The following is a 57,541-nucleotide window of genomic DNA, read 5'->3' on the forward strand; positions in this document are numbered from 1 at the left end:
CAGGGCCCTGGCCTTGCCCAGCAGCGCCGCCGGCCGTGACCGCACGAACCGCTCGCGGAGGAACGCCGTCAGCGCCGGGGTGACCGCCGGGTTCGGCGGGCTCATCGCGTCCAGCTGCTCCCGCAGCTTCTGCACCGCCTCGATGCCGTGCTTGCGCATGGTCGGCTCGCCGATGTCGAGTGTCTGTCGCCGCAGGCCCTCCGGCAGCTCGGACGGCCCGGTGCACATCAGCGTCAGCCCGGCCACGGGCGCGCCGGCCAGCACGGCGGCCCGCGCCACCAGCCCGCCGAACGAATGGCCGAGCAGCACGACCGGACCGCCCTCGGTCGCGAGCTTGCCGACCAGCTCGGCGACCACCGCGCCGAGCGCCGACGGCTGGTACGCGGCCTCGTCGTCCGGGCCGGCGGACTCGTACTGCCCAGGCAGGTCGATGGCGATGGCGTCGAACCCGCCCGCCGCGATGGCGTCGAGCAGGGGTGCGAAGTCCTCTTTGGACCCGGTGTAGCCGGGCATCAACAGCGCGGTCGGGCGCGGTTCCGTCGTGTTGACGGCACGCCTGCGTAACGCGGCGACCGGACCGTACCGGCCGTGTAGGTCAACCCGGTCCGCCCCGTTCGGGGTCAACTGCGACGGAGTGCTCACACCTTGAGTGTGCCCCAGAAGAGCTCGCAAAAGCGTGGAGTCCTCGCTGACTTGTGGCCGACAGCACGAAAGTCGTGAAGAGTTACCCGCGACCTCGTGACCGTACCCTGACCAGCGCGGCGACCAGCCACCGGTCGGCCACCGGTCAGCGCAGCGCGACCAGCGTGTCGCCCCGCTGTTCCAGCACGATCGGACCGATCTTCGACATCGTGACCAGGCCGTCGTAGTCACCGCGGTCGACGGGTGTCTTCGCGACCTGTTGGCCGGTCGCCGGGTCGAGCACGGCTATCCCGCCGGACACCGGAACCAGGATCTTGCCGGCGAACGCGGTGCCGGGACCGAGCGCGCGGTCGACCGTCCACAGTGGCCGGAGGTCGTCGAGCGACAGCGCGATTGTCTTCGTGCCGGTGAACCAGTACACCGCGCCGGTCACCCGGTTCACGGCCACCGTGTGGTCCTTCGGCTCGGTGCGCAGGTCGTTCACGCCGATCGCCAGCGGGTAGGTCTTGACCTGCACGCCCTTCTCGTCGAGCACGACCAGCTGGTTCGGGTTCGGCGTCACGATCGCGGTGCACCGCGCCACCTCGTCCGGCTTCGCGGGGTCCAGCCGGCACTGGTCGCTCATCGCCACGACCTGCGCGCCCTTGCCGACCACGACACTCGACTCGATGACCGGCTTCTCGGAGTCGTTCTCGTTGCCGGTCGCCTTGTAGACGGTCAGGCGGTCGCTCGGGTCGGTCGGGCAGTGCTCGATGACGGCGATCTTGCCGGACGCCACCGAGACCGTCCCGTACGTGCAGCCGACCCGCGGCTGCTTGTCCGGGTTCACGACGGCCGGGATCCTGCCGTACTCCATGGTCTGCACGAGGTCCGACCGCCAGGTCGTGAGCAGTCGCGACCCGGTGGTGGTGACGTAGCCGCTGTTGTCGTACAGCAGCCGCGTGCCCAACTCGGCGTCGGAGTCACGCTGGCCCTGGAACGGCTTGTCCGGCTGCTCGTTGTCCTGCGTCGGCCGCCCGCGCTGGCCCGTCGCCGGCCAGAGCGCGGTCACCTCGCTGCAGCCGCCCTTCTTGCGCGGGTCGCCGTCGGGCAGCAGGTCACCGGTCCTGGCGTACACGGCGATGGCCATCTGCCACGCCCCGGTGACCGTGCACAGCGGCAGGTTCCGGGTGTAGCGCCAGCGCACCTCGCCGGTCAGCGGGTCGCGGCCGGCGACCTCGCCGCCGTTCCCGGTGACGACCGCCGGGCCGACGGCCACGGGCTCCGGCGTGGCGGACGACTTCGCCCGCCACACCTCGCCGAGCGACGGCGGGAAGGTCGCCGGCCGGGCCGGGGAGGACATGGTGCCCGCATAGGTCTGCGAGGCGGTCGCGCGGATGTCGCTGGACCGCCACAGGAGCAGCCCGCCCACGAGTACCGCCACCGCGATCACGGCGGCGACGAGGACGTCCCGCTTGCGGTGGAAACTCGTCCGCTCCCCGTGCTCGACAGGTTCGTCGGTCCCGTGAAGCACGTCCTCGTCGCCGATAGTCACGCGACTAGTCTGCCGAACCGCCTGTTTCGCTCGTGTTGGGCGTCTCGCTCACGGGCACGCCGCCCCGCCTGCGGGTCCGGTTCCGGTTGCGGGCCGGCCGGTCCGACTTGGGCGCCGAGGTCACCTCCGGCGTCTCGGCGGCCGCCTCGCCCTCGCCACCACGGCGGCGGGTCCGCCTGCGCTGGCGTGGCTCGCCGGTGGGCTCGCTCGCCTCGGCCTTGCGGGGCTTGTCCGTGGTGCTCTTGCCGGCCGGGCGCGTGCGCTTCCGGTTGCGGCTCTTCTTCTTGCCGCCCAGGTCCTCCTCGGGCTCGGCCGCCAGGCCGGCGCGGGTCCGCTTCGCCAGCGGCAGCCGACCGGTCGAGTCCTCGGGGATGCCCAGGTCGGCGAACAGGTGCGGCGACGTCGAGTACGTCTCCACCGGCTCCGGCATGTCCAGGCCCAGCGTGTCGCTGATCAGCTTCCAGCGCGGCTCCTCGTCCCAGTCGACGAGCGTGACGGCCACCCCCTCGCGCCCGGCGCGGCCCGTGCGGCCGATCCGGTGCACGTAGGTGCCCTCGTCCTCGGGGCACTGGAAGTTGATCACGTGCGTGACGTCGTCGATGTCGATGCCGCGGGCCGCCACGTCCGTGGAGATGAGGACGTCGACCTTGCCGGACCGGAACGCCCGCAGCGACTGCTCGCGCGCGCCCTGGCCCAGGTCACCGTGGACGGCGGCCACGGCGAAGCCGCGCTCCTCGAGGTCGTCGGCGACCTTCTGCGCGGTCCGCTTGGTCCGGCTGAAGATCATCGTCAGGCCGCGGTCCGACGCCTGCAGCGCCCGCGCCACGATCTCGATCTTGTCGAGCGAGTGCGCCCGGTAGACGAACTGGCGGGTGCGCTCGTGGATGGCCCCCGCGTCGTTCTCCTCGGCCCGGATGTGGGTCGGCTGGTGCAGGAACGTGCGGGCCAGCGTGATGATCGGGCCCGGCATGGTGGCCGAGAACAGCATGGTCTGCCGCTCGTCCGGCACCATGACGAGGATCCGCTCGACGTCGGGCAGGAAGCCCAGGTCGAGCATGCGGTCGGCCTCGTCGAGCACCAGCGCGCGGACCTTGCCGAGCACCAGGTGACGCTGCTCGGCGAGGTCGAGCAGGCGGCCGGGGGTGCCCACGACGATGTCCACGCCCTTGCGGAGCGCGGCGATCTGCTGCTCGTACGGCCGGCCGCCGTAGACGGAGGTCACGCGGGCGCCGAGGTGCTTGCCGGCGTCGGTCAGGTCGTGGGTGACCTGCAGGCACAGCTCGCGTGTCGGCACGACGACCAGCACCTGTGGGGTGCCGTCGCCGGGGATGTCGAGGCGGTGCAGCAGCGGCACGCCGAAGCCCAGCGTCTTGCCGGTGCCGGTGCGTGCCTGGCCGATGATGTCCTCGCCGGCGAGCGCCAGCGGCAGGGTCAGCTCCTGGATCGCGAAGGTCCGCTCGATGCCGGCCTCGGAAAGGGCCTTGACGATCTCCTCCTGGACGCCGAAGTCGGCGAACGTGGGGGAGTCGTTGAGGACCGGTGCGTCCGCCTTCAGCGGATGTGACGTGTCGGTGTCGGGGACGCCTGCCTCGCTGTGTTCCAACTCGATGACGTCCATGTCCTTGATCTGCTCAGTGATGTGAATCTCTCCCTTGTCCAGCGCGCTCCGCCCTGGACGGGCCGCTCGACCGCACCGTCTGCCGAGGCACGGGAGGGCCGGCGAGGCGCGCACACCCTCTTCACGCGGCTGGCGAAAAAGCCTGCGTTTGGGCTCAGTCTACCTGCGATGTTCGCCGGATACGCTCAGGGCCATGAGCGAGTCTGGCGATGCCGCCGCGAAAGTGGACATTGACCCCGGGGTTGTTGACCTGCTCGGAGTCCTTGCTTATGGCGAGCTGTCGGCCTTCGACCGGCTCGCCGAGGACGCGCGGACCGCCCCGTCCCTCGACGGCCGGGCCGCGCTGTCGGCCATGGCCGCCGCCGAGATGGGGCACTACCAGCGCATCGAGCGCCATCTCGCCGGGCACGGCATCGACGTCCGGGAGGCCATGCGGCCGTTCATCGGGCACTTCGACACCTTCCACGCCTCGACCGCGCCCCGGTCGTGGCTGGAGTCGCTCGTCAAGGCGTACGTCGGCGACGGGCTGGCCGCCGACCTGTACCGGGAGATGGCGACCTGGCTCGACCCCGAGACGTCCGCGCTGGTCACCGAGGTGCTCGCGGACACCGGCCACTCGGCGTTCGCCGAGCGCATGGTCCAGGCCGCCATCGACACCGACCGCACCGTGCGCGACCGGCTGGCCCTGTGGGGACGCCGGCTCCTGGGGGAGGCGCTGACGCAGGCGCAGTACGTCGTGGCCGAGCGTGACGGGCTCGCCGAGCTGATCGTGGCGGGCACCGGCGACCTCGCGGGAATCGCGGCGTTGTTCCGGCGGTTGCAGCAGCAGCATGGCAAGCGGATGTCCGCACTCGGACTCGGCTAGCCTGAGTACGTCGTTCTGTCGTAATTGGAGGTCAACGTGGAGGTCAAGGTCGGAGTCGCGGACACCGCGCGGGAGCTGCTGATCAACAGCTCGCAGACTCCGGAAGAGGTCGAGGCGTTGGTGGCCGACGCGTTGAAGGGCTCCTCGGGCACGTTGACGCTCATCGACGACAAGGGGCGCCGCTACGTGGTGCCCGCGGCGAGGGTCGCGTACGTGGAGATCGGCTCCGCCGACTCGCGGCGTGTGGGCTTCGCCACCGCCTGATCCGGGATTTGCACGAGGGCAGGGCCTCCGGGTCCTGCCCTTCGTCGTGCCCGGGCCCCGTGTTCGGACGCGGATGCCGTGCGCGCGCCGGCCCGCTCAGCCGGCCGAGGGCGCCGGCAGCTTCACGACCCTGTTCAGCTCGAGCGGCTTGTTCGGTTCGAGGGCGACCCCATGCGAACGGGTGAAGCCGTCGATGGCGGACCAGATGATCTGGGTCAGGTACTCGACGACCGCCTCGCGGCTCATCGTCTGGCGGTCCAGCCACCACTCGCTGACGTTCTGGACCATGCCGACGATGCCGTGCGCCCACGGCTCCGCGGCGCCCGAGTCGAGGCTCATCGCCCGCAGGTAGTCGCCGAGCAGGGTCGACAGGGCCTGCGCGATGAGCTCCTTGTCCTCGGCCACGATGTCCTGCTCGACCGCCCGGTTGGCAAGGTTGCGGCGCAGCAGCATCCGGTACAGGTGCGGGTGCTCCTCGACCGTCGAGAAGAACGCGTCGAGGCTCTTGCGGATCCGCGGTACCGGCGCCTCCTCGTTGTTCATCGCCGGGATGAGCCGGTCGAAGAGGATCTCCGTGCCCCGGTGGCCGAGCGCCACGAACAGGTCGGCCTTGTCGGTGAAGTGCCGGTACAGGACCGGCTTGGTCACCCCGGCCTCCGCCGCGATGTGGTCCATGCCGACCTCGGGCCCGTGCTCCGCCAGCGCGCGCATCGCGGCCTCGACGAACTCCGCCCGCCGAGCCGCGCGATGCGACCGCCAGCGGTCCCGTCTCGCGTCGCCGGTCGAGCCGCCGGTTGCTTCTGGCATTTTGGCGACGCTACTCCTAGCCGTGTTGCTGAAGTGGGAAGCCGCCGCCGATTCCCTTCCAGGCCAGCGTGCTGATCAGGCCCACGGCCTCGTCCTTGGTCATCGTCCGGTTGTTGGCGAGCCACGAGCGCGCCGCCACCTGGCTGATCCCCACGAGCCCCACCGCGAGCAGCCGCGCGGGCTCCTCGTCGAGGCCCGCGTCCGCGGTGATGGTCCGCGTGATGGCCCGCACGCACGCGTCGGTGCCCCGGTCGATTGCCGCCTGGACGACCGGCTCGCCGCGCAGGTCGGACTCGAACACCAACCGGTACGCCTGGCTCTCGCCGTCCACGAAGTCGAAGTACGCGCTCACGGCGTTGCGGACCCGCACCTTGTTGTCCGTGGTCGACTCCATCGCGTCGGTGACCCGCATGATGAGCTCGTCGACATGGATCTCCAGCAGCGCGAGGTACAGCTCCAGCTTGCCGGGGAAGTGCTGGTAGAGCACGGGCTTGGACACTCCGGCCCGCTCCGCGATCTCGTCCATGGCCGCCGCGTGGTAGCCGTTGGCCGCGAAGACGTCCTGGGCGGCGGCAAGCAGCTGAGCCCGCCGCGCCGTACGCGGCAGTCGCGCCGCTCGGTTCCCCTGTCCAGCCAGCCCGTGCTGAATCGTTTCCGACATAAAACCCCTCCGGGTCCCTCGCGAATCGGGGTCACCGACCCGTGGTCCGACCTTACTCGCCGGTAATGCTCCACCGGGAGAGTCATGGACACTGGAACGATGAGTGCTTTCGCCGAGCCACGTCCTCCCGTCACGTTCGTCCCCATGTCGGACGCCGTCCTGCCGGCCGTGGACATGTCGATCCCGCCGTGGCCCGGCGAGGACCGGACCTCCGGCGAAGTGCGGCTCCACGTCCGCGTCACGCCTGGTCCGGACGGTGTGCCGACCGCCGTCTACGTGCACGGCCTCGGCGGCTCGGCCACCAACTGGACCGACCTGGCGGATCAGCTCTCCGGCTTCGCGCCCGGCCTGTCCCTGGACCTACCCGGGTTCGGCCGGTCCGAACCGCCGCGTGTCTTCGACTACTCCATCCCCGCGCACGCGGACGCGGTCGCCCGTTTCATCCGAGGTCTCGGCGCCGGCCCGGTCCACCTGTTCGGCAACTCGATGGGCGGCGCGATCTCCATGTACGTCGCCGCCGACCACCCCGACCTGGTGCGCACGCTGACGCTCGTGTCGCCGGCGGTGCCGGACCTGCGGCCGTTCGCCTCGCGCATGTCCGACCCGCGGCTGGCCGTCGCCTACCTGCCGCTGGTCGGCGCGTCGGTGCGCAGGCGCATGGCGTCCGAACCGGCCGACGTACGTGTCATGCGGCTGCTGCGGCTGTGCTTCGCCGAGCCGGACAAGATCCCGCAGTCCCGCCGGGACGAGGCGGGCCGGGAGCTCGCGGAGCGCGAGCGGCTGGTGTGGGCCAACCCCGCGCTCGCCCGCAGCACGATCGGCCTGTTCCGGTCGTGGATGGCGCCGAGGTCGAGGTCGATGTGGTCGCTCGCGCCGCGGATCAAGGCGCCGACACTGGTCGTGTGGGGCGCCGACGACAAGCTGGTCACCGTGCGCAAGGCGCCGAGGACGGCACGCCTGATCCCGAGGGCGCGGCTGCTGGTGCTGCCGAGGACCGGGCACGTCGCGCAGATGGAGCGGCCGGGCACGGTCGCCCGCGCGGTGCTGGGGATGTGGGAGCAGAGTGCCGCTGGCAACTGGTGAGTCGCGCGCCGGTATTCCCCCTGTGGCACTCTTGTTGTCGTGACGAGACCTGTCCGTGACCGGTATCGCGCCGATGAGCGCCGCACGTCGGCAGAGCCGTTGGCCGCGAAGTGGCGCCCCACGGACGACCCGCCGACGGGCAGGCGCCGGGCGGTGCGGCACAAGAAGGGCGGGCTGGCCGCGTACGGCTGGCGTATCTACGCGGTGCCGCTGCTGCTCGCGGTGACCGCGCTGGTCGTGGTCCAGACCGTGAACGACAAGGACTCGCCGGGCGCGGCGGCCGCCGGGTCGACGACCACCCGCGACGCCCCGGACACCGGTGACGTGTACGTGGGCGGTCCGCGGGTCACCGAGAAGCCGGCCAAGGCCGCCAACCCGAACATCCCGACCGCCGAGCTGCCGGCGGGTCCGGACTACCTGCAGGGGGGCTCCGGCAACTTCTCCGTGGTCGCCGGCACGACTCCTCGGGTCGGCGGCGGCGGGAAGGTGTTCACCTACACGATCGAGGTCGAGGACGGGATCGACCTGGCCCCGTACGGCGGCAGCGACTCGTTCGGCCGGCTGGTCGACTCGACGCTCGCCGACCCGCGCGGCTGGGCGGGGACCGGGCAGGTGTCGGTGCAGCGGGTCGACGGCAACGCGAAGCCGGACATCCGGTTCACCCTGGCGACGCCCGACACCGTGCACCGGCCGGACTTCTGCGGCTACTCGATCAAGTACGAGTCGTCGTGCTGGCGACGCTCGGAGAAGCGCGTGATGATCAACCTGGCGCGCTGGGTGCGGGGCGCGCTGGCCTTCGGCGGCGACATCGGGTCCTACCGCGAGTACGCCATCAACCACGAGATCGGGCACGCGTTCGGCAACGGGCACGTCGGCTGCACTGAGCAGGGCGGGCTGGCCCCGGTGATGATGCAGCAGTCGTTCGGCACGTCGAACAACTACGTCGCGCAGCTCAACCAGCAGGCCGACAACGACGACCCGGTGCAGGCGGACGGCAAGACGTGCCGCTTCAACCAGTGGCCCAACCCGCAGGCGCAACCGCCGACCTGATCCGCGCCGCCGCGCGTCTCGCGATGTGGGAGCCGGGGAAGGCCGAGTGGGACGATCGCGTTGAAGGTGTGGAGACTTGGGTTCACCAAGTCACGCGTCGAGGAGGAACCCATGGCAAGCGGTTTGCCACCGCTGGTGGAGCCGGCCGCCGAGCTGACCAAGGACGAGGTCGCCCGCTACAGCCGTCACCTGATCATCCCGGATGTCGGGGTCGACGGGCAGAAGCGGTTGAAGAACGCGAAGGTGCTCGTCGTCGGCGCCGGTGGGCTGGGCAGCCCCGCCCTGCTGTACCTGGCCGCGGCCGGCGTTGGCACGCTCGGCGTCATCGACTTCGACGTCGTCGACGAGTCGAACCTGCAGCGCCAGGTGATTCACGGCGTCTCGGACGTCGGCAAGCCGAAGGCGGTGTCGGCCAAGGAGTCGATCGCCGAGATCAACCCGCTCGTGCACGTTGTCCTGCACCAGGAGCAGCTGACCTCGGACAACGCGCTGGCGGTGTTCGCCGGCTACGACCTGATCCTGGACGGCACCGACAACTTCGCCACCCGCTACCTGGTCAACGACGCCGCGGTGCTGCTGGGCAAGCCGTACGTCTGGGGCTCGATCTTCCGGTTCGAGGGCCAGGTCAGCGTGTTCTGGGAGGACGCGCCGAACGGTCAGGGCCTGAACTACCGCGACCTCTACCCAGAGCCCCCGCCGCCCGGCATGGTCCCGTCGTGCGCCGAGGGCGGCGTCCTCGGCGTGCTGTGCGCGTCGATCGGCTCGGTGATGGTGACCGAGGCCATCAAGCTGATCACGGGGATCGGCGAGCCACTGCTGGGCCGCCTGATGGTGTACGACGCGCTGGAGATGTCGTACCGGACGATTCGTATCCGCAAGGACCCCGAGACCAAGCCGATCGAGGGCCTGATCGACTACGACGCGTTCTGCGGCGTGGTGTCGGACGACGCCCAGCAGGCGGCGGCCAACCACACGATCACCCCGAGGGAGCTCAAGGAGAAGTTCGACCGCGGCGACAACTTCGCCCTGATCGACGTCCGCGAGCCACACGAGTACGAGATCGTGAAGATCCCCGGCTCGGTCCTGATCCCGAAGGACGAGATCCTGTCCGGGGCCGCGCTCGCGTCGCTGCCACAGGACAAGCCGATCGTGCTGCACTGCAAGTCCGGCGCCCGCTCCGCGGAGGCGCTGGCCGCGCTCCACAAGGCCGGCTTCAAGGACGCGGTCCATGTCGGCGGCGGTGTCCTGGGCTGGGCCCGCGACGTGGACCCGAGCCTGCCGACGTACTGATTCGGCGTACGCGCCCGCCCGGTCCCACCCGGCCGCGCGGGCGCGTCCCGTATCTCGACCCGAGGTCGCACCCCGCCCGCCTGACCGACCGGGTGACCGTCGCCGCCGATTCGGGTCAGGGCGCGCCACGACCGCGTGGCATTCACGACGTGTGACGGGTCGGGCGGGTAGCGTGGCCGCTCGTGACCGCGTCCCCGCCGCCCCAGCACGTGCGTGCCTCGTTCGGCGCGAAGGACAGCGTGCCGGAACTGGTCGGCGCCGGCACGCAGTGGCGCTGCGACGACATCGGCCTGCGCCCGGTCACCAACCCCGCCGAGGCGTCGTGGGTCGCGCAGACGCTCAGCGAGCTGAGCGTGCCCGACCTGCGTATCGGTCGGTCCCTGCGGTCGAGCGACGGACGGTACGTCGTCGGCGGATGGGTCGGTTTCCGCTACGTCTCCGGCACCCCGGAGCCTCGCTACGACGACGTGATCGCCGCCTCCCTGCGCCTGCACAAGGCCACCGCCGACCTGCCCGTGCCGCGTTTCGTCGCGACCCGCGCCGACGTGTTCGCCATGGCCGACCGCGCCGCCGCGGGCATCGAGGACGCGCCGCTGAACCCGGCGCTCGGCGGGCGGCTGTTCGACGTCATCTCCGGCGCACGCAAGCCGCTCGGGCTACGGCCGCAGGTCGTGCACGGTGACCTCTTCGGCAACGTCCTCTTCGACGGCGGCGAGCCCCCGGGCATCATCGACCTCGTCGCGTTCAACCGGCCGCCCGAGTGGGCCGCCGCGGTGATGGTCGTCGACGCCCTCGCCTGGGGCGGCGCCGACGACGGCCTGCCGAACCGGTGGTCGCACCTGCCCGAGTGGCCGCAGGCACTGTTGCACGCGTTGCTGTTCCGGCTCGCCGTGCACGCCCTGCACCCGCACTCGACAGAGCAGTCCATGCGTGGCCTGGAGCGTGCCGCGCGACTGGTCACGACGGTCTGAACGCCGGCGTCTCGGGGCAGGCCGAGCGTCAGCGTCTCCGTGCGCGACGCACGCCACCGCGGGTTTCTCAACCAACCGCGATCGTCGATGGCGAGCCTGTCGATTTCGGGCCGGTGCCGCGTCGTGGGGGTGAGACGCTGCACCGGGCAGCGGACGAGGAGGACACACGTGCAGTACATGTTGATGATCACCGGCGACCACCTCGACAGTCCCGCCGAGATCGACGCGCGGCCCGAGTTCATGGCCTGGCTGCGTGACGTCGAGTCGCGGGGCGCCCGCCGGGTCGGCACGCTCCTGCGCCCGCCCGTCGAGGCCGTCACCGTGCGGGTCCGTGACGGCAGGACGCTGCGGTCCGACGGGCCCTTCGCCGAGACCAAGGAGCACGTCGGCGGCGTCGAGATCGTCGAGTGCGCCGACCTCGACGAGGCCATCGCCATCGCGTCGACCCATCCGGCGGCCGGCCATCACCCCATCGAGATCCGTCCGTTCTGGCCCATCGAGGAGGACTGATGCGTTTCCTGATGTTCGTCACCGTCGACCCCGATCTCGACCCCGTCGATCCCGATCCGATGGCCTGGGCCGACGAGACGACCGCCAACGGCCAGCGCCTCGAAGGCCAGCGGCTCCGTCCCGTCAGCGACGCCACCACCCTCTGGCCCAAGGACGGCGGCGGCACCTTCGTCTCCGACGGTCCCTTCGCCGAGACCAAGGAACAGATCGCCGGCTACGACCTCATGGAGTTCGCCAGCGTCGAGGAGGCGGTCGAGGTGGCGGCCAAACACCCGGTCGCGAGGTTCGGCGCGATCGAGCTGCGACCCGTATGGGAGTGAGGGAGGCGCTCGACGACGCGTTCCGCTCGGAGTGGGGACGCGTCGTCGCCACGCTGATCCGCGTCACCGGCGACTGGGACCTCGCCGAGGAGTGTGCCTCGGACGCGTTCGCCAGCGCGTTGGCGACCTGGCCCCGGGACGGCGTGCCGCGCCGCCCCGGGGCGTGGCTCACGACCACCGCACGTAACCGCGCCCTCGACCGCATCCGCCGCGGCGCCGCCGAGACCAACCGGCTGCGCAGGCTCGCGCCCATCGCGCCGGCGGAGCCGGAGACGGCGGAACCGGACGCGGTGCCCGACGACCGGCTGCGGCTGATGTTCACCTGCTGCCACCCGGCCCTGCCGCTGGAGGCACAGGTCGCACTGACGCTGCGCACCCTCGCCGGGCTCACCACGGTCGAGATCGCGCAGGCGTTCCTGGTGCCGGAGGCGACGATGGCGCAGCGGCTCGTGCGTGCCAAGCGCAAGATCCGCAACGCCCGCATCCCGTATCGCGTGCCGCCGGCCGAGCTGCTGCCGGAACGCACCACCGGCGTGCTCGGCGTGCTGTACCTGCTGTTCAACCGGGGCTACTCCCGCGCCGAGCTGTCCACCGAGGCGATCCGGCTCGCCCGCGTGCTCGCCGAGCTGATGCCGGCCGAGCCGGAGACGAAGGGCCTGCTCGCGCTGATGCTGTTCCACGAGAGCCGCCGCGCGACCCGCACCTACGCGGGCGAGCTGGTCACGCTCGCCGACCAGGACCGCGCCCGCTGGGACCGCGCCATGATCGACGAGGGGGTCGCCGTGCTCGACGCGGCGTTCGACCGGGCCCGGCCCGGTCCGTACCAGCTGCAGGCGGCGATCGCGGGCTGTCACGCCACCGCCGAGCGGTCGGCGGACACCGACTGGCAGCGGATCGCCGACCTGTACGGGCTGGTCGCTCGGCTGAATCCGTCACCGGTCGTCGAGCTGAACCGGGCGGTCGCGGTCGCCGAGGTCGACGGCCCGGCCGCTGGACTGGCGCTGGTGGACCAGCTGCGCGACGATCTTGTCGGCTACCACCTGCTGCCCGCCACCCGCGCGGACCTGTTGCGACGGATGAACCGCCCGGACGAGGCGAAAGCGGCCTACGAGGAGGCTCTGGAATTGGCGCCCACCGACGTCGAACGCCGTTTTCTGACCCGGCGGATAAACGATCTGTAAAGGTGGCACGGGACCGATTACGGGTGCGCTAGCGTGCAAGCGTGAAGCGGCGATGAACGCTGACGACTCGGCCGACGACTCACCCGTCGGTTGTATCGGCGTGCTGGTGGTCGGTACGCGTGGTGGCGGGGGCCCCGGCGAGGTGCTGGTCAAGATCCGGGGTGGGTCTGAGACGTTTCTCGCCTTCTCCGACGAGCCGCTTCCGAAAGGCGCGACCGTTCTGGTCGTCGACTCACGAGGGGCGCGTGCGGTCGACGTCACGCCCTGGACAGATCCAATGGGAGCTCTGTGATGTTCTTCTACCGCGTGCCCGCCCCCGATGAGGCGATGCTCATCTCCGGCGGCAAGGTCAGGGGCGAGAGCAACGCGCCCTTCCGGGTGGTGACCGGACGGGGCGCGTTCGTGATGCCCTTCTTCCGCAAGGTCCGGTTCCTCTCGCTGCACATGGCGGAGGCCGAGATCACCGAGACCTGCGTGACCAAGCAGGCGATCACGCTGAAGGTGCGTGCGGTGATCGCGTTCAAGGTCGGCAACGACATGGAGAGCATCGTCAACGCCGGGCAGCGCTTCCTGTCCGACCAGCGGCAGATGGAGGACCTGACCGGCCGCATCTTCTCCGGTCACCTGCGGTCGATCGTCGGCGCGATGACCGTCGAGGAGATCATCACCGAGCGGCAGAAGCTGGCACTGGAGGTGCTCGACGCCTCGGCCACCGAGATGGCGCGGATCGGGCTGACCATCGACTCGCTGCAGATCCAGTCGATCGACGACCTGGACCTCGGCTACATCTCGGCGCTGTCGGCGCCGCACAACGCCGCCGTCCAGCGGGAGGCGCAGATCGCGCAGGCCAGGGCCAACCAGGCGGCGGCGGAGGCCCAGCAGGAGTCCGCCCGCAAGCAGGCCGAGTACGCGCGGCAGACGGCCGTCGTGCAGGCCCAGTACAAGGCGGAGATCGACAAGGCGCAGTCCGAGGCCGCCCAGTCCGGCCCGCTCGCGCAGGCGATCGCGACACAGGAGGTCATCAACGCCCGGACCGAGCTGGCCCAGCGCGAGGCGTCCCTGCGGGAGCAGCAGCTGGTGGCCGAGGTCGTGAAGCCGGCCCAGGCCGAGGCGGACCGGGTCCGCATCATCGCGAAGGCCGAGGCCGAGGCGACGGAGATCCAGGCTGCGGCCGCCGCCTCGTACGACCGCGTGGCACTGGACCGCCTGATCATCGAGCAGCTGCCGCAGATCGTGAAGGAGGCGGCCGGCGGCCTCAAGGGCGCGAACGTCAACATCCTGAGCGGCGCCGACGGCCTGGGCGAGATGGCGGCAGGCCTGGTAGGCCAGGGCCTGGCCATTCTGGACTCCGTCAAGAAGGGCCTGTCAACCGACCAGCCCAAGGAAGACCCAAACCCCGACCGCAAGAAGCTCAACCCCTAACCGCGAGTCCCGCGTTCAAACACCGCGAGTCCCGCGTTCAAACACCGCGAGTCCCGCGTTCGGACACATCGAGTTGCGGTTTCGTGCACACAAGATCGGCGCGAACGCGACTCGGTATGTGTGAACGCGGGACTCGGTATGTCTGAACGCGGGACTCGCGGGTTAGGGGTGCCAGCGGTACTTGCGCATGTTGACCTTTTCGCCGTCGGCGAGGACGCCTTCCGCGCGTAGCAGTTCCAGTTGGCGGCGGGCGAGGCCTTGGGCGGGGACGCCGTTCGAGCGGATGACGCGGTGCCACGGGAGGTCGTGGCCGTCCTCGGACAGGATGCGTCCCACCAGCCGGGGCGTCGAGGCGGACGCCATGGCGGCGATGTCCCCGTACGACGCCACCCGCCCGGGTGGAATCGACCTGATGATCTCCCGCACGCGCTCGTGCAGCTCCTCTGACACCACGGCGACAAGTATGCCGGCGTGCCGGTGTTACCGAACCGAGTCCGGCGTGGTTCCATCGTCCGGTGGTCGTCGCGAACGCTCCCCGGCTCGTGCGCCGGCCGGTGGCGCCGCGCGCACCGTTCCGGTGGGAGCCGGCTGCCCAGCGCCTGCTCGCCGGCGCCGGCGGCTTCGTCCGGGTCCTTGGCGGTCCGGGCACCGGCAAGACCTCCCTGCTGACCGAGATCGCCGCCGACCGCATCCTGAACCAGGGGGTCGATCCCGAGCGGCTGCTCGTCATCACCGCCAACCGGCGGGCGGCGACGGAGACACGGGCCGCCATCGCCCGGCGGATCACCGAGCACGACCAGACCGGCGACCTCCCCCGCACGGTCCGCGAACCGCTCGTCCGCACCGTCCACTCCTACGCCTTCTCCGTCCTCCGCCTCCACGCGCACCTGCGCGACGTGCCGGGCCCGCGCCTGCTCAGCGGTCCCGAGCAGGACGCCGTCGTCCGCGAGCTGCTCGCCGGTGACGTCGAGGACGACGCCCACCACCTGTGGCCGGACCGGCTCTGGCCCGCCCTCACCGTGCCGGGCTTCGCCGAGGAGCTCCGCGACCTGATGCTCCGCGCCGCGGAACGCGGGCTCGGCCCCGAGGACCTGATCAAGGTCGGCAAGGACGCCAAGCGCCCCGAGTGGGTCGCCGTCGGCAGGTTCGCCCGCCAGTACGAGCAGGTCATGCTCCTCGCCAACGCCGCGGACAGCGCCGTCGCCCAGGAGTCCGCCCCGGCCCTGGACGCCGCCGAGCTGGTCGCCGGCGCCGTCCTCGCCTTCGAGACCGACCGGGATCTGCTCACCGCCGAGCGCGACCGCGTCCAGTACCTCCTCGTCGACGACGCCCAGCACCTCGACCCCCTCCAGTACCGCCTGCTCGCCCGGCTCGGTCTCAAAGCCAAGGAGTTCGTCCTCGCCGGCGATCCCGACCAGGCCGTCTTCACCTTCCGCGGCGCCGAGCCGCGCCTGCTCGCGGACTCCGACCCCGACGGCGGCACGGTCGTCCTCACCCACAACCACCGCATGGCCCCCGCGGTACGGGAAGCGGCCGCCCGCCTCGCCGCGCGGCTGCCCGGCACGGCTCCCCAGCGGCCCGCCCCCAAGGAGACGGTCGAGAACTCCCGCCAGAACGGCCATGTGGACGTTCATCTGCACACCACCGAGGCCGCGGAGGCCGCGTGGATCGCCGACCAGTTCCGCCGCGCGCACCTCATCGACGGCGTGCCGTGGTCGGAGATGGCGGTCCTGTGCCGTTCGGTCGGCCGCTCCGCCCCGGTCCTGCACCGCGCGCTGGCCGCCGCGGGCGTCCCGGTCGCCGCCGACGCGGACGAGCTGCCGCTCGCCCGCCAGCCCGCGGTCCGGCCGTTCCTCGACCTGCTCCGCATCGCGACCTACCCGCACCTGCTGACCGCCGAGCGCGCGGAAACACTGCTGACCAGCCAGTTCGGCGGCGCCGACCCGCTCGCCATCCGCCGCCTGCGTCGCGGTCTGCGCAAACTCGAGCTCGCCGCCGGGCAGGACCGGCCCTCCGACGAGCTGCTCGTCGAGGTGCTGAACGACGTCGACCTCCTCACCGCGCTGGACGACGCCGAGGCCGCGAGCGTCCGCCGCATCGCCGGCCTGCTGGCCACCGCGCGCCAGGCCATCGACGAACGCGTTGGCATCGAACAGGTCCTGTGGCTCGTGTGGCAGGAGAGCGGCCTGGAGGACCGCTGGGTCAGACAGTCCCAGCGCGGCGGAACCACTGGCGCGCAGGCGGACCGCGACCTCGACGCGATCGTCGGCCTGTTCCACGCGGCCGCCCGCTACGCCGACCGGCTGCCCGGCGCCGGCGTGACCGGGTTCGCGGACTTCCTCGCCGCGCAACGGATCGTGGGCGACAGCCTGGCCCCGACCGCGCAGCGCGCGGACACCGTCTCGGTCATCACCGCGCACGCGGCCGTCGGTCGCGAGTGGACGGTCGTGGCCGTTCTCGGTGTGCAGGAAGGAACCTGGCCGGACCTCCGCCTCCGCGGCTCACTGCTCGGCGTCGAGCGGCTGGTCGACCTTCTCGCGGGCGTCGCCGACTCGGCGCACCTGTCACAGATCGCGCCGCTGCTGGCCGAGGAACGCCGGCTGCTGCTCGTCGCCGCGAGCCGGGCCCGCGGCCGGCTGCTGGTCTCGGCCATCCGCGGCGAGGACGAGCAGCCGTCGCGGTTCCTCGGCGAGCTGTCCGGCGTCGACGTCGAGGAGCTGACCGACGCCGGCCGCCCGACCTCGCTCGGCGGCACCCGGCGTGCGCTGGTGCTCGCGGACCTCGTCGGCGACCTGCGCCGGGCGGTCGTCGACGGCGACGCCACCGAGGAGCGCAGGCGCGACGCGGCCCGCCAGCTCGCCCGCCTCGCCGAGGCCGGCGTGCCGGGCGCGCACCCTGACAGCTGGTACGGCGTGGCCGACCTGTCGACCAGGAACCCCCTGCGCGACAAGAAGGACAAGGTCACGGTCTCACCGTCCAATGTGGAGACCCTGGCGAAGTGCCCGCTGCGCTGGGCGATCGAGAGACACGGCGGCACCGACCCCGCCGAGCTGGCGTCGATCACCGGTGTGCTCGTGCACGCGCTCGCCCAGGCCGCCGCGTCCGGCGCCGACGAGGTGCACCTGCGGGCCGAGCTGGACCGGGCGTGGGACGCCGTCGACGCCGGCGCCCCGTGGTTCTCCCGCCGCGAACGCGCGCGGGTGCACGCCATGCTGGACACGTTCCTCGCCTGGTTGACGGCCACCCGGGGCGAGCTGACCCAGGTCGCGGTCGAGCACGACTTCGCGGTGGACGTGCCCGAGGCGCACGTGCGCATCCGCGGCCGCGTCGACCGCCTGGAGAAGGACGGCGAGAACCGCCCGGTCGTCGTGGACGTGAAGACCGGCAGGCAGGCGGTCAGCGAGTCCGACGCGCAGGAGCACCCGCAGCTCGCCGTGTACCAGCTGGCCGCCGCGTACGGGGCGTTCGTCGAGCTGGGCCTGGACGCCGAGCCGGGCGGCGCGCGGCTGCTGTACGTCGCGAAGGCCAACCGCCGCAAGAAGGGCGCGACCGAACGGAACCAGGACCCGGTCGGCGAGGACGGCGTCAAGCACTGGACCGGCGTGGTCGCCGACGCCGCCGAGGCGAGCACCGGCCCGGAGTACACGGCACGGCAGAACGCCGACTGCCCGCGCTGCCCGGTGCGGACGAGCTGCCCGATGCACGCGAGCGGCCGGCAGGTCACCGAGTGATCTCGCCGAGAGAGCTCGCCAGGGAGCTCGGTCTGCCGGCACCAACCGACGAGCAGGCCGAGGTGATCGCCGCACCCACCGACCCGGCGCTGGTCGTCGCGGGCGCGGGCGCCGGCAAGACCGAGACCATGGCCGCACGCGTGGTCTGGTTGGTGGCCAACGGAATCGTCACCCCGGACCGTGTGCTGGGCCTCACCTTCACCCGCAAGGCCGCCCGCCAGCTCGCCGACCGCGTCCGCTCCCGCCTGCGCAGGCTGGCCGGTTCCGCGCTGCCGTACCGGCTCGACCCGAGTGGCGCGCTGCTCGCCGACCTGTACGCGGGGGAGCCGACCGTGCTCACCTACCACGCGTACGCGGGCCGGCTGGTCGCCGAGCACGGGCTGCGGCTGCCGGTCGAGCCGGGCGCGCGCCTGCTGACCGAGACCGCGTGCTGGCAGCTCGCGCACCGCGTGGTCTCCACCTGGACCCACGACCTGGAGACCGAGCGGGTACCGGTCACGGTCACCCGCTACCTGCTGGAGCTGGCGGGTGAGCTGGCCGAGCACCTCGTCGACGAGGACAAGCTGCGTGCGTACAGCGAGGACCTCGCGCTGACCATCGAGGAGGCCCCCCGTGGCCCCCGGCAGCGCGCCGAGCTGTCCCAGGACCTGAAGGAAGTCGTTGCCGCGCAACGGTTCCGAATCGCGTTGCTGCCGCTGGTGAAGGCCTACGGCGACGCGAAGCGCCGGGAGGGCGCGCTCGACTTCGCCGAGCAGATGGCGCTCGCCGCGTTGCTCGCGAGGTCGGAACCCGAGGTGGCGGCGCGGGAACGGGAGCGCTACGGCACAGCGCTGCTCGACGAGTACCAGGACACCGGCCACGCGCAGCGGATCCTGCTGCGGTCGCTGTTCGGCGGCACGAAGCCCATGCCGGTCACGGCCGTGGGCGACCCGGTGCAGGCGATCTACGGCTGGCGAGGCGCGAGTGCTGCGAACCTGCCGCGGTTCGCGACCGACTTTCCCAGGCTGGAGCACAAGAAGCTCGAGCCCGCGATCCGCTACGGCCTGCTGACGAGCTTCCGCAACCCGCCGGAGGTGCTGGCGCTCGCCAACGCGATCTCCGGCCCGCTGCGGGGTGCCGGGCTGGACGTCGACGAGCTGCGTGCGCCGCCCGGCCGGGGCTCGGCCGACGTCCGCGTCGCGTTGCTGCCCGACGCGAACGCCGAGGTCGAATGGCTGGCCGACGAACTCGCCCAGCGCTGGCGGTTCGCCGCGGACGAGCGGGGCAGGCCGCCGACCGCCGCGGTGCTCGTGCGGCGGCGCGCGGACATGACCGACCTCGCGACGGCCCTGCGTGCCAGGGGACTGCCGGTCGAGGTGGTCGGCATCGGGGGCCTGCTCGACGAGCCCGAGGTGCGGGACCTGGTGTCCACGTTGCGGGTGCTGATCGACCCGCTGGCCGGCTCGGCGGCGGCGCGGCTGCTGACCGGCGCGCGGTGGCGGTTCGGCGCCGCGGACCTGGCGGCGCTGTGGAAGCGGGCCGCGCTGCTCAGCCAGGAGTACCAGCCGGAAGGCAAAGGTCGACTTGTCGACATCGTGCCGGGGGAGGGTGCCGAGCAGGCCGGTTTGGTCGACGCCATCGACGACCCCGGCGACGCCGAGCAGTACTCGCACGACGGCTACCGGCGGATCCGGACGCTGGGCCACGAGCTGCGGATGCTGCGCCGCCACCTCGACCACCCGCTGCCGGAGCTGGTCGCCGAGGTGGAACGCGTGATGCTGCTGGACGTCGAGGCGACCGCCCGGGTCGGCGGCGCGCGGCGGGCGCACCTGAACAAGTTCGCGGACGTCGTCTCGGACTACGCGCAGGCCAGCCCGTCGGCGACGCTCGCCGCGCTGCTGGACTACCTCGCGGCGGCGGAGAGCGCGGAGGACGGGCTGGAGCCCGGCGAGGTCGTGGTCGCCGAGGACCGCGTGCAGATCCTGACCGTGCACAGCGCGAAGGGCCTGGAGTGGGAGATCGTCGCGGTCCCGCACCTGGTCAACGACGTCTTCCCCAGCCGGAAGCGGACGTCGTGCTGGTTGCGTGCGGTGACCGAGCTGCCGGCCGCACTGCGGGGCGACACGGCCGACCTGCCCATGCTGGACCTGTCCGGCACGGAGAACCGCAAGGACATCGAGGTCGAGCTGACCAACCACGCGGAGGCGTTCGCGGAGCGGGACCTCGTGGAGGAGCGCCGGCTGTGTTACGTGGCGCTGACCCGGTCGGAGCGGACGCTGCTGGTGTCCGCGCACTGGTGGGGCCGCACGGGCACGAGACCGAAGGGCCCGTCGCCGTTCTTCACCGAGGTCGCCGACGCCGTCCGCCCGATGGACGAGCTGGTGGCGTCGGTCGAGCACTGGGCGCCCGAACCCGACGAGTACGACGAGAACCCGCTCGCCACCGCGGAACGCACCGCCCTGTGGCCGGCCGACCCGCTGTCCATGGCCCGCGACGACGTGCTGACCGCGGCGGGGATGGTGCGCGAGGAGCTTTCGAAGCTGAGGTCGGGCGAGCAGCTGGCGCTGGCCGACGACCCGGAGGGCTGGGTCGCGGACACGGACGTGCTGCTGGCCGAACGCGCGGCGGCGGCGAACCGGCGGGAGGAGGTGACCCTGCCGGCGTCGATCTCGGTGAGCCAGCTGGTCGAGCTGGCGCGCGACCCGGCGGCCCTGGCACGGCGGCTGCGGCGGCCGCTGCCGTTCCCGCCGAACCCGGTGGCGCGGCGGGGCACGGCCTTCCACGCGTGGCTGGAGAAGCGGTTCGGCTCGCGGGCGTTGCTGGACCTGGACGAGCTGCCGGGCTCGGCGGACGCCGACGCGGCGTCGGACGCGGACCTGGAGGCGCTGCGGGACTCGTTCCTGGTGTCGGACTGGGCGGAACGGTCGCCCGCGGACGTCGAGGTGTCGTTCACGTGCGACGTGGACGGGATGACGCTGCGCGGCCGGCTCGACGCGGTCTTCGCCGACCGGGACGGGGGCTGGACGGTCGTGGACTGGAAGACCGGCGCGGTGCCCTCGGAGGAGGAGCTGCCCGCGCTGTCTGTGCAGCTGGCCGCGTACCGCCTGGCGTGGGCGAGCCTGACCGGTTCGCCGTTGGACCAGGTGCGGGCCGCGTTCCACTACGTCCGCTCGAACACGACCCTGCGCCCGGTCGACCTCATGGACGCCCCCGGCCTACGCGCGATCCTGCGCGGCCTTCCTCAGACCGGCACCGCGAGCACCTGACCGCTGCCCGGCTTCACCATGTCGTCCTCGGCCATGCCCTGCCAGACGGCCGCGGCGACGTACAGCGTCGACCCGTCGACCACACAGTCGAAGCCGCCGCGGTCCAGTGCCACCCTCCCCAGCACCTCGCCGCCCTCGGCCACCCGCACGCAGCACTTGTTCGGCACGTCCGCGTACCAGACCGCCCCCTCGCCGTCGACGCAGATGCCGTCGGGCGTGCCCTCGCCCAGCGCCGCCCACACCCGTCGGCCGGAGAGGGTGCCGTCCGCGCCGATGTCGAACGCGGTCAGCCGGTGTCCGTGCGACTCCGCGACGATCAGCGTCTCCCCGGCCACCGCCATGCCGTTCGGGAACGCGAGCCCGCCGGCGACCTCGCCATGCCCGACCAGGTGGACCGTGCCGGACGGGCCGGTGAAGTCGGGCCGGTTCACGAAGACGTTGCCACGCCCGTCGACCACGATGTCGTTCCAGCCGCGCATGCCGAGCGAGGCGTGGGTGACCAGCGTGCCGTCCTCCTCGCGGCGCAGCAGGACCCCGGCACCCGAGTTCACCAGAACGAGACGCTCGTCCGGCAGCCAGTCGAAGCACAGCGGCAGCGAGCGGACCGTCGCGAACACCCCGCCGGGCACGGCGAGCACCTCGCCGGCCGACCAGTCGGACACGTACAACCGGCCCTCGTGCCAGCGGATCGACTCCACCAGCCCCCGGCCGTCCAGCAGTACCTCTGTCACGTCGAACCTCCTTCGCCGCCCACACGAACGGGCACCGGTCGGATCGACAGGCCGGCGTCGGCTAATCTCGCCGCCGTGACCAGCCCCGACGACAACCGCCCCCGGCGCCTGCCCGGCATGTCGCGGTTGGCCGACCGGCTCACCGACCGGCCCTACCACGCACTCGCCGGCGTGATCCGCATGCCGGAGCAGGTCGTCAGCCCGGTCGCCTCGATCATCCGCCGGGTGATCTGGGCGATCGTCGCGCTGCTCGCGGCCGTCATGATCGTCTATCTGGACCGGGACGGCTACCGCGACGCCAACGGCGACGGTCTGTCGTTCATGGACTGCGTCTACTACGCGACGGTCTCCCTGTCGACCACCGGCTACGGCGACATCACGCCGGTCAGCGAGTCCGCCCGCCTGGTCAACATCCTGGTCATCACCCCGCTGCGGGTGCTCTTCCTCATCGTCCTGGTCGGCACCACCCTCGCCGTGCTCACGGAGCGGTCGCGCCAGGCGTTCAAGCTGCAACGATGGAGGTCGAAGGTGCGCGATCACGTGGTGGTCGTCGGGTTCGGCACCAAGGGCCGCTCGGCCGTCCGGTCCGTGCTGTCCGACGGTGTGCAGCCCGAGCAGATCGTCGTGGTGGACACCGACCAGACGATGCTCGAGGCCGCGTCCGCGCAGGGCCTGGTCACCGTGCACGGCTCCGGCACCCGCTCCGACGTGCTGCGTGTCGCCGGCGTGCCGCGTGCGCGTGCGGTGGTGGTCGCCGCGAGCCGGGACGACTCGGCGGTGCTGATCACGCTCACCGCGCGCGAGCTGGCGCCCAAGTCGCAGATCGTCGCGGCCGTGCGGGAGGCGGAGAACGTGCACCTGCTGCGGCAGTCCGGCGCGAACCAGGTCGTCGTGTCCAGCGAGACGGCCGGCCGGCTGCTCGGCATGGCCACGCACACCCCGACGGTCGTCGACATGGTCGAGGACCTGATCACGCCGGAGTCCGGCCTCGCGATCGCCGAGCGGGACGTCGAGCAGAGCGAGATCGGCGGGTCGCCGCGGCACCTGTCGGACATCGTGCTCGGCGTGGTGCGCGGCGGAAAGCTGTACCGCGTCGACCACCCGGAGTCCGACGCGATCGAGGCAGGCGACCGGCTCCTGTACGTCAAGAAGGTAACCCCGGCAGACGAGAGTTGATTTTTCCGGCCTGTGGGACCATCGCCGTGTGCGGATCTGGGGTGTGGCCGTCCCGCCCGGCTATGTCCGGTGGGCGGCCACGGGTGCCGGGGTCGTCGTCCTCGGTGTGCTGGTCGCCGTGGCGGTCAGCGTGTCCGGCCTGTTCGGGTCGGCCCCGGAGGACCAGGGCACCAGAGCCCGCGCGACCGTCGTCACGGCCGCCCCGTGCAACAGCTTGGGCGCGACGGAGACGGTCAGGTTCACCCACGCCGGCAAGGCCCACCAGGCCCGCTACGACGGCTGCGGCCACACGAGGAACGAACCCGTCGAGGTGACCGTCCCAACCGGCCCACTCCCGTCGGACCTGGTCGTCCACGCCGCCGACGCGGCGACCGGCGACCGCGAGAACGGCGAGGGCCTCGGCCTGCTGCTGATCGTCGTCAGCGGCATGGCCGGCGCGACCTACGCCTTCCTGGTCCGCAGAGGCCCCTGACCCTCGCGAGTCCCGCATTCAAACACCGCGAGTCCCGCGTTCAAACACACCGAGTCCCGCGTTCGGACATACCGACCTGTGGGTTCGTGCAGATCATGGCCGGGGGCGTGTGCACGAAACCGCAACTCGGTGTGCGTGAACGCGGGACTCGGTATGGGTGAACGCGGGACTCGCGATGGTTAGGCGACGTCCGCTGGTGGGGACAGCCAGGTGTTGCACTGGTAGGTGCGGTTGAGCTGGGCGCCCTGTTCCCACCAGCCGATGGCGTGGTCGTCGGTGCCGTGGTCGCGGGGGGCGCCCGGGTTGTGGTCGCCGCGGTCCTGGCTGGTGCGGGCCTCGGTCAGGATGTTGTCGTCGACGGAGCCGCGGCCGTAGACCGCCGCGAGGAACATCCCCGAGAAGCACTGCGCCTGCAGCTCCGACCGCCGTGACAGCTCGAGCCCGCCGTCGGTGTCCGCGCCCGCGTCGTACCGCTGTTCCCAGTACGCGTCCATCACGCCCGCGAGCGTCTGCACGTGGTGGCCGTACTCGTGCGCGAACAGCGCCAGGTACACGCCGGGCCGCGCCCCGTACAGCTCGGTCTGCAGTCCCGCGAACGGCATGTAGATCGTGTTGTCGTAGCTGCAGTAGAACGCGGCGACCACACCCGTGGATACCGCGCCGCACGGGCTCTCCCACGACGTGCCCTCGGGGAACGCCAGCTTCGGGCTGAAGAACGGCAGCCCCTGGCTCTCCAGCACCGGCTGCCACGCCGAGTCCAGGCACGGCAGCGCGCTCTGGAAGAACGCCTGCGCGCCGGCCGGGTTCGTCTCCCACCTGGCCAGGCCGCACGTCACCGCGGGGGTGCCGACGTCGCCGGAGAACAGCGGGTTGTCGCCCGTCGCGTGCACCGGCCGCGGACCGGCCGGCGTGGTCTCCGTCGGGGTGTCGTCCGTGGTCTCGGCTGTCTCGGTCGTGGTGGTCGTGGTGGAGGTCGCCGTCGGGAACGGGTCGGACGAGGACGTCGGGTCCGTGTCGTAGCCGGTGTCCGCGACGCTGCTGCCACCGCGGTTCATGGCCAGGAAGCCCACCGTCGCGACGGTGCCGAGCAGCACCACGACGATGATCGTCGCGACCAGCGCGCCGGTGTTGGACGTCCTGCGTGGCTGGAGCAGGTGCGGGTGCCCGGGGTACTGCGCCCACGGCGGCAGCGTCGACCGCGGCGGGTACCCACCGGGGAAGTGACCGGGTGGCGGCATCATCGGCGGCGGTCCCGGCTGCGGTCCCGGCGGCCGGCCAGACGGGACGCCGTACGGCTGCGCCGGCGGGCGGCCGCCATATCCCGGCATCGGCCCCGGGGGCAGTGGTCTCGACCGCGGCGGCGGCAGTGGCCCCATGGGTCGCCACGGCCCCTGTGGCGGCTGCGTCATCCCCGTCCCCCTGTTTGTTCCTCAGACAGCGGGTGAGCATATGGGCACTGGACTATCCTCCGCAGGCGTGTTGGCGAAGTGGGGGATTCCGGTAGCGGCGCTGGTCGCGATGACCGTGCTGACAGGACTCGGCGAGGCGGCGGCGCAGCCGTCGGACCCGAAACCTCCCTCGACGATGCCGTCACTGAAACCGCCCGGGAGACCCAGCCTCGACCCGAGCATGATCAACCCGACGAGGACCGGTGCCCCGAAGCCGGGCGGCACCATTCCGCGCCCACTGCTGCCCGGGAGCATCAACGTCGCACTGAAGCTGGAGCGCGACGGCAGCCTGTCGGTCACCGAGCAGGTCTTCGTCCAGGCCCGCAAGTCCATGGCCCGCCGCGCGCCGCTGCGCATCAAGGCCGGGGACGACCAGGACCGCGTGTTCGCCGTCCGGGACGTGCGGGTCCAGGGCAAGGCCACGACCGAGGTCACCGGCGACCGGTTCGTGATGAGCTTCGGCGAGGGCGCCAGCACCGTCAGGTACACAGTGGACGGTGCGGTCACCGACGTCGGCGGGCACCAGGAGGTGCGCTGGCAGGTCGCGAGTGGCTGGGACACCAGGGTCCGGCTCGTGCATGCCTCGTTCATCGCGCCGGACCAGCCGGAGTCCGTGGTCTGCCTGGCGGGCGAGCTCGGCAGCGACTCGCCGTGCCGCTCCGCGCTCACCGACTCCACGCAGGTGCTGCGGGTCGTGCAGGAGAGCCTGCCGGCCGGGCAGCGCATCGACCTGACCGTCAGGCTGCCGGCCGGCACGGTCGGCGCCAACGCCCGGTTCGACGACATCGGCACGGCCAACGCGTTCGCCATCACCGGCGCCAGCGGCATCGGCCTCGGCGCGCTGGTGCTCCTGCTCGCCGGCGGTTTCGTCCTGCTGTGGCTGGCCCGTGGCCGGGACGCCCGCGCACTCGCCGCCGACGTCGGCCCGGTCGAGCTGCTGATGACCGGTGACGGCGGCCGCGTCGCGTTCGCATCACCCGATGGTGTGCTTCCCGGTCAGGTGGGCACGGTCGTGGACGAACGGGTCGACGTCGCGGACGTGACCGCGACGGTCGTCGACCTGGCCGTGCGCAACTACGTGCTCATCCGCGAGCTGGGCCCGAACAACTGGGTGCTCGTGCGGCGCAACCCGCCGGACGGCGCGCTCACCGACTACGAGCGGACCGTCTACCACCAGCTGCTCGGCGAGGCGGCCGAGGTGCCGCTGTCCGAGGTGCGGGTGGACATGGGTGCGGTGCGTGAGTCCATGTACTCCGACGTGGTCACTCGCGAGTGGTTCGTCCGCCGGCCGGACCACGACCGGTCACTGTGGTCGATCGTGGGCGTGCTGCTGGCGCTCCTCGGCGCGGCCGCGACGGTCGTGCTCGCGCTGACCGTCGGTCACGCGCTGCTCGGCCTGGCCCTCGTCGTGGGTGGCCTCGGCCTCGCGCTGGGCGCACGCATGATGCCGGCACGGACCCGGCGCGGCAGTGTGCTGGTGCAGCAGGTGCGTGGGCTGCTCGGCTACCTGCGGACCACCGAGGCTGGCTCGATCCCGCCGCCCGACCGCGAGATGGTGCTGTCCCGCTCGCTGCCGTACGCGGTCGTGCTCGGCGAGGCCGACGGGTGGGTGCGCCGCTTCGCCGAGCTGGACGCCTCGGCCGACGGCACGTCCGGCCCCTACTGGTACGACACGGGCAGCCCTGCCGAGTTCCCGGCCCGGTTCGCGTCGTTCCTCGTCGCGCTCGACCGCGCGCTGGGTGGCGCGTCGCCGAGCTGACGTAGTTATCCACAACCGCACCAGTTGTCCACAGCCGGGGTGGGCACGGCTCCGGCGGTCGGTCGATCCACGTAGGCTGCGGACATGCTTGGAAATGAGCTGACCCGGTTCACGCTGGCCAACGGACTGCGCGTGGTACTCGCCCCCGACCCGACCGCCCCGGTGGTCGGCGTGAGCGTGCACTACGACGTGGGGTTCCGCTCCGAACCAGAGGGCCGCACCGGCTTCGCGCACCTCTTCGAGCACCTCATGTTCCAGGGCAGTGAGAGTCTGGAGAAGCTCGCCCACTTCCGGCACATCCAGTCCGCGGGCGGCACCTTCAACGGCTCGACCCACCCGGACTACACGGACTACTTCGAGGTGCTCCCCTCCGCGGGCCTGGAGCGCGCACTGTTCCTCGAGGCCGACCGCATGCGGGCGCCGAAGCTGACCGAGGAGAACCTGCGCAACCAGGTGGACGTGGTCAAGGAGGAGATCCGCCTCAACGTCCTCAACCGCCCCTACGGCGGGTTCCCGTGGATCCTGCTGCCGCCGGTGCTGTACCAGACGTTCCCCAACGCCCACAACGGTTACGGCGACTTCACCGAGCTGGAGTCCGCCGACCTCAACGACTGCGCCCAGTTCTTCGACACCTACTACGCGCCGGCCAACGCGGTCCTCACCGTCTCCGGCGACATCGAGCTGGACCGCTCGCGCGACCTCATCGAGAAGCACTTCGGCGACGTGCCGGCCCGCTCCGCGCCCGACCGGCCGTCGTTCGCGGAGCCGCCGCCGAGCGGTCAGCTCACCGCGGAACACATCGACCAGCACGCGCCGCTGCCCGCGCTGGCGATCGGCTACCGCATGCCGGACCCGATCAACGAGCTGGACGCCTATCTCGCCAGCCTGGTGCTGGCCAGCGTCCTCGCCGAAGGCGACGGGTCCCGGCTGCAGCAGCGCCTCGTGCTGAAGGAACCGCTGGTCACCGACGTCAACGCCGCCTGCGGCCTGTTCGGCCCGTTCGAGGCACGCGACCCGGACACGTTCACGATCACGGCGGTGCACTCGCCGGACGTCACCCAGGACCGAGTGCTGCGGGCGGTCGACGAGGAGCTGGACAAGCTCGCCGGCACCGCACCGTCCGACCAGGAGCTGGCCAAGGTGACCGCCCGCTGGGTCGCGAGCCTGCACCGTGAGCACGACCGGCTGGTGTCCCGCACGCTCGCACTCGGCTCGTTCGAGCTGCTCTACGGCGCCCCCGGCCTCGTCTACGACCTGACCGACAAGCTGTCCGCCGTCACACCGGACGCCGTGTCCGCCGCGGCCAAGACGTTGCGCCCGGACTCGCGCGCGGTGCTGACCGTGACGCCCGCGGGCGCGTAGTGCGGGAGCCCGCCACCGGACCGACCGAGAAGCGCGCTCGCAGGCGAGGAGCGAGCGTCGAGCGCGCGACGACGGAAGGAGGCGGCCGGCGGATGCACGGAGCGACCCAGACCAACACAGGAGGAAACCAGTGACGACCTTCCGTACCGCCGCCGAGATCGGGCGCACCGAGCTGGGGCCCCGTGCGCTGCCGATCCTCGGCGAGCAGCGCTCGGCCACGGGCCTACGGTCGGTGGACACGGTGCTGGACAACGGTTTGCGCGTCATCGCCGTGCACTCGCCGACGGTGCCGATGGCCGAGCTGCGGCTGCGGATCCCGTTCGCGGGGGCCGACAAGCGGCACGCCGCGATCGCCGAGGTGCTGGCCGCGACGATCCTCACCGGCACCGAGCGCCGTGACCGCGTCGCCATGGACACCGACCTCGCGCTGGTCGGCGGCGAGCTGGGCGCGGGCGTCGACCCGGAGCGGCTCTCGGTCGGCGGCAACGCGCTGGCCAGTGGTTTCGACACGCTGCTCGACGTGCTGGCCGACGCACTGACCGGCGCCGCCTACCGCGACGAGGAGGTCGAGGGCGAGCGGTCGCGGCTCGTGGAGCGGATCGCGGTGGCCCGGTCGCAGCCGAGCGTCATCGCCCGCGAGGCGTTGCAGCGCCACCGTTACGGCGACCACCCGTTCACCAGGGAGACCCCGGAGGCCGCGGACGTCGCGACGGTGACCGTCGACGAGGTCAAGGCCATGCACCGGAACTCCGTGCTGCCACGGAACTCCGTGCTGGTGTTCGTCGGTGACGTCGAGCCGGACACGGCCGTCGACAAGATCGGCGCCGCGCTGGCCGGCTGGACGTCGGACGAAAACGCGGTCGAGCTGCCCGACCTGCCGGACGTGCTGGGCGGCGACATCCTGTTCGTGCCGCGGCCGGGCGCGGTGCAGTCGCAGCTGCGGTTGTCCGCGCAGGCCATCCCGCGCACCGACCCGCGCTACCCGGCGCTGCAGCTGGCGAACCTGGTGTTCGGCGGCTTCTTCTCCTCCCGCCTGGTGGAGAACATCCGCGAGGACAAGGGCTACACGTACCACGCTCGGTCCTCGCTTGAGTTCACCATCCGCGGCGCGACCCTGCTGGTGGACGCGGACACGGCCAGCGAGGTGACCGCGCCGGCGCTGCTGGAGATGCGGTACGAGCTGGGCCGTCTCGGCGTGGTCCCGCCGACCACCGAGGAGCTGGAGACCGTCCGGCAGTACGCGATCGGGTCCCTGCTGATCTCGACCGCGTCGCAGACCGGGCTGGCGTCGCAGCTGGCGGCGCTGGCGCCGCTGGGGCTGGGGCCGGAGTGGCTGGTGGAGCATCCGAACCGGCTCAAGCAGGTCACCCACGAGCAGGTGACCGAGGCGGCGCTGGAGTTCTTCTCGCCGGTCAGGTTCACCGGCGTGATCGTCGGCGACGTGGCACAGCTCCCTTCGCTGAAGGCATTGGGCGGCGTTTCGGAGTGACTCAGTTCCAACTGCCCGCCGTGCCGAGCCTCTCCCGGTCCACAGTGGACCGGGAGGAGCCGGCCCGCACCGACGCGGCCCGCCTGGCGAAGTTATGGGCGACGGGCCGTGTCGTCCTGGTGGACCGCAAGGGCCGCACGCCGGTCCGCGCGGACATGACGGAGCTGTCGACGCGGCCGGCCACCGGCGACCTGCCGCCCGAGGCCATGCTGCTCGGCGAGCTGGACGGCGTCGGCTACTGGGCGATGCCGACCGACGAGGAGCTGACCGAGGGCGTCGCCGCGCCGGACCGGTCGTGGGGCCTGTGGTCCGGCGCGAGGTCCGAGGACGGCGAGCAGTGGCACGACCTCCGCACGACGGGCGCACTGCTGTCCGACACCGCGGCCGGCCTGTTCACCACGGCGGTGGCTCTGACGAACTGGCACGCCAAGGCGGGGTTCTGCGCCAACTGCGGCTCACGGGTCGAACGCGTCAACGCGGGCTGGGCGACCCACTGCACGGGCTGCGGCCGTGAGGAGTACCCCCGCACCGACCCCGCGGTGATCTGCCTGATCCACAACGGCGTCGGCGAGAACGGTTCCGAGGTTCTCCTTGCCCGGCAACCAATCTGGCCGCCCGCCCGGTACTCGGTACTGGCCGGTTTCGTGGAGGCGGGCGAGTCGCTGGAGGCCTGCGTGGCGCGCGAGGTCCGCGAGGAGGTGGGCATCGAGGTGACGGACATCCGTTACCTGGGCAGCCAACCGTGGCCGTTCCCACGCTCGATCATGGTCGGCTTCGCCGCCGTGGCAGTCGACCGCACAGCGCCCCTGATCCCCGCGGACGGCGAGATCGAGGAACCCCGCTGGGTCACCCGCGCGGAGGTCCGCGCCGCACTGGCCAAGGACCGGCCAAACCTGAAACTCCCGGGCGGCACGTCGATCGCCTACCAGATGATCAAGGGCTGGGCAGAGGCCGACCAGGATCTCTCCTGAAGGACCGTGCCTTCTAGCTAGATGTACTGGCCTGAGGTTGGGGACGCGGCTGGCGGGTGGTTGGCCGCCGAGTGCGGTGTGGTTGCGGTGGTGATTGTGGGTGTGGAGCCATCGTGGTAATGCTTCGCGTCGTTCGGCTTCTGATGGGTAGGGGCGTGCGTAGGCCCATTCGTCGAGCGGGGTGCGGTTGACGCGTTCTACTTTTCCGTTGGTTTGGGGTCGGTAGGGGCGGTGCGTTGGCTGTTGCGGCCGCCGATCTGGCGGCCGTGGGCGCGGAGGTCGCCACTGTCGTGGATGTTGCCCAGTTTCTGGATGTCGACGTGGACGCGATCCAGGTGGGCCAGACGCGCCACCTTGTGGCGGGTCAGCACCCGATGCACGTCGAGCGCACCAACCCCGACGGGAGGCGATCCGCGCCAGCCCCCACCGCGAGTCACCCGCAACCCGATGATCCGCAGCTCGGTCCGCGGCGCCGTGCGCCCGCCACGCCGTGCTCGGCGAGACCTGGAACCGCTCAGCCACCCACCGCAACGGCCATCCCTCATCAACACACACCGAGCCAGTCGCCACCGACCAGCAGGGGGCAACGGTGCGTTAGCGTGGGTCACCAGGGCCTCCGTCCCGAGGCAGTACATCTGGACCCAGGGCAGGAACCGGGCGCCGTCGTTCATGAGCGAGGTGTAGAGGACGAACACCCGCAGCGCGAGCGGCAGGTCCTCGGGCAGGTGCGCGGTGGCACTGAACACGCCGTGCCGGCAGCCGCCGGCGAGCTGTTCGCCGGCGTAGAGGTCCCACCGGCCGCCGAGCAGGCCGACCCGTCGCATCCGGAGCCGCTGGCCGGCCCCGCCGACCGTGAGCTCGCGCCGCCTGGTCCGCTCCGCCACGGCCAGCACCCCGTGCGGCCCTTCGAGCGTGAACGACCGGCCGTTCCTGGCCATCCGGTACCGGACCCCGTCGACCACACACGGTGTCTCCGGCAGCCGCATGAACTCCGTGACCCGCTGCCCACCGGCCGAGACGAGGCAGGTCGCGATGCCCTGCTGTGCGACCTCGAGCACGTCAGCTCGCGGCCGCAGCTACCGCGGCCTGTCGCTCGAGGATCATCAACACCACGTAGAACGCGAATACCCCGACGGGCAGCGGCACGTCCGCCGGCACGTCGGCCTGGTACACGGGCTTGAACCACCGCTCGCGGCGGATCGTGCCCGTCGTGGTGCCCCGGACCTCCCAGTCGGACCGCCAGAGCGACGGCTTCGCCAGCGTCAGGTCGCCGCTGGTCGCCTGGCCCCGCCACTCCCGGCCGGTCGTCCGGTCGGCGACCGCCACGCGACCGTCCGGGCCGTGCAGCAGGAACCGCTTCCTCCCGTCCCGCTCGATCCGGAAACCCGTGCCGGACAAGGTGAACTCGCAGCCCTCGCGCCTCGTGCCGGCCAGCACGGCGAGCGGCGCACCATCGGCCGACATCTCGTACTCGCGTCTCATGAACCCACGCCGCCGTGCCCGCAACATGCCGCGTATTAGACCAGTGCCGGCCCCACCCGGCGTGCGTGTCGACAAGGTCCAGCGCCCGGGACCCGGCCGTGACAGGTCCGCGCGCTACGGTGTCCCTCGCACGGAACGGGGTGAGAACAGACGTGGTCAGCGTGGCGCGTGCGGTCGGTCTACTGCTGGGAGTGGCCGCGGACGGGGCGTTCGGCGACCCGCGCCGGCGGCATCCCGTGGCCGGGTTCGGCCAGGTCGCGGCCCGGGTCGAGAAGGCGATCTACCGCGACGACAGGTTCGTCGGCGTGGTGCACGCGGCCGTCCTGAGCGGCGGCGCGGTGCTGCTGGGCGTCGTCGTCGAGCGGATCGGCCGGCGCAACCCCGTCCTGCAGACCCTCACGACCGCCGCCGCGACCTGGGTGGCGCTCGGCGGCCGGACGCTCGCCGTGGAAGGCGCCGCGATCGGCCGCGAGCTGGACGCCGGCGAGCTGGCCGCGGCGCGCGAGCGCCTGCCCCACCTGTGCGGCCGCGATCCCGAGACCCTCGACGCCGAGGGCATCGCCCGCGCCGTGGTCGAGTCGGTCGCCGAGAACACCTCCGACGCGGTCGTGGCGCCGCTGCTGTGGGGCGCGGTCGCGGGCGTGCCCGGCATCCTGGCCTACCGCGCGGTGAACACCCTCGACGCGATGGTCGGCTACCGCTCGCCCCGCTACCGCAAGTTCGGCTGGGCGTCGGCCCGCCTCGACGACCTGCTGAACCTCATCCCGGCCCGGCTGGCCGCCGCGCTGACCGTGGTCGGCGCACCGGTGGTCGGCGGCTCGTGGCGGGGCGCGTGGCAGTCGTGGCACCGCGACGCGGCCGCGCACCCGAGCCCGAACGCGGGCCGCGTGGAGGCGGCGTTCGCCGGCGCGCTGGAGATCCGCCTCGGTGGCCGCACGGTCTACGCGCACGGCGTGGAGGAACGGCCGATCCTCGGCGAGGGCCGCACCCCGGACTCCGGGCACGTCACCCGCGCGGTGGAACTGTCCCGCGTGGTCGGCAGCCTGACGACGGCGTTGGCGGCGTTGCTAGCCCTGCTGCGCGGCCGCCGCAGCTGACCGCTCACGCTGCTCCTCCTCGGCGATCTGCTGGGCGACGGACATCCGTCCGGGCCGCTCGGCCTTCGGGGTCGCGAGCACACCGCCGGGCCTGATCTCGCGCCAGGTGAAGTACAGCCAGGCGAGGATCGCCATGGCGCCGAAGGCGATCCACTGCAGCGCGTAGGAGAGGAACGGACCGGAGTCCAGCTCGGGAAGCGGGAGGGCGGCGAGCACGCCCGGGTTGTCGTCGTTGAGCTGCAGGTAGCCGGGCCGGATGTCGAGCTTGGTGGCGTGTTCGACGACCCCGGAGCCGACCGCGTAGACCTGGAGCCGGCCGTCGCGCCGCTCGGGCGGCCGGCCGCGGGGGTCGCGCTCGTCCGCGCGCAGGCGTGCGGTGAGCGTGACGGTGCCGGTGGGCGGCTTCGCGAAGTCCGGCACGGCGACGGCCTGGTTGCCCTGCACCGGGCGCACGTACCCACGGTCGACGAGGACGACGGAGCCATCGGTGAGCCGGAAGGGCGTGAGCACCTCGAACGCTGCCTGCCCGAGGACGGTCCGCAGCCGCGCGACGACCTCGTCCGCGCCGAGGTAGCGGCCGGTCACCCGGACTGTCCGCCACTCGGTCCCCGGCCCGGGCTGGGCCCCGTCCGGCAGGGCGGTCGCCAGGGCGACGGGCGCGGCGTTGGCGGCGTTGCTGATGGCGTCGTTGGTGGTGGCGCGCTCCTCGTTGCGGCGGAACTGCCACGGCGACAGGAGCGTGACACAGACGGCGGCGAAGACCAGCACCAACGCCGTCAGCGCCAGCCATCCCGGGCGTAGCAAGAACCAGAACCGCACGGGTCTCATGCTAGAGACCGCGCGGCGGCGACGGCCTGGGCCCCATACCCGCCACCGAAGAGCACGGTGTGCACGAGCAGGGGAAAGAGCTGGTGGAGCGGGACGCGCTCCCGCCACCCGTCGGCGAGGGGAGCCGCCTCGTCGTAGGCGGCGACGATCCGGTCGAGGTGCGAACACCCGAAGAGACGCAGCATGGCGAGATCGGTCTCCCGGTGGCCACCGTGCGCGGCGGGGTCGATGAGCCAGACACGGTCGGTGCCCCAGAGGACGTTGCCGCTCCAGAGGTCGCCGTGGAGACGGGCGGGCGACTCCACGGGCCCGGCGACCGTGTCGATCCGCGCGCAGAGGTCCTCGACGGGGGCGGGGTCGGGCAGCACGCCCTGGTCGACGGCGGCACGAAGGTAGGGGAGGACACGGTGCTCGACGTACCACTCGGGCCACCGCGCCCCGGTGACGTTCCGCATGGGCGCGAGCCCGATCCAGGCATCGGCGGGTCCGCCGGGCGGCGCGACCCCGAAGGCGCCGGCCCCGGCCTGATGGAGGGCAGCCAACTCCCGCCCGAACCGCTCGGCGGAGGCGACGGAGGCCCGCCCACCGGCCACGAACTCGATGACGAGCCACTCCCGATCGAACCCCAGCACGGCCGGCACCTGCGGAAACACCGACTCATCAGAATTGTCGTCCCCCGCCGGTAGCGTTGAATCCGGGGGACCCCCAGCCGCACGAACGGTCCTTTCGTTCGAGTTTCTCGGGTGAACCTCTTCCCAGTTGCCGCCCGCACCACCAGAATTGTCGGCCCCGTGCCGTAGCGTTGAAATCGGGGGACCCCCGGGCGTACGAACGGTCCTTTCGTTCGGGTTTCCTGGGTGAACCTTGTCCTGGTTCGTGGGGCTGGAGCCATTCCGTAGCCAGCGCAGGCCGGCCACCTCGGCCTCGACGGCGCTGGGCTCGGTGTGCCGCTTGGCCACCACCTCGCCGCCGTCCGCCAGGCGGATCCGGTAGGCCCCGCCCAGCGAGGCCACCCCGGCCACCTTCCGGCCGAGCAGCCCCGTCACCGCCTCGGCGGCCGTCACAGCCGCGTTCGCACCCACTCGACCAACCCCGGCATCGCCGCCTCGACCATCCCCAGCACCTCGCCGAAGCCCGAGTAGTCCCCGTAGTACGGGTCCGGCACGTCCGGGTCGGCGGCGTCCGGGTCGAACGACCGCAGCATCCGCAGCCGCTCGTCGCCGTCGCCCTGGTGTTTCAGCAGGTTCCGCAACGCGGACTCGTGCCCGGTGTCCATCGCGACCAGCAGGTCCGCCGACAGATGGTCCTCGCCCACCTGGGCCGCGACGTGGTCAGTCGGGTACCCGTGGGCCGCCAGCACCCGCCGTGCCCGCCGGTCCGCGGGGTCACCCACGTGCCACGGCCCGATTCCCGCGCTCGTCACCCGCACGCGGTCGGCCAGCCCTTCCTTGTCCAGCACCGCGGAGAAGACCAGCGCCGCGATCGGCGAGCGGCAGATGTTGCCGGAGCAGACGAAACACACATGAAGCACGCCCGCGAGTCTGCCCGATCACCGCCACAGGGCAAGCGCCACCGTGCTCAGGGGTGCATGCGCGCACCCTTGACGATCTTGTCGACGGCGTTGCGCGGCCCGTGCACGGCCAGCCCCACGAGGTCGAGCTGGTCCTGTGGGACGGCCCGCACGGCGGCCCGGTTGTCCTCGTCGTTGCCGGTGGTGAACAGTTCCTTGGTGAAGACCGACATCGGCAGCCCGCGGTCGAGCGCCTTCCGGTGCGCCGCGGTCAGCACTGCCGCGGCCGCCTCGAACACGAGCACGGGCTGCCCGAACATCGCGAGGTACTTGGTGCCGTCGGCGTCCTCGTAGGCGTCGCCGATCAGCTCGGGGACCGCGGCGGCGACCCCGCTGACGAGAAACGCGCACACGTTCAGCCGTTGCCAGGTGGGCAGGTCGTCCCGCACCACCACGGCGATCTTGGTGGAGAAGCTCACGTCCCCCACGATCGCGACCCGTCCGCCGGAAGTCTTGTACGTTCCTAACCATGGGCCCCGAGATCAAGGCGTGGCGCCCGAACGTGCCCGGCATCCACGAGGTGCTCCACGCGCGGTTCACGACGCACGCGTACCCGTCGCACACGCACGACGCCTGGACCCTGCTGCTGATGGACGACGGCATGGTGCGCTACGACCTGGACCGGCACGAGCACGGCGCGCTGCGCTCCCAGGTCACCCTGCTGCCGCCGGGCGTCCCACACGACGGCCGTTCGCCCAGGCCGTTCCGCAAGCGCGTCCTGTACCTGGCCGCCGACACCCTGACCGGCGTCGGCGCCGCCGTCGACCACCCGTCCCTCGATGACCCGTTGTTGCGCCGCCGCGTCAACCAGTTGCACCGGTCGCTGGACCCGGCCGACGCGGAGGTCCTTGAGGCCCAGAGCCGCTTCACCCTGATCCGCGACCGCCTGCGGCAGCACCTGCGGGTCGCCGAGCCGCCACCGCCGGCCGCCGTGTCGGTGGCCCGTCGCCTCCGCGACCTCCTCGACGCCCGCCTGCCCGAGACACCGTCCCTGGACGAGGCGGCGGCGCTGCTGGACGTGCACCCGGTGTCGCTGGTCCGGGCGTTCAGCCGCGAGTTCGGCATCCCCCCGCACCGGTACGTCACCGGCCGGCGGCTGGACCTGGCCCGCCGCCACCTGCTCGCCGGCCACCCGACCGCGGAGGCCGCCACGATGGCCGGCTTCTACGACCAGGCCCACCTCACCCGCCACTTCCGCAAGCTGCTGGGCATAGGCCCATCCCGCTACGGCCTACCGCACTGAAGCCCCGCCGTGCGAATGTCACCTTCGCTCGAACCGACCGGGTGAAAGTTATCCACAGTCCTCGCTGACCAGGGCTTTTGCCGCCCCCCGCCACCCCTCGCCGGTAGAATGGCAGGCGGGGTGGCCCCCGGGATCGGATCAGGGGTTTGTGTGGGTGGCGTGAGTGGGGGGTGAGGCTGGTGATGCCGAGTACGGCGACGGGCGCTGGACTTGCCGCAGTGGTGTGGGTGATGTAGCGCTCGACGAGAAAGGCTTGTGCCGCGGAGGGAAATCGACGTTTCTGGTGCGGGGAGTATCTGGATGGTCCGTTGTTCGCGGCGTCCGTGGCCGGCGTCAGACAGCGGCCACGTCGCGGGTCGTGCTGCACACCCCGCAGGGCCAGAGCCGCTGCGGGGTGTCAGCGACCCACCGATCGGTGAACGATCGAGCACCCGCGCACACCGCCGCCGCGGCGATGGTGAAGATTGAGCACAACGTATGCCGGCTCGTGCCGCTTTCTCGGATCCCAAGATCCAGCGAAGAGTTCACGCAGGTCAGCCGACCCAACACGCCAGGGTTCAGCGCTGACGCGACAGCAGGCAGGGCAGCTCTCTCACATGATCATGGAACCTAGACACTCAGATGATCAACCAGAGACAGTGCCTGCTCCCACGCGGGAGATCAACCTTGCCGTGGCCCTGGGGATCGGGTGGGGCTGCCTGATCTCCATTCTGGGGCGACTTCGGCGAAAATTTTTCCGCAGGTCAGACGTGGTGCCTTGGGTACAGCTGGCGCGGCAGCGCGTTCCCGCCAGTTGGGCCGCCGTGGCGAAGGACGCGACAACCGGCGCGGTTAGGATCCGCCGGTGAGCGACCTGCGGCATCACGGCGACGTGGACGCGGCGCCGGGACTGCAGGACTTCGCCGTGAACGTCCGTGGCTCCGCGCCGCCCCTCTGGCTACGGGACCGCCTCGTCGCGGCCCTCGACCGGCTCGGCACCTACCCCTCCGCCGCCGATGACCGGCGGGCCCGCGAAGCCGTCGCCGCCCGGCACGGTCGGGATCCCGACCACGTCCTCGTCCTCAACGGCGCCGCCGAGGGCTTCGCGCTTCTGCCGGCACTGGCACCGCGCACAGCCGCCGTCCTGCACCCCTCCTTCACCGAGCCCGAGGTCGCCCTTCGCGACGCCGGGATCCCCCTCCACCGCGTCATGCACCGCGATCCCGTCCCCGACGACGCCGATCTCGTCGTGCTCGGCAACCCCACCAACCCGACCTCCGAGCTCCACCCCAAGGCCGCCATCGCCGCCCTCACCCGTCCGGGCCGCGTCACCGTCGTCGACGAGGCCTTCATGGACGCCGTTCCCGGCGAAGAAGAGTCGCTGGCCGGGGACGACCTGCCGGGGCTCCTCGTGCTCCGCAGCCTCACCAAGACCTGGGCGCTCCCCGGCCTTCGCGCCGGCTACGCCCTCGGCCACCCGGACCTCCTGCGACGGCTGGGCGGGCACCGCCCCCACTGGCCCGTCGGCACGCTCGTCCTCGAGGCCGTCACCGCCTGCGCCGAGCCGCGCGCCGTCCGGGAGGCCGAGCGGGCGGCCCAGGAGTACACCGGCCATCGCGAGTGGCTCATCGAGCGGCTCCAGGAGATCCCGGGCGTCCACGTCCACCAACCCGCCGCCGCACCCTTCGTCCTCATCAGGGTCCGGGACGGCGAGCGCGTCCGCAGGAACCTCCGGGACCGCGGCATCGCCGTTCGCCGGGGCGATACCTTTCCCGGGCTGACGACCGACCACCTGCGCATCGCGGTGCGGGCGCCGGAGGCGTCGGAGGACCTGATCAAAGCGCTGACCATGGAGGTGGGCACACCTTGACCACTGTCGCCGACGTCGTCGAGGTGCTCGAAGCCGCCTACCCGCCCGCGCTCGCCGAGTCCTGGGACGCCGTCGGGCTCGTCTGCGGCGACCCGGCCGCGCCCGTCCACCGGATCATCGTCGCCGTGGACCCCGTCGAGTCCACTGTGGACGAAACGCTGGCGGCGGGCGCCCAGCTGCTCGTCACGCATCACCCGCTGCTGCTGCGGGGCGTGCACGGCGTCCCGGCCAGCACCCCGAAGGGCGGCCTCGTCCACCGCCTCATCCGCGGCGACGCCGCGCTCTTCTGCGCGCACACCAACGCCGACGCCGCCGACCCGGGCGTGTCCGACGCGCTCGCCGAAGCCATCGGGCTCACCGTCACCGGCCCGCTCAACCCCAACGAGGACGGCCGGACCGGCATCGGTCGCGTCGGCGAGCTGGCGGCTCCCGAACCGTTCAGCGTGTTCGTGGCCAGAGTCGCCCGCGCCCTGCCGGAGACGGTCACCGGCGTCCGAGGCGCCGGCGACCCGGACCGCCTCATCCGGACCGTCGCCGTCTCGGGCGGCGCGGGCGACTCCTACCTCGCGACCGCGACACACCGGCGCGTCGACGCGTACGTCACCGCCGACCTGCGGCATCACCCCGTCAGCGAGCACCTCGCGACCGCCGGCGCGCCCGCGCTCGTCGATGTCGGGCACTGGGCCAGTGAGTGGCCGTGGTGCGACCAGGCGGCGGCGATCCTCCGCGAACGGTTCGGCGGTAACGTCGACATCACCGTCTCCACGCGCCGCACCGACCCTTGGACCGTGGCAGCGGGCAGCTAGCGACCAGGAGGTCACAGGGTGAAAGTCGATCCCGCAGTGCAGCGCAGGCTGCTCGAGCTCGCCGACGTCGACGCCGAGCTGGCTCGCGTCGACCACCGGCGCAGGACGTTGCCGGAGCTCGCGGAGATCGCCGATGCGGAGAAGGCCGCGCAGGCAAAGAAGGACGCGAAGGTCGCCAACGAGACCGCGCTCGGCGATCTGGACCGTGAGGTCAAGCGCCAGGAGCGGGAGATCGACGCGGTCCGGGCCCGAGAGGACCGCGACCGCGCCCTGCTCGCCGGCGGCACGGTGTCCTCGAAGCAGATGACCGACCTCGAGCACGAGCTGAACACGTTGCAGCGCAGGCAGACCACGCTCGAGGACGAGCTGCTGGAGCTGATGGAGCGGCGTGAGGCGGTCGAGCTGGACGGCCAGCACGCGGCCGTGGAGCTGGCGAAGGCCGACGAGGCGCTGCAGGACGCGGCCAACCGGCGCGACCACGCGCTCGCCGACCTGGAGACGGTCTCCGCCCGCCGGACCGCGGACCGCGAGAAGCTCGTGCCGGAGTTCCCGCAGCCGCTGCTCGACCTGTACGAGCGCGTCCGCAAGAACCGGGGGATCGGCGCGTCCCTGCTGCGTCAGCGCCGGTGCGGCGCGTGCCGGATCGAGCTGGACCGCACCTCCATCTCCCGGATCGCGAACACGGCGGCCGACGAGGTCGTGACGTGCGACGAGTGCGGCGCGATCATGGTGCGGACCCCGGAGTCCGGCCTGTGAGAGTGGTCGTCGAGGCCGACGGGGGCTCGCGCGGCAACCCCGGCCCGGCAGGCTACGGCGCGGCGGTGTTCGCCACCGACGGGTCCCTGCTGGCGGAACGGGCCGAGGGGCTCGGCACCACGACGAACAACGTCGCCGAGTACCAGGGCCTGATCGCCGGCCTGACCGCCGCTCGCGAGCTGGGCGCGACGGCCGTCGCGGTGCGGATGGACTCGAAACTCGTCGTCGAGCAGATGTCCGGCCGCTGGCAGGTCAGGAACGAGGCACTCAAGCCGCTGGCCGCGACGGCCCGCGAGCTCGCGGACGGGTTCGACGAGGTCTCCTACGCCTGGATTCCGCGTGCCCAGAACGCGCACGCGGACCGCCTGGCGAACCAGGCCATGGACACCCAGGCCGGCAAACCCACGCCGACGGACACCACGCCGACCCGCTGGACCGGCGCGACCGGCACCCCGACCCGCCTGCTGCTGCTGCGGCACGGCCAGACGGAGCTGTCCGGCGAGCGCCGCTACTCGGGCCGCGGCGACGTCCCGCTGACCGACGCCGGCCGCCAGCAGGCGAAGGCGGCCGCGGCGCGCCTGGCCACCCTGGAGTTCACGGCGGTGATCTCGTCCCCGCTCGGCCGGGCCCGGCAGACCGCGGCGGCGGTCGCGGCGGCGACGGGACGTCAGGTCGAGGTGCACGAGGGCCTGGTGGAGACGGACTTCGGCGACTGGGAGCGGCTGACGTTCCTCGAGGCGGCCGAGCGGGACCCGGAGCTGCACCGGCGCTGGCTGGGCGACCCGAGCGTGGCCCCGCCGAACGGCGAGAGCTTCGATACGGTCCACGCGCGGGTCCGGCAGGCGCGCGACGAGCTGGTCCAGCGGCACGCCGGCGAGACGCTGCTGCTGGTCAGCCACGTCACGCCGATCAAGTCCCTGCTGCGGATGGGTCTTGACGCCGGTCCGTCGCTGCTGTTCCGCCTGCACCTGGACCTGGCGTCCCTGTCGGTCGTCGAGTTCTACCCGGATGGCAACGCGTCGGTCCGCCTGGTCAACGACACGGCACACCTGTCCTGAGCCCGGCGGCCCGGGTGGTCATGATCCACAGCGGCGGCGGGCGTTACCCTTGACGCGCGGACGAGTCGGCAGGGCGGTCGCGGCGGGTTCAGGCCCGTCGAGGAAAGTCCGGACTCCGAAGGGCAGGGTGGTTGCTAACGGCAACCCGGGGTGACCCGCGGGACAGTGCCACAGAGAACAGACCGCCTGGCGTCACCACGTCAGGTAAGGGTGAAACGGTGGTGTAAGAGACCACCAGCACCCCGGGTGACCGGGGTGGCTAGGTAAACCCCACCCGGAGCAAGGCCAAGAGGGACCCCGCGAGGGTGTCCTGCGCAGGCGTTCGAGGGTTGCCCGCCCGAGTCTGCGGGTAGGCCGCTAGAGCCTGCCGGCGACGGCAGGCCCAGATGGATGACCGCTCACCGGCCGGTCGGCCGGGGACAGGATCCGGCTTACATGTCGACTCGTCCGCCGTACGACACTGGGTGTGCGGCTTTTCGATCACGATCCCGGAGGATGGTGGATTGTGTATGAATGAGAACCGCTCCTCTGAACGGAGCACAAGTCAACCCCGGTGTGGCGAACACGCCATCCGAACTTGCGATGGGCCGAACGGGTGACACCCCGAAGCGGGGGTGGGTTGACGCCGCGAAGCTCCCACCTAAAGTTAGGGCACCTTCGGCGTTTGGGTGAACCTACCGAGATGTTGGTCCGGACGAGTGACCCTCACGATCGAGGGGCCGTTCTCACCGCATCATGTGTGTGGTCAGATGGCACGTCTTCGAGCACCGAGGAGGACGCGAGTGCAGCAGATGTGGATCTACGGAGCGACGCACCCTCACTACACATCGTGATGTGGGCGTGCTCTACTCGTCTACAGAACGGCAGGCATAAGCGGCCGCGCACACGGGAGTTAAGAACATGATCGCCATGACCACCTTCGAGCTCGCCCAGGACACCGGTGGTTTGGGCACAGGCGGCGTCCGCGAGTGGATCCTCAACAACCTCATTCCGCTACTGCTGCTCGTGGTCGCGCTGCTCCTGTTGTGGCTCGGCGGCGGCAAGGGTGACAACGCGGGCGTCATGCGGCGTCTCGGCGGTGTCATCGTCGCGCTGGCCATCATCGGGTTGGCGGTGACCACGGATGCCGGGAAGAACATAGGCACGTGGATCGCGGGCCTGTTCACCGGCTGACCTAGAGGGACCTCTGTGCGCATACGTACCGACGACGAGGTGTACCGCGTCGACGCCGTCTGGCTCGGCCCGCCACGGGCGACGATGCCATTCCGTGCCCGCTACGTGGCGTGGGGCGTCGGAGTCGTGGTCTTCCTTCTAGTGTTGACCGTCGAGCGCCGGATCGGGATCTCGCTCTTCTGGTCGATCGCCTGGGGCATCGTGGTCACGATCGTGTTGACGCGGGTCATCTGCGCGAAGATCAGCCATGAACGACCGCTCTCCGCGGTGACCTCGATGTGGTTGCGGGAGTTGACCGCGCCACGTGAGGCAACCGCGGGCCAGGGCGGTGCCGTCAGTGCGACGAGGGTCCGGGTCAGCACCACCCGGCCGCGTCGGCACCAGACGAGACGGGGGAGGGGTCGCGGTGTTCGGACGTCGAAGCAAGCGCGCGCCTGACCCGCCCGTGCAGTACCCGACCCGGCGCCACCAGCCACCATCCCCAGAGCGCCGGGGCCGCCACGCGGCCCCGGACCATGCCCGGCTCGACCCACCCATGGCGAGGCAGGCGCAGCTACCCCCCACCCCGCAGTACCGCCCAGCCGGCGACAACAAGCGCAACCGTCGTCTCCCCGGGGAGCAGGCCATTCCGACCTACACCCCGTCGATCGCGGCCCGCAGCATCGACGGTCACCTTCTCCGCAACGGCACCGACGTGTTCGCCTGGTACCGGCTCGCGCCGCAGCGCTGGTCGTTCCGCTCGGACTCGCAGCGCCAGGACCTCGTCGCGGCGATCGCCGGCCAGTACGCGGAACTCGCGGGCCGCTGGCTGCACCTGCGGGTCACGAACCGGCCCTACCCGATCCGGATGTGGGCCGAGGCGCACGTGCACAACACGGTCAGCCGACTGCCGGACGTGCCGGGCGCGCTGTCCTTCGACGACTACCTGATCGGCGAGCAACAGCAGCTGCTGGGCCGTTCGATGGCCGAGAAGGAGGTCTACCTGGGTGTCCAGGTGCAGACCCGCAACATGGTCGACCGGGCCGTGGAGCGGGCCGCGCCGCTGCTGCGGAAGATCTTCCCGGCCGCGGTCGACGCCGAGCTGCTGGCCATCGACTCCGAGGTCGAGCACCTCGACCAGGTGATCTCGTCCGCCGGGCTGGAGGGCCGGCCGGCGTCCGCGCAGGAGATGTCCTGGCTGATGCACCGGTCGTGCTCGCTGGGCCTGCCCGCGCCCCGGAACCTGCCGGCGGTGCCGGACTCGGTGTGGGAGCCGGAGGACCTGGCGTCGTTCACCGACGCGGCGGACTTCCACCAGGAGCCGTACTCGCCGACGGTGACCGTGCGCGGCCGGACCGGCTCGAACGCCGGCATGACCCGCCACGTCGCCGTGCTGACGGTCGGGCAGATGCACGGCCTGCAGATCCCCGAGATCGACGACCCGTGGCTGCAACACTCCGACCGGCTCGCGGCCAGTGTGGAGTGGTCGGCCCGCCTGTACGTGCGCCGCCCGGAAGAGGTCCAGGGCGAGCTGTCACGGCAGATGAACAAGGTCCGCTCGCAGGTCCGGCACTACACCGACGAGCACGAGCTGGAGCCGCCGCAGTCGCTGGCCCGGCAGGCGTCCCGGGTGCTGGAGATCGACGACGAGATGACGTCGGGCTTCACCGCGCTGGCCACCCGGGTGCGCTCGTGGTGGCGGCTTGCGGTGTCCGGCCCGACCGAGCGCGACGCGCTCCGGCTGGCGCAGCAGGTGCTGGAGCTGTACAAGCCGAAGGTCGCCATCGAGCACCCGGAGGCGCAGTACGCGCTGGCCAGGGAGTTCATCCCGGGGGAGTCGCTGGCGTCCTCGGCGTACATGCGGCGTGGCTCGGTCGTCTGGGCCGCGGCCGCCGTCCCGACCGCGACCGCCGAGGTGGGCGACCGCCGGGGCATCCTGCTCGGCGAGACGTGCACGGCGACCCGGCGCCCGGTGGCGTGGGACCCGTGGATGGCGCAGGAGATCCGCGACGGCTCTGGGCTGACCGCGATGGTGGCGGGCCTGGGTGGCGGCAAGTCGTTCCTCGGTGGCGGCATCGTCTACAAGACGCTGCGGGCCGGGGCGCACTGGACGATCCTCGACCCCTCCGGCCCGCTGACCCGCCTGTGCGACCTGCCGGAGCTGCGGCCGTACGCGCGGCCGATCAACCTCCTGAACGCGCAACCCGGGATCCTCAACCCGTACCGGGTGGTGGCCGAACCGCTGTTCGACCACTTCCGGGACGAGGACGACCCCGAGCGCGCGTGGCGGCGGGAGAAGGCGCTCGCGGCCGCGACCCGGCGGCGGCTGGCGCTGGACGTGCTGACCGGCCTGCTGCCCTACGACATCGCCCGCATGCCGCAGACCAGGATCGTGCTGCTGCGCGCGGTCCGCATGGTCGGCGGCCGCGCCGAGGCCGACCCGAGCCTGGTGTTCGAGGCGTTGCGCCGGGACGCGTCGGAGCACCACGAGCACGCGGTGGTGGTCGCTGACTTCCTCGACGAGATGCGTGAGCGCATGTCCCTGCTCATCCCGGAGAAGGACGCCGACCCGTACAACGAGACCCGCGACGACCGGCTGACCGTGATGACCATGGCGGGCCTGACGCTGCCGAAGGACGGCGTGGGGCGCGAGCACTGGACCGACGCGGAGTCACTCGGCGTCGAGATGCTGAACCTGGCGGCGTGGCTGACACAGCGGTCGATCTACGAGCGGCCGAAGGACGCGCGCAAGGGCGTCTGGATCGACGAGGCGTTCTTCCTGTCCGAGGTCCCGACGGGCCGGGTGCTCATGAACCGGTTCGCCCGCGACTCCCGTAAATGGAACGTGCGTGTCCTGCTGTCGTCCCAGATCCCGGCCGACTTCCTCCGCATCCAGGGCTTCGTCGCGCTGCTGGACTCGGTGTTCGTCGGCAGGCTGGACGACGACCACGCACAGGAGGACGCGCTGCGGCTGCTGAAGGTGCCGGTGGGCGCCGGGTACGAGCAGGTCATCGCGTCACTGGGCCGCCGCCCCGGCGGACACCGGGACGCGGTCCGCGACACGGCGCCGAGGCAGTTCGTCTTCGCCGACGGCGCCGGTGGCGTGGAACGCATCCGCATCGACCTGTCCGGCCCGCACCTGGACCACCTCCGCGGCGTCATGGACACCACGCCGGACGCCATGCGCGAGGCGACCGCGGGCATGGGCGCCGTGCTCCAGCCCGAGACCCACGTCCCGGAGCTCCCGTCCGACGACACCTCCGAACCCCGCGACGGCGCCACGGAGTACGCCGAGGAGCAGGAGGAGTTCGACCTGGCCGCGGATTTCGAGCTGGGCCTCACCGACGACGGCCCGGACCTGGATCCGGACGGCAACGGCAATGGCAAGAAGGCGAGTAAACGCGGGCGGGTAGATGCCGCATGAGCACAGCGTGCGTAGCGAGTCATCGCGTACTCAGTGAGCGGCATCCACCCTCATGCATTCGACTCCCCCGCCGCTCGGACGGGGCCGGCGAAGGCGGCGCAGCATGATCACGACCCTGGTGGTGGTTGCCGCCGTGCTGTTCTTCACGGCACGGCGGCGAAAAAGACGACAATCCGTGAACCCGACCCGTCGCAGGGGTCGGGTTGCTTCTCTCACCCTGGTGGCGGCCATCCTCGGGATGCAGGCAATCGTCGGCACCCCCGCGATGGCACAGCAGACGGACACGAGCTGTGCCCCGTTCCCCGAACGCCCCGGCGCGGGCATGGTCGGCGCCATCGACCCGCCGCAGGGCAACGGCCTGCGGGGCGGCAAGGACAGCGGCGTCCCCTACACCGACGACAAGTTCCCCAACAGTCCCTACCGCGACCACGGGTACGCGGGCATGGTCTGGCACGTCTACGACCCCGACTGCCAGAAGCCGCTGTCGATCTCCGATCCCAGCGTCACGATCGACACCTGGGCCGGCAACGAACTGTTCAACCTCGGCAAGAACATCGTCGGCGCCACCAACTCGCTGCACTACACGCTCTACAACGGCGGCGTCCTCGGCGGGTTGAACCAGCAGATCGGCAAGGCGGCGAACGCCGTGTTCGACAACATCTACATGCAGCTGTTCAGCATCTTCATGCTGATCCTGGCCGTGTTGATGTTCCGGCAGATCTGGAAGGGCGACCTGGCGGCGGTGTCCCGGCGGGGGCTCTACGCGCTCGGTGGAATGTGGCTGGCCGCCTCGACCCTGGTCCTCGTCAACAACTACGACGCGATCGACAGGTTGATCGTCGACACGACGACGGGGATCCAGAACGGCTTCGAGGATCCCAACCGCGACGACGTGCGTCAGCACGTGTTGCCGAACGAACTGCACACGCGGGTGGTGTACGAGAACTGGCTGCGTGGCGAGTTCGGCAAGCCGGACGACCCCAAGGCGCTCCAGTACGGCCGGGAGCTCCTGGCCGCGCAGGCATGGACCCGTGACGACCTGGTGTCGGGCAACGACGCGAACGACGAGGCGGAAGCCGCGAAGCGCGCCGAATACCAGAAGATCTACAACGATCTCGGCTCCGCCCAGGGCTACTTCCGTGGTACCGAGGGCAGCCGCACCGGTGCGGGGTTCCTGGCGTTCTTCCAGGCGATCTGCTACTCGCTGTTCCAGTTCCTCGCGAAACTGGCCGTGCTCCTGGCACAGCTGCTGCTGCGGATCTTCACGCTGGCCGCCCCGGTCATCGGCCTGGTGGCGCTCGTCCACCACGACATCCTGCGCAAGGTGGGCCGTGCCGTCGGCGCCGTCGTGCTGAACGTGCTGATCCTGGCCATGCTGGCCGGGATCCACTTCAAGTTCCTGCAGCTGATCTTCGGTCCGGACGTGCAGCTGTCGATGCTGACCCAGATGCTGCTCGCCGGCATCGTGACGTTCGTGTTCCTGCTGGTCGGACGGCCCATGAAACGCATGTGGCAGATGATCGAGCTGTCCGTCGGCGCGGTGGGCGCCACCGTCCCGTCCGGCGGTGGCCTGTTCTCCCGCTTCCGCCGCGGCCGCAAGGGTGCCGACCAGCGGGGCCCGCAGGACGAGTTCTGGGACAACCTCAACGACGAGAGACTGGCCGGCGACACCGTCACCACCACCCGCGGCGGACGGCGGCCGCGGCCGGAGGCGGCCGGTCCCATCACCGCGACCGCGGAGCGGCTCGACACCCGCAGGACCGCCATCGGCACCGGCACGTTCGGCCTGCCGTCGGCGGGCGGCGACGGCGCCCCGGTGCTCATGCCGAGCAGTCCCGGCGGCCGCAACGACCCGAACGGTGCCCTGCCGCCGCGCCGCAGCCGGATCGTCGACACGAACCCGGTGCACGGCGAGTACGGCGAGGACGCCATGGTCGTCCCCTCCCAGGTCACCACCCGTCGCAACGAGGGCCGGTACGACCCGGCGCCGCAGGTCCCGCGGCCGAACCCACGCCCGGCCGACGTCGAGATGGTCGCCGGTCGCCCGGTGCACGTCGTGTACCGGCCCTCGCGTGGGCTCGAGGTGCGGGAGCAGGCGCCGCGCCGGATGCCGTTGCGGGACGGGCCCCGTGGGACCGACGCGGTGGTGAGATGACATGCCGATCCGCACCAACCGTGGACGCGCCGCGGTGTACCGACGCCTGTGGGGCTGGCCGATGCGCTCGCCCCGCCACCTGGCGGTCGTGGTGTTCGTCGTGGCCGTCTTCGTCGTCGCCGCCGGCATCATCATCCCGCAGCTGACCGGCTCGAACGACCGCTCACGCGGCGCCGCCGCCGAGGCCGCGAACGGCACGACGACCACCCGGAACACACCCGTCACCAACACGTCGGGCGCGACGGGCACCACGACCACGAGCAGCCTGCCCACCAGGATCACCACGCTCACCGAGACCCCCGAGTCCGCGCCGCCTGCCCCGGCCGCGCTGGACGTCGCCGACTCGTGGGGCAAGGCCTGGGTCAACCACCCGGCCGGCGTCACCAACGAGCAGTGGCTCGACGGGCTGCGCCCGTTCACCACCGAGGAACAGCTCACCGAGATGTCCACGGTGGAGCCGGCGAACATCCCGGCCAGCAAGGTCACCGGTGACCCGACCGCTGTCGAGTCCTTCACCAGCTCGGTCAAGGTCAGGCTGGCGACCGACGCCGGCGACCTGCTCATCACCGTGATCGAGACGCCGGACGGCTGGCGGGTCGCGTACTACGAGCAGGTGGCCCGATGAAGAGCGCGCTGGTCGTCGGGGGACTCGTGGTGGTCGCGACCGTCGCGGTCGCGGGCGTCACCGCGGTCACGCAGGTCGTGTCGCAGGACCAGGCCGCCGACCAGGCCAGGGCCATGAGCATGGACTGCAACGCCACGCTCGGCCCGATCACCGCGGGCCCGGCCGGCAGCGGCGCGGCCGACGCGGCCCGGCTGAACGACGACCAGCGTGGGAACGTCGCGCTGATCATCTCCATCGGCAAGGACCGCCAGCTGCCGCCGCTCGCGTGGCAGGTCGCGATCCAGGCCGGCATGACCGAGTCCGGCCTGCGCAACCTGGACCACGGCGACCGCGACTCCGAGGGCATGTTCCAGATGCGCCCCTCGATGGGTTGGGGCACGCCGGACCAGGTCAGGGACCCGCACTACGCGATCAACAAGTTCTACGACGTGCTGGGCAGGCTCCCGAACTGGGAGCAGCAGCGCCCCGGCGAGTCGGCCCAGGACGTCGAGCGGTCGGCCTTCCCGGACCGGTACCACAAGTGGGAGGCCATGGCCGCCCACCTGATCGGCAACGTGGGCCTGGTCCCGGACCCGACGGGTTGCGGCCAGGGCACCGGCCTGCTGGTGCCCGCGCCGACCCAGGCCGCGGGCCACGCGATCGAGTGGGCGCTGGGCCAGCAGGGCAAGCCGTACGTGTGGGGCGCGGGCACCAACCAGCAGAGCTCGTTCGACTGCTCCAGCCTCATGCTCCAGGCGTACCGGGACGCGGGTGTCACCCTTCCGAGGGTTTCCCGGCAGCAGTTCCGGGCCGGCGCGATGCTGCCCGTCACGGAGGCGCAGCCCGGCGACCTGCTGTTCTGGGCCTACGACACGAGCAACCCGGACACGATCCACCATGTCGCGATGTATCTGGGGGACGGCAAGATCGTGGAGGCACAGCAGACGGGCGTGCCAGTGCACATCCGCCCGGTCCGCTGGGGCGAGGCGGAGTTGATGGACCAGGCCGTACGGCCAGGCGTGTGAGAGCTGAGGGGCTGCCGATGACCATGTTCACCCCGGAACCGATGCGGTCGGCGCTGCCGGACTACCTCCGTGCGCCGCATCCCGGCACGTCCGACGGCTACGTCGTGCTGCCGAAGTCCCTGATGGGGGCCATGCCGCTGGCGTGGCAGAACGCGCTGCACCAGATCCTGGCGGAGTTCCACCAGACGTTCGCCCACCTCGACTGGCCGGAGTACCGGGTCGTGCCCTCCCGCAGGGAGAAGCTCGTCAACCTGGACGAGGACCAGCTGGCAGAGGCCGGCTACCTGGTCGAGATCGACGTGGACGGCGAGCTGGTCTACCGGGAGCGCACCGGCCGGCGCATCGACAACCCGGAGGAGACCGAGGTCCTGGTGTCGGTGCTGGACCCGATCCCGGGGGAGTACCGCAACGCCAACCAGGACACCCCGCCACGCGGCTTCCCGGCGCCACCGGCCACCGCGCAGGCGCCGTGGCCGCGACCGACCTCACCGGCCTGAGAACGACGCGATTCTTCGTCGTGCCACGGAGCCTTCCTCCGCCGTAGGCTCATTCCATGGTCGACAACAACCCGGACCCCGGTTGGTACTACTGCACGAGGCACAACACCGTCGAGCACGGCGAGGTCTGCCCGGCCGTCGACCGGCTCGGCCCCTATCCGGACCGCGAGACCGCCTCCCGTGCCCTGGAGATCGCCAAGTCCCGTTCCGAGGCATGGGACAAGGCCAACAAGGAATGGGACGACGACTAGCCAGCCGGCCTCGGGCTTCGCGGGGAAGTCCGCGCGTGACCAGCACTCAAGGCGCCGGGAAGGCGGAACCGTGGGCTAGTGTGCCCGCGTGGTAGTGCGTGCGAACAGCGAACGGATCGGCTTCACCAGGGTCCGGGACGAGTTCGCGCTGCCCACCGACTTCCCGCCGGCCGTCCTCGAGGAGGCCGAGCGTGCCGCCGGCGACCGGCGTGACGACGACCGCGAGGACGCCACCCACCTCCCGCTGGTCACGATCGACCCGCCCGGCGCCAGGGACCTCGACCAGGCCATGGCCGTCGAACGTCGCGGCGCCGGGTTCCGCGTCCATTACGCCATCGCCGACCTCGGCGCGTTCGTCACCCCCGGCGGCGCGGTGGACCACGAGGTCCGCCGCCGCGGCCAGACGATCTACCTCCCGGACGGCAACGTCCCCCTCCACCCCACGGTTCTGAGCGAGGGCGCCGCCAGCCTCCTGCCCGGCCAGGTCGCGCCCGCCGCGCTCTGGACCCTCGACTGCGACGGCGATGGCGCCCTCGAACACGCCCACGTGCGCCGCGCGCTCGTCCGCTCCCAGGCCCGCTTCGACTACGACTCCGTCCAGGCCGCCTTCGCCCAGGACACCGCGCACCCCTCGATCAAGGAGCTGCCGGCCATCGGCCGCCTCCGCCGCGCGCTGGCAATCGAACGCGGCGCCGTCGAGCTCCAGTTACCGGACCAGGAGATCGCGCCGGACGGCACCGGCTGGCAGCTCGTCCTGCGCCCCCGCACCGACGTCGATGCGTGGAACGCCGAGATCTCCCTGCTCACCGGCATGGCCGCGGCCGAGCTGATGCTGACCGCGGGCGTCGGCATCCTGCGCACGCTGCCCGACCCGGAGAACGGTGCCGTCAAGTGGCTGCGCCGCTCCGCCCGCTCGCTCGGCATCACCTGGCCCAGGGCCATGGAGGCCGCCGAGTTGCTCGCCGGCCTCGACCCCGACCGGCCCGAGGCCCTCGCCCTCTACATGGACGCCACCCGCCTCCTGCGCGGCGCGGGCTACACGGTGTTCGACGGCGCCGCGCCCGAGCGGACCACGCATGCCGGCATCGCGGCGCCGTACGCGCACGTCACCGCGCCGCTGCGCAGGCTCGTCGACCGGTTCGGCGCGGAGATCTGTCTCGCGGTCGTCGCGGATCGGCCCGTCCCGGACTGGGTGCGTGCGGCCCTGCCCGAGCTGCCCGACCTCATGGCCGGCTCCGACACGCTCGCCGCCCGCGTCGAGAAGGCCTGCCTCGACCAGACCGAGGCGTGGGTGCTGGCGGACCGCATCGGGCAGGAGTTCGACGCGATCGTGCTGCGGTCGGAAGGCAGCTCGGCGGAGGTGTTCCTGCCCGATCCGCCGGTGATCGCGAAGTGTGCCGGTGGCAACCTTGCGGAAGGGGAGACGGTCCGCGTGCGTTTGACCCAGGTGGACGCGGACACTCGTAAGGTCGTCTTCGAGCCCGCGAAGCTGACACAGGAGGAACGTTGACGGACGTGACAGGCCTGACCGTGGGGGTGCTCGGGGGCACCGGCCCGCAGGGCAAGGGCCTCGCGCTGCGCTGGGCGAAGGCCGGCATCAAGGTGATCATCGGATCGCGCAGCGCCGAGCGGGCCGAGGCCACGGCGAGCGAGCTGGGCGTCACCGGCCTGGACAACGCGGGTACGGCCGCCGCCGCGGACGTCGTGCTGGTCGCGGTGCCGTGGGAGGGCCACGGCGAACTGCTGACCTCGCTGCGTGAACAGCTGCGCGGCAAGATCGTGATCGACTGCGTGAACCCGCTCGGGTTCGACAAGCAGGGCCCGTTCGCGCTGCCCGTCGAGGAGGGGAGCGCGGCGCAACAGGCGGCGCGGCTGCTGCCGGAGTCCCGCGTGACGGCGGCGTTCCACCACGTCTCGGCCGTGCACCTCGTCGACCTGTCGATCCCCGAGATGGACACGGATGTACTGGTCCTCGGCGACGACCGCGACGCGACCGACCTGGTCCGTGCGCTGGCCGACGCGATTCCCGGCATGCGTGGCGTGTACGGCGGCCGGTTGCGCAACGCCCACCAGGTCGAGGCGTTCACCGCGAACCTGATCGCGATCAACCGGCGCTACAAGGCCCACGCCGGAATCCGTGTCACGGACGTCTAGTGTCCCGCGCCGGAGATGCGGTGATCAAGTCGGTGGATCCAGGTTTCTGCTGGCAAGGCGCCGGTTCGCCCTCGTACTGGGTCGTACTTGGGCGGACCGGCAACGCCGCCAGCGGGAAGCTGGGCCGCCGAATTAGCTGCCTGATTTCCGGCGCGGGACACTAGATGATCGCGCTGCCAGCGGGAGCCGAGCAGTGGACCGCCGCCGAGCGCGAGTTGGCGATCGCGGTGCTGTCCGGCGAGACGGTGGTGGTGAACGTGCGCAAGGGCGGGCCGCACCGGCGGCTGGTGCCGTGGCTGGTTGCCGAGGATCTGCTCACCTACGTCGGGCACGCCGGCAACCGGCACGACTGGCCGGAGTCGCCGTTCGCGAACCCGTTCGTGAAGCAGGCCGGCACGGACCGCGCCGGCATGGTGTCCCGGTACCGGCAGCACCTACGGGAGCACCCGTCCCTGCTGCGGAGGATTCCCGCCGAGCTGGCCGGTCGCGCGCTGGGTTGCTGGTGTGCGCCGGCCGCCTGCCACGCCGACGTGCTGGCGGAGGAGGCACGCCGTGCTGGTGGATGACCTGGGCGAGCCCGTCACGTTGGCCGGCCCGCCGCGCCGGCTGGTGAGCCTGGTCCCGTCCCTGACGGACGCGATCGAGACCACCCGCCCGGGGCTGCTCGTCGGCGCCACCGACTACTGCACGCACCCGCCGGACCTGGATGTGCCCCGGGTAGGTGGTTCGAAATACCCGACCGTGGACGCGGTCCTCGACCTGCGCCCAGACCTGGTGGTCGCCAACGCCGAGGAGAACCGCCCGGAGGACGTGGCCCGCCTCCGTGCCAACGGCATACCCGTGTGGGTGACAACGGCCGCGGCGACGGTGCCGGAGGGCCTCGGCTCGGTACGCCGCCTGCTCACCCAGGGCCTGGACCTCCCCGAACCGTCGTGGCTGGTCGAGGCGGAAGACCTCTGGCGCACCTCGGCTCCCGTGTGGGCGACGGCGGTCATCCCGGTGTGGCGCCGCCCGTGGATCGTGGTCGGCAGGGACACCTTCGCGGGCGACGTGCTGCACCGCCTGGGCATCGCCAACGCGTACGCCTACCACGCCGACCGCTACCCGCGCCCACCCCTCGACGAGCTCAACGACAAGGGCGCCGACCTCGTCGTCCTCCCGGACGAGCCGTACGAGTTCACCGCCGCCGACGGCCCGGAGTCCTTCCCGGGGCTGCCGTACGCACTGGTCAACGGCCGCTTCCTGACCTGGTGCGGCCCGTCGCTGGTCGAGGCGCACGCCTCGCTCACGGCCGGAACTCGTCCGTAGCGTCCAGCAGGGCGGGCACCACGCCGTGGTCGGTGATCGCGTGCCCGGCCTTCGGCAGGATGTTCAGCGTCGAGTCCGGCCACGCCCGGTGCAGCTCCCAGGCGGTCACCGGCGGCGTGACGAGGTCGAACCGCCCCTGCACGATCCGCCCCGGAATCCCCGCCAGCTTCCCCGCGTCCCGGATCAGCTGGTCCTCCCCGAGCCACCCGTCGTGCGTGAAGTAGTGCAGCGCCAGCCGCGCGAACGCGATCGCGAACCTCGGCTCCCCGTAGCCCGCGGTCATGGCGGGCGTCGGGCTCATCGACACGACCGCCGCCTCCCAGCCACTCCACGCGGCCGCCGCCTCCGCCGCGCGCGCCGGGTCCCGCAACAACCGTTGGTACCCCTCGAGAATGTCCCCGTCCGGCACCAGCGACGTGAACGCCGCCCATTCCGCCGGGAACAACGCCCCCGCACCGCCCCGGTACAGCCAGTCCAGTTCCGACCGCCGGAGCAGGAACACACCCCGCAGGATGATCTCCGTCACCCGTTCGGGGTATCTCTGCGCGTACGCCAGCGCCAGCGTCGCGCCCCACGACCCGCCGAACAGCTGCCACCGCTCGATCCCCAGGTGCTCCCGCAACGCCTCCATGTCCGTCACGAGGTGCCACGTCGTGTTGTGCTCGTCCGGGTCCCTCGTCGCGACATGCGGTGTGCTGCGCCCGCACCCCCGCTGGTCGAACAGCACGATCCGGTACGCCGATGCGTCGAAGAACCGCCGCTGCAACGGTGAGGTGCCCGAACCCGGCCCGCCGTGCAGGAACACCACCGGCTTGCCGTCGGGACTGCCGCTGACCTCCCAGTACACCCGATGCCCGTCGCCCACGTCGAGCATGCCGGCGTCGTGCGTCTCGGTCGGCGGGTAGAGGAAGCGCATGGCGGAAGCCTAGATTCGAAGGCATGGCGACACTCCAGTTCGGCAAGGAAACGTCCAAGAGCGGCGAGTTCGTCCGGCAGACGAACCGCTTCACCAACCGCATCACCGCCGACGGCTCGTCGGGCTGGCAGGCGGAGCCCGGCAGGTACCGGCTGGTTGTCTGCCTCGCCTGTCCGTGGGCGCACCGGGCCCTGATCGTGCGTGGCCTGCTGGGCCTGGAGGACGCCATCTCCCTCGCGGTGGTCGACCCGATCCGCGACGAGAAAGGCTGGCGCTTCACCCTCGACGACGGTGACCGCGACCCCGTGCTGGGCATCGAGTACCTGTCCGAGGCGTACCTGAGGACCGACCCGACCTACGAGGGGCGCGTCACCGTCCCGTCGATCGTCGACGTGCCGACGGGCCAGGTGGTCACCAACGACTACCCCCAGATCACCCTCGACTTCTCGACCGAGTGGCGCGAGTTCCACAAGCCCGGCGCGCCCGACCTGTACCCGGCGGCGCTGCGGGCCGAGATCGACGAGGTCATCGAGCCGATCTTCCGCAACGTCAACAACGGGGTCTACCGCTGCGGCTTCGCCGGCAGCCAGGAGGCGTACGAGGAGGCCTACGACGCGTTGTTCGCCGAGCTGGACCGCCTGTCGACGCGCCTGTCGAACCAGCGTTACCTGGTCGGCGACCAGCTCACCGAGGCCGACATCCGCCTGTTCACGACCCTCGTCCGGTTCGACGCCGTCTACCACAACCACTTCAAGTGCAACCGGAACAAGCTGGCGGAGATGCCGGTGCTGTGGGCGTACGCGCGGGACCTGTTCCAGACCCCGGGCTTCGGCGACACGGTCGACTTCGACCACATCAAGCGCCACTACTACGCCACGCACGACGTGATCAACCCGAGCCGCATCGTGCCGAAGGGTCCGCTCACCGACTGGCAGGCACCCCACGGCCGCGGCTGAACCGCGTCGAGACGTTCCGGGGCGTCACAGCCCGAACGAGCCGTACGACACCGGGCCGGCGGATCGGTACACGCTCGCCGTGACACCGGCGGGGGTCGTCTCCGTCGACACCAACTCCAGACCCGCCGGTACGGTCCCGTCGGCGAACAGGCGCTTGCCCGTGCCCAGCAGCAACGGGTACACCATCAGCCGGTACTCGTCGACGAGACCGTGCCTGATCAGCGTCTGCGCGAGGTCGAGGCTGCCGATGACCTGCAGCTCGCCGAGGTCCTGTCGCTTGAGCCGCGCGATCGCCGCCGGCACGTCCCGGTCGAGCAGCGTCGAGTTCCGCCACGTCAGCGAGGTGGCCGTCCGGGACGCCACGAACTTGGGCAGCGCGTTGAGGACCGCCGCGATCTCCGCGTGCTCGTGGTCGGCGGGGACACGCGGCCAGTGCCCGGCGAAGATGTCGTAGGTCTTCCTGCCCAGCAGCAGCCCGCCGGCCCGCCCCTGCCAGCGACCGACCAGTTCGCCCTGTTCGGCGGTGAAGTACGGCACCTGCCACCCGCCGTGCGGGAAACCCCCGGCGCGGTCCTCCTCCGGCTGGCCGGGCGCCTGCGCGACGCCGTCGAGGGTCAGGAACATGTTGATCGCGATAGTGCTCACCGTGGTGTCTCCCGTGGGTTCGGCTTCCTGACCACGCGTCGAACCACTCGACCGCGGATCGACACGCTGACACGAAGAACCACCCGCGACCGTTCGTGCCGGTCGCGGGCGGTTCCTGGTCGTGGATCAGTGGAAGACGTGCTCGGGCGCCGGGAACTCCTTGTCCCGCACCTCGGCGGCGAACTGCTCGACGGCGCCCTTCATCACGCCGGCGAGGTCGGCGTAGCGCTTGACGAACCGCGGCGCCTTGCCACGGCGCAGGCCGAGCATGTCCTGCCAGACCAGCACCTGTGCGTCGCAGTCCGGACCGGCGCCGATGCCGATGGTCGGGATGTCCAGCTCGTGGGTGACCCGCTTCGCGGCCTCGGCGGGCACCATCTCCATGACGACCGAGAACGCGCCGGCCGCCTGCAGGGCGAGCGCGTCCTCGACCAGGGCGTCGGCCGCGTCCCCGCGGCCCTGCACCCGGTAGCCGCCGAGGTTGTGCTCACTCTGTGGGGTGAACCCGATGTGGCCCATGACCGGCACGCCGGCCGTGGTGATGGCCTTGACGTGTGGCGCGAACGCACGGCCGCCCTCGAGCTTGACGGCGTGCGCGCGGCCCTCCTTCATCATCCGGACGGCCGTGGCGAGTGCCTGCTCGGGTGACAGCTGGTAGGAGCCGAACGGAAGGTCCGCCACGACCAATGCCCGCTTCACCGAACGGGTGACCGCTCGTACGAGTGGAACCATCTCGTCGACCGTCACCGGCAGTGAGGTGTCATAGCCGTAGACGTTGTTGGACGCGGAGTCCCCGACGAGCAGCACGGGAATCCCGGCCTCGTCGAACAACTCGGCGGTGTACATGTCGTAGGCGGTGAGCATGGGCCACGGCTCACCGCGATGCTTGAGCTCCTGGAGGTGGTGGATGCGCACACGCTTGGCGGGCTTCTTCTCGCCCGCGCCGGCACCCGTGCCGTACGGCGCGGCCACCTCAGGATTCGATGCTGACGTCATTGTCGACCGTCCTTCCCTCGAAGCCCACGTCTCGTGGGTCCCCGGGTGTTTCATGGATGGCTTACCAGCCCAATGTCGCACCTGAGCGGTAGACAAACACCCACCTGCGACGAGCTTCACACGCCCACACGACCGCTTTGCCAGCGATACTCGCGAGTCCCGCGTTC

General features: G+C 71.6%; 53 protein-coding genes, 1 other RNA gene and 2 pseudogenes. 38 read left to right on the plus strand and 18 right to left on the minus strand.

Features of this window, described 5'->3' with window-relative positions; all coding sequences use genetic code 11:
- The 3 genes from VET29_RS13015 to VET29_RS13025 all read right to left on the minus strand — a co-directional run.
- Nucleotides 1-642, minus strand: a 642-nt coding sequence (locus tag VET29_RS13015) for an alpha/beta hydrolase (RefSeq protein WP_324919576.1), incomplete at its 3' end; no start/stop codon positions are given.
- Nucleotides 643-787: 145 nt separating this feature from the next.
- Nucleotides 788-2,176 (minus strand): hypothetical protein, encoded by a 1,389-nt coding sequence (locus VET29_RS13020; RefSeq protein ID WP_324919578.1) that lies wholly within the window; start codon nt 2,174-2,176, stop codon nt 788-790.
- 4 nt (nt 2,177-2,180) lie between these two features.
- Nucleotides 2,181-3,794, minus strand: a complete 1,614-nt coding sequence (locus tag VET29_RS13025; protein WP_324919580.1) for a DEAD/DEAH box helicase — start codon at nt 3,792-3,794, stop codon at nt 2,181-2,183.
- Between the two features lie 193 nt (nt 3,795-3,987).
- Here VET29_RS13025 and VET29_RS13030 point away from each other — a divergent pair, with 193 nt between their 5' ends.
- Nucleotides 3,988-4,659 (plus strand): ferritin-like fold-containing protein, encoded by a 672-nt coding sequence (locus VET29_RS13030; RefSeq protein ID WP_324919582.1) that lies wholly within the window; start codon nt 3,988-3,990, stop codon nt 4,657-4,659.
- Between the two features lie 36 nt (nt 4,660-4,695).
- Entirely contained in the window at nt 4,696-4,923 is a 228-nt protein-coding gene (locus VET29_RS13035; protein WP_324919584.1) for a DUF3107 domain-containing protein, read from the plus strand.
- Between the two features lie 96 nt (nt 4,924-5,019).
- On the opposite strand, the gene VET29_RS13040 is transcribed toward VET29_RS13035, so the two are convergent.
- Nucleotides 5,020-5,730: a TetR/AcrR family transcriptional regulator gene (locus tag VET29_RS13040; protein WP_324919586.1), complete on the minus strand. Its 711-nt coding sequence runs from the start codon at nt 5,728-5,730 to the stop codon at nt 5,020-5,022.
- Nucleotides 5,731-5,746: 16 nt separating this feature from the next.
- Nucleotides 5,747-6,391 carry a TetR/AcrR family transcriptional regulator gene (locus VET29_RS13045; protein WP_324919588.1) on the minus strand — a complete coding sequence of 215 codons (645 nt, stop codon included), beginning with the start codon at nt 6,389-6,391 and terminating at the stop codon, nt 5,747-5,749.
- 99 nt (nt 6,392-6,490) lie between these two features.
- Between VET29_RS13045 and VET29_RS13050 the strand changes: the two genes are divergently transcribed.
- From VET29_RS13050 to VET29_RS13090, 9 genes are all read left to right on the plus strand, one after another.
- The gene (locus VET29_RS13050) at nt 6,491-7,474 is read left to right on the plus strand and encodes an alpha/beta fold hydrolase (RefSeq protein WP_324919590.1); all 984 of its coding nucleotides are present in this window, start codon (nt 6,491-6,493) and stop codon (nt 7,472-7,474) included.
- 39 nt (nt 7,475-7,513) lie between these two features.
- Nucleotides 7,514-8,524: a DUF3152 domain-containing protein gene (locus tag VET29_RS13055; RefSeq protein WP_324919592.1), complete on the plus strand. Its 1,011-nt coding sequence runs from the start codon at nt 7,514-7,516 to the stop codon at nt 8,522-8,524.
- Nucleotides 8,525-8,635: 111 nt separating this feature from the next.
- The gene (gene moeZ, locus VET29_RS13060) at nt 8,636-9,814 is read left to right on the plus strand and encodes an adenylyltransferase/sulfurtransferase MoeZ (RefSeq protein ID WP_324919594.1); all 1,179 of its coding nucleotides are present in this window, start codon (nt 8,636-8,638) and stop codon (nt 9,812-9,814) included.
- Between the two features lie 182 nt (nt 9,815-9,996).
- Complete coding sequence (locus tag VET29_RS13065) at nt 9,997-10,785, plus strand: TIGR02569 family protein (protein ID WP_324919596.1); 789 nt, start codon at nt 9,997-9,999, stop codon at nt 10,783-10,785.
- A gap of 177 nt (nt 10,786-10,962) precedes the next feature.
- Nucleotides 10,963-11,295: a YciI family protein gene (locus VET29_RS13070; protein ID WP_349256443.1), complete on the plus strand. Its 333-nt coding sequence runs from the start codon at nt 10,963-10,965 to the stop codon at nt 11,293-11,295.
- A complete protein-coding gene (locus VET29_RS13075) occupies nt 11,295-11,615 on the plus strand; it encodes a YciI family protein (protein WP_324919600.1) in 321 nt (106 codons plus the stop codon). Before VET29_RS13070 ends, VET29_RS13075 begins: the two co-directional genes overlap by 1 nt.
- Nucleotides 11,606-12,796 (plus strand): RNA polymerase sigma factor, encoded by a 1,191-nt coding sequence (locus VET29_RS13080; protein WP_324919602.1) that lies wholly within the window; start codon nt 11,606-11,608, stop codon nt 12,794-12,796. The genes VET29_RS13075 and VET29_RS13080 overlap by 10 nt, the downstream gene beginning before the upstream one ends.
- 52 nt (nt 12,797-12,848) lie before the next feature.
- Nucleotides 12,849-13,088 (plus strand): hypothetical protein, encoded by a 240-nt coding sequence (locus VET29_RS13085; protein WP_324919604.1) that lies wholly within the window; start codon nt 12,849-12,851, stop codon nt 13,086-13,088.
- Nucleotides 13,088-14,218 (plus strand): flotillin family protein, encoded by a 1,131-nt coding sequence (locus VET29_RS13090; protein ID WP_324919606.1) that lies wholly within the window; start codon nt 13,088-13,090, stop codon nt 14,216-14,218. The genes VET29_RS13085 and VET29_RS13090 overlap by 1 nt, the downstream gene beginning before the upstream one ends.
- 162 nt (nt 14,219-14,380) lie before the next feature.
- On the opposite strand, the gene VET29_RS13095 is transcribed toward VET29_RS13090, so the two are convergent.
- Nucleotides 14,381-14,668, minus strand: coding sequence for an MGMT family protein (locus VET29_RS13095; protein WP_324919685.1), 288 nt, complete (start codon nt 14,666-14,668; stop codon nt 14,381-14,383).
- A 65-nt stretch (nt 14,669-14,733) separates the two neighbouring features.
- On the opposite strand from VET29_RS13095, the gene VET29_RS13100 reads away from it, so the two are divergent.
- Together VET29_RS13100 and VET29_RS13105 are read left to right on the plus strand one after the other, a co-directional pair.
- On the plus strand, nt 14,734-17,949 hold the full coding sequence (locus VET29_RS13100) for an ATP-dependent DNA helicase (RefSeq protein WP_324919608.1): 3,216 nt from the start codon (nt 14,734-14,736) through the stop codon (nt 17,947-17,949).
- A complete protein-coding gene (locus tag VET29_RS13105; protein ID WP_324919610.1) occupies nt 17,946-21,194 on the plus strand; it encodes an ATP-dependent DNA helicase in 3,249 nt (1,082 codons plus the stop codon). Before VET29_RS13100 ends, VET29_RS13105 begins: the two co-directional genes overlap by 4 nt.
- Here VET29_RS13105 and VET29_RS13110 read toward each other — a convergent pair.
- A complete protein-coding gene (locus tag VET29_RS13110; protein WP_324919612.1) occupies nt 21,170-21,925 on the minus strand; it encodes an SMP-30/gluconolactonase/LRE family protein in 756 nt (251 codons plus the stop codon). The two genes, VET29_RS13105 and VET29_RS13110, sit on opposite strands and share 25 nt — an antisense overlap.
- 117 nt (nt 21,926-22,042) lie before the next feature.
- Between VET29_RS13110 and VET29_RS13115 the strand changes: the two genes are divergently transcribed.
- Together VET29_RS13115 and VET29_RS13120 are read left to right on the plus strand one after the other, a co-directional pair.
- On the plus strand, nt 22,043-23,101 hold the full coding sequence (locus VET29_RS13115) for a potassium channel family protein (protein ID WP_324919687.1): 1,059 nt from the start codon (nt 22,043-22,045) through the stop codon (nt 23,099-23,101).
- Between the two features lie 28 nt (nt 23,102-23,129).
- Entirely contained in the window at nt 23,130-23,573 is a 444-nt protein-coding gene (locus tag VET29_RS13120; protein ID WP_324919614.1) for a hypothetical protein, read from the plus strand.
- A 179-nt stretch (nt 23,574-23,752) separates the two neighbouring features.
- On the opposite strand, the gene VET29_RS13125 is transcribed toward VET29_RS13120, so the two are convergent.
- Complete coding sequence (locus VET29_RS13125) at nt 23,753-24,982, minus strand: neutral zinc metallopeptidase (protein ID WP_324919616.1); 1,230 nt, start codon at nt 24,980-24,982, stop codon at nt 23,753-23,755.
- A 67-nt stretch (nt 24,983-25,049) separates the two neighbouring features.
- Between VET29_RS13125 and VET29_RS13130 the strand changes: the two genes are divergently transcribed.
- The 4 genes from VET29_RS13130 to nudC all read left to right on the plus strand — a co-directional run bounded on the left by VET29_RS13130 (nt 25,050) and on the right by nudC (nt 30,602).
- On the plus strand, nt 25,050-26,780 hold the full coding sequence (locus VET29_RS13130) for a DUF2207 domain-containing protein (RefSeq protein ID WP_324919618.1): 1,731 nt from the start codon (nt 25,050-25,052) through the stop codon (nt 26,778-26,780).
- Between the two features lie 84 nt (nt 26,781-26,864).
- Nucleotides 26,865-28,142: a pitrilysin family protein gene (locus VET29_RS13135; RefSeq protein ID WP_324919620.1), complete on the plus strand. Its 1,278-nt coding sequence runs from the start codon at nt 26,865-26,867 to the stop codon at nt 28,140-28,142.
- Nucleotides 28,143-28,272: 130 nt separating this feature from the next.
- The gene (locus VET29_RS13140; RefSeq protein WP_324919622.1) at nt 28,273-29,631 is read left to right on the plus strand and encodes a pitrilysin family protein; all 1,359 of its coding nucleotides are present in this window, start codon (nt 28,273-28,275) and stop codon (nt 29,629-29,631) included.
- A complete protein-coding gene (gene nudC, locus VET29_RS13145) occupies nt 29,628-30,602 on the plus strand; it encodes an NAD(+) diphosphatase (RefSeq protein ID WP_324919624.1) in 975 nt (324 codons plus the stop codon). The genes VET29_RS13140 and nudC overlap by 4 nt, the downstream gene beginning before the upstream one ends.
- A 33-nt stretch (nt 30,603-30,635) precedes the next feature.
- Here nudC and VET29_RS13150 read toward each other — a convergent pair.
- Both VET29_RS13150 and VET29_RS13155 read right to left on the minus strand, forming a co-directional pair.
- Nucleotides 30,636-31,210 (minus strand): annotated as a pseudogene (locus VET29_RS13150) (integrase core domain-containing protein); the annotation flags it as partial.
- Between the two features lie 451 nt (nt 31,211-31,661).
- Nucleotides 31,662-32,084 (minus strand): hypothetical protein, encoded by a 423-nt coding sequence (locus VET29_RS13155; protein ID WP_324919626.1) that lies wholly within the window; start codon nt 32,082-32,084, stop codon nt 31,662-31,664.
- Between the two features lie 140 nt (nt 32,085-32,224).
- Between VET29_RS13155 and VET29_RS13160 the strand changes: the two genes are divergently transcribed.
- A complete protein-coding gene (locus tag VET29_RS13160; RefSeq protein WP_324919628.1) occupies nt 32,225-33,181 on the plus strand; it encodes a cobalamin biosynthesis protein in 957 nt (318 codons plus the stop codon).
- On the opposite strand, the gene VET29_RS13165 is transcribed toward VET29_RS13160, so the two are convergent.
- From VET29_RS13165 to VET29_RS13180, 4 genes and pseudogenes are all read right to left on the minus strand, one after another.
- The gene (locus tag VET29_RS13165; protein WP_324919630.1) at nt 33,152-34,000 is read right to left on the minus strand and encodes an SURF1 family protein; all 849 of its coding nucleotides are present in this window, start codon (nt 33,998-34,000) and stop codon (nt 33,152-33,154) included. The genes VET29_RS13160 and VET29_RS13165 overlap by 30 nt on opposite strands.
- A gap of 5 nt (nt 34,001-34,005) precedes the next feature.
- A pseudogene (locus VET29_RS13170) lies at nt 34,006-34,653 on the minus strand (fructosamine kinase family protein); the annotation flags it as partial.
- Between the two features lie 416 nt (nt 34,654-35,069).
- Nucleotides 35,070-35,540, minus strand: a complete 471-nt coding sequence (locus tag VET29_RS13175) for a low molecular weight protein-tyrosine-phosphatase (RefSeq protein WP_324919632.1) — start codon at nt 35,538-35,540, stop codon at nt 35,070-35,072.
- Nucleotides 35,541-35,587: 47 nt separating this feature from the next.
- A complete protein-coding gene (locus tag VET29_RS13180; RefSeq protein WP_324919634.1) occupies nt 35,588-35,998 on the minus strand; it encodes a DUF2000 domain-containing protein in 411 nt (136 codons plus the stop codon).
- A 50-nt stretch (nt 35,999-36,048) separates the two neighbouring features.
- On the opposite strand from VET29_RS13180, the gene VET29_RS13185 reads away from it, so the two are divergent.
- The 7 genes from VET29_RS13185 to VET29_RS13215 all read left to right on the plus strand — a co-directional run bounded on the left by VET29_RS13185 (nt 36,049) and on the right by VET29_RS13215 (nt 42,464).
- Complete coding sequence (locus tag VET29_RS13185; protein ID WP_324919636.1) at nt 36,049-36,822, plus strand: AraC family transcriptional regulator; 774 nt, start codon at nt 36,049-36,051, stop codon at nt 36,820-36,822.
- Between the two features lie 844 nt (nt 36,823-37,666).
- Nucleotides 37,667-38,671 (plus strand): Rv2231c family pyridoxal phosphate-dependent protein CobC, encoded by a 1,005-nt coding sequence (gene cobC, locus VET29_RS13190; RefSeq protein ID WP_324919637.1) that lies wholly within the window; start codon nt 37,667-37,669, stop codon nt 38,669-38,671.
- Complete coding sequence (locus VET29_RS13195; RefSeq protein WP_324919638.1) at nt 38,668-39,477, plus strand: Nif3-like dinuclear metal center hexameric protein; 810 nt, start codon at nt 38,668-38,670, stop codon at nt 39,475-39,477. Before cobC ends, VET29_RS13195 begins: the two co-directional genes overlap by 4 nt.
- Nucleotides 39,478-39,495: 18 nt before the next feature.
- Nucleotides 39,496-40,233, plus strand: coding sequence for a zinc ribbon domain-containing protein (locus VET29_RS13200; RefSeq protein ID WP_324919639.1), 738 nt, complete (start codon nt 39,496-39,498; stop codon nt 40,231-40,233).
- Between the two features lie 2 nt (nt 40,234-40,235).
- Nucleotides 40,236-41,291 carry a bifunctional RNase H/acid phosphatase gene (locus VET29_RS13205; RefSeq protein ID WP_324919689.1) on the plus strand — a complete coding sequence of 352 codons (1,056 nt, stop codon included), beginning with the start codon at nt 40,236-40,238 and terminating at the stop codon, nt 41,289-41,291.
- 61 nt (nt 41,292-41,352) lie between these two features.
- An RNA gene (gene rnpB, locus VET29_RS13210) (RNase P RNA component class A) lies at nt 41,353-41,741 on the plus strand.
- A gap of 450 nt (nt 41,742-42,191) precedes the next feature.
- Nucleotides 42,192-42,464: a hypothetical protein gene (locus VET29_RS13215; protein ID WP_324919641.1), complete on the plus strand. Its 273-nt coding sequence runs from the start codon at nt 42,192-42,194 to the stop codon at nt 42,462-42,464.
- Between the two features lie 101 nt (nt 42,465-42,565).
- On the opposite strand, the gene VET29_RS44065 is transcribed toward VET29_RS13215, so the two are convergent.
- A complete protein-coding gene (locus tag VET29_RS44065; protein ID WP_414636490.1) occupies nt 42,566-42,829 on the minus strand; it encodes a hypothetical protein in 264 nt (87 codons plus the stop codon).
- 170 nt (nt 42,830-42,999) lie between these two features.
- Here VET29_RS44065 and VET29_RS13225 point away from each other — a divergent pair, with 170 nt between their 5' ends.
- The 10 genes from VET29_RS13225 (at nt 43,000) to VET29_RS13270 (ending at nt 53,861) form a co-directional block, all read left to right on the plus strand.
- Nucleotides 43,000-45,867: an ATP-binding protein gene (locus VET29_RS13225; protein ID WP_324919691.1), complete on the plus strand. Its 2,868-nt coding sequence runs from the start codon at nt 43,000-43,002 to the stop codon at nt 45,865-45,867.
- 220 nt (nt 45,868-46,087) lie between these two features.
- Nucleotides 46,088-48,022, plus strand: coding sequence for a magnesium transporter (locus VET29_RS13230; RefSeq protein ID WP_324919645.1), 1,935 nt, complete (start codon nt 46,088-46,090; stop codon nt 48,020-48,022).
- A 1-nt stretch (nt 48,023) separates the two neighbouring features.
- On the plus strand, nt 48,024-48,647 hold the full coding sequence (locus tag VET29_RS13235; protein WP_324919647.1) for a hypothetical protein: 624 nt from the start codon (nt 48,024-48,026) through the stop codon (nt 48,645-48,647).
- Entirely contained in the window at nt 48,644-49,651 is a 1,008-nt protein-coding gene (locus VET29_RS13240) for a C40 family peptidase (RefSeq protein WP_324919649.1), read from the plus strand. Before VET29_RS13235 ends, VET29_RS13240 begins: the two co-directional genes overlap by 4 nt.
- 17 nt (nt 49,652-49,668) lie before the next feature.
- Nucleotides 49,669-50,148 (plus strand): hypothetical protein, encoded by a 480-nt coding sequence (locus VET29_RS13245; protein WP_324919651.1) that lies wholly within the window; start codon nt 49,669-49,671, stop codon nt 50,146-50,148.
- Between the two features lie 56 nt (nt 50,149-50,204).
- Nucleotides 50,205-50,399 (plus strand): hypothetical protein, encoded by a 195-nt coding sequence (locus VET29_RS13250; RefSeq protein ID WP_324919653.1) that lies wholly within the window; start codon nt 50,205-50,207, stop codon nt 50,397-50,399.
- An 88-nt stretch (nt 50,400-50,487) separates the two neighbouring features.
- Nucleotides 50,488-51,909, plus strand: a complete 1,422-nt coding sequence (locus VET29_RS13255) for an RNB domain-containing ribonuclease (RefSeq protein ID WP_324919655.1) — start codon at nt 50,488-50,490, stop codon at nt 51,907-51,909.
- Nucleotides 51,906-52,553, plus strand: a complete 648-nt coding sequence (gene npdG, locus VET29_RS13260; RefSeq protein WP_324919657.1) for an NADPH-dependent F420 reductase — start codon at nt 51,906-51,908, stop codon at nt 52,551-52,553. The genes VET29_RS13255 and npdG overlap by 4 nt, the downstream gene beginning before the upstream one ends.
- Nucleotides 52,554-52,717: 164 nt before the next feature.
- Nucleotides 52,718-53,119 carry a DUF4326 domain-containing protein gene (locus VET29_RS13265; RefSeq protein WP_324919659.1) on the plus strand — a complete coding sequence of 134 codons (402 nt, stop codon included), beginning with the start codon at nt 52,718-52,720 and terminating at the stop codon, nt 53,117-53,119.
- Nucleotides 53,109-53,861, plus strand: a complete 753-nt coding sequence (locus tag VET29_RS13270) for a helical backbone metal receptor (protein WP_324919693.1) — start codon at nt 53,109-53,111, stop codon at nt 53,859-53,861. Before VET29_RS13265 ends, VET29_RS13270 begins: the two co-directional genes overlap by 11 nt.
- On the opposite strand, the gene pip is transcribed toward VET29_RS13270, so the two are convergent.
- Entirely contained in the window at nt 53,839-54,777 is a 939-nt protein-coding gene (gene pip, locus VET29_RS13275; RefSeq protein ID WP_324919661.1) for a prolyl aminopeptidase, read from the minus strand. The two genes, VET29_RS13270 and pip, sit on opposite strands and share 23 nt — an antisense overlap.
- Nucleotides 54,778-54,800: 23 nt before the next feature.
- Here pip and VET29_RS13280 point away from each other — a divergent pair, with 23 nt between their 5' ends.
- On the plus strand, nt 54,801-55,733 hold the full coding sequence (locus VET29_RS13280) for a glutathione S-transferase family protein (protein WP_324919663.1): 933 nt from the start codon (nt 54,801-54,803) through the stop codon (nt 55,731-55,733).
- Nucleotides 55,734-55,757: 24 nt separating this feature from the next.
- Here VET29_RS13280 and VET29_RS13285 read toward each other — a convergent pair whose 3' ends face one another.
- Nucleotides 55,758-56,378: a dihydrofolate reductase family protein gene (locus VET29_RS13285; protein WP_324919665.1), complete on the minus strand. Its 621-nt coding sequence runs from the start codon at nt 56,376-56,378 to the stop codon at nt 55,758-55,760.
- 126 nt (nt 56,379-56,504) lie between these two features.
- Nucleotides 56,505-57,374: a 3-methyl-2-oxobutanoate hydroxymethyltransferase gene (gene panB, locus VET29_RS13290; protein WP_324919667.1), complete on the minus strand. Its 870-nt coding sequence runs from the start codon at nt 57,372-57,374 to the stop codon at nt 56,505-56,507.
- Nucleotides 57,375-57,541: the final 167 nt, after the last annotated feature.

The sequence above is a fragment of the Actinophytocola sp. genome (assembly GCF_035634895.1).
Lineage (GTDB): Bacteria > Actinomycetota > Actinomycetes > Mycobacteriales > Pseudonocardiaceae > Actinophytocola.

Excerpts from the sequence above, each read along its gene's own strand:
- VET29_RS13240 (WP_324919649.1), top strand. The coding sequence starts at position 48,644 with ATGAAGAGCGCGCTGGTCGTCGGGGGACTCGTGGTGGTCGCGACCGTC.
- VET29_RS13070 (WP_349256443.1), top strand. The coding sequence starts at position 10,963 with ATGTTGATGATCACCGGCGACCACCTCGACAGTCCCGCCGAGATCGAC.
- VET29_RS13045 (WP_324919588.1), bottom strand. The coding sequence starts at position 6,391 with ATGTCGGAAACGATTCAGCACGGGCTGGCTGGACAGGGGAACCGAGCG.
- VET29_RS13215 (WP_324919641.1), top strand. The coding sequence starts at position 42,192 with ATGATCGCCATGACCACCTTCGAGCTCGCCCAGGACACCGGTGGTTTG.
- pip (WP_324919661.1), bottom strand. The coding sequence starts at position 54,777 with ATGCGCTTCCTCTACCCGCCGACCGAGACGCACGACGCCGGCATGCTC.
- VET29_RS13235 (WP_324919647.1), top strand. The coding sequence starts at position 48,024 with ATGCCGATCCGCACCAACCGTGGACGCGCCGCGGTGTACCGACGCCTG.
- VET29_RS13050 (WP_324919590.1), top strand. The coding sequence starts at position 6,491 with ATGAGTGCTTTCGCCGAGCCACGTCCTCCCGTCACGTTCGTCCCCATG.
- VET29_RS13115 (WP_324919687.1), top strand. The coding sequence starts at position 22,043 with ATGTCGCGGTTGGCCGACCGGCTCACCGACCGGCCCTACCACGCACTC.
- VET29_RS13090 (WP_324919606.1), top strand. The coding sequence starts at position 13,088 with ATGTTCTTCTACCGCGTGCCCGCCCCCGATGAGGCGATGCTCATCTCC.
- VET29_RS13040 (WP_324919586.1), bottom strand. The coding sequence starts at position 5,730 with ATGCCAGAAGCAACCGGCGGCTCGACCGGCGACGCGAGACGGGACCGC.
- VET29_RS13025 (WP_324919580.1), bottom strand. The coding sequence starts at position 3,794 with ATGGACGTCATCGAGTTGGAACACAGCGAGGCAGGCGTCCCCGACACC.
- VET29_RS13225 (WP_324919691.1), top strand. The coding sequence starts at position 43,000 with ATGGCGAGGCAGGCGCAGCTACCCCCCACCCCGCAGTACCGCCCAGCC.
- VET29_RS13155 (WP_324919626.1), bottom strand. The coding sequence starts at position 32,084 with ATGAGACGCGAGTACGAGATGTCGGCCGATGGTGCGCCGCTCGCCGTG.
- VET29_RS13030 (WP_324919582.1), top strand. The coding sequence starts at position 3,988 with ATGAGCGAGTCTGGCGATGCCGCCGCGAAAGTGGACATTGACCCCGGG.
- VET29_RS13245 (WP_324919651.1), top strand. The coding sequence starts at position 49,669 with ATGACCATGTTCACCCCGGAACCGATGCGGTCGGCGCTGCCGGACTAC.
- VET29_RS13085 (WP_324919604.1), top strand. The coding sequence starts at position 12,849 with ATGAACGCTGACGACTCGGCCGACGACTCACCCGTCGGTTGTATCGGC.
- VET29_RS13280 (WP_324919663.1), top strand. The coding sequence starts at position 54,801 with ATGGCGACACTCCAGTTCGGCAAGGAAACGTCCAAGAGCGGCGAGTTC.
- VET29_RS13185 (WP_324919636.1), top strand. The coding sequence starts at position 36,049 with ATGGGCCCCGAGATCAAGGCGTGGCGCCCGAACGTGCCCGGCATCCAC.
- VET29_RS13135 (WP_324919620.1), top strand. The coding sequence starts at position 26,865 with ATGCTTGGAAATGAGCTGACCCGGTTCACGCTGGCCAACGGACTGCGC.
- VET29_RS13265 (WP_324919659.1), top strand. The coding sequence starts at position 52,718 with ATGATCGCGCTGCCAGCGGGAGCCGAGCAGTGGACCGCCGCCGAGCGC.
- VET29_RS13075 (WP_324919600.1), top strand. The coding sequence starts at position 11,295 with ATGCGTTTCCTGATGTTCGTCACCGTCGACCCCGATCTCGACCCCGTC.
- VET29_RS13080 (WP_324919602.1), top strand. The coding sequence starts at position 11,606 with ATGGGAGTGAGGGAGGCGCTCGACGACGCGTTCCGCTCGGAGTGGGGA.
- panB (WP_324919667.1), bottom strand. The coding sequence starts at position 57,374 with ATGACGTCAGCATCGAATCCTGAGGTGGCCGCGCCGTACGGCACGGGT.
- VET29_RS13250 (WP_324919653.1), top strand. The coding sequence starts at position 50,205 with ATGGTCGACAACAACCCGGACCCCGGTTGGTACTACTGCACGAGGCAC.
- moeZ (WP_324919594.1), top strand. The coding sequence starts at position 8,636 with ATGGCAAGCGGTTTGCCACCGCTGGTGGAGCCGGCCGCCGAGCTGACC.
- VET29_RS13125 (WP_324919616.1), bottom strand. The coding sequence starts at position 24,982 with ATGACGCAGCCGCCACAGGGGCCGTGGCGACCCATGGGGCCACTGCCG.